Raw genomic sequence first — 57,182 nt, forward strand, 5'->3', positions numbered from 1 at the left:
AAGCCGAGCTTCGTCGTCTCCCACGAACTCGGCCTCGACGAGGCCCCCACCGCCTACGAGCACTTCGACGCCCGTGACGAGGGCTGGACCAAGGTGGTCCTGCATCCCGACGGACACGGCAACGGGAAGAAGCGGTAAAGGATCCGGGGCCGCCGGCCGCCTGCTCCCCGGGACCGGCCGGCCGACAAGTGGCGTCCGGTCCCCGCCTCGGCGGGGACCGGCCAGGCTGTTGTCGCCTGCGCTCCTGTCACCCGGCAGCGGCGATCGGCCTGTCCGGCTCGGTAGGACGGAGAGCTGCGGTCAAGGAACGGCTTGACGTGCCCTGGTCCCGACCGACGACTGCCGGGAGGACGCTCTGTGTGAGGTGTGCGGACACACGGCCGGCAGGGCGGAGGCCCTGCGCGAGGGGTGCGCCGCGACACTCCTGCGCTGCCGGTGCGGTGACCTGACCCGGACGGGGCGCCCCCTACGCCCTGTGACTAGGGACATATGGCGCATCATGGTTCAACACGCCGCATGCCTTGCGGCATCGCCCTGAAGACGCCGATCCTTGGGTCGTGGAGTTTGCCGTCTTCATGACCTTGCCCGGACTGGTCATCGTTCTGACCATCCTGGCCTTCGCGGATCAGCTGCTGCTCCGTGCTGGGCGGGCCGGTCTGTTGCCGTGGCGGAACAGCGCCCGGCAGGGCCAGATATCGGCGACCGGCTTTGAGCAGCTTCACGCGAGCTTCTCGCCGGGCAAGCACAACGAACTCAAGGAGCGGCAGTCCGCCCTGGTCATGCGGGACGACGAGGAAGACGGGGCACCGCCGCACCGGACGACGGTAGACCTCGATGGCGGGGTGGCGGTCGTCCGGATGCCGCAGGCCGGCCAGTAGAACGCCGCCCAGTACCGGGAAAGCGCTCCTGGCACGATCTTGCAAGTGGCCGTCCGCGATCGGCGAAGTGCCATCAGAAGCGGCTCAGGAGTTCTGCTGCGCCTGGAAGACCATGAGCGCCAGCTGGACCCGGTTGTCCAGGCCGGTCTTGGTGAGCGCGCGGGAGATGTGGGTCTTGACTGTGCCCTCGCTCATGAAGAGTGCTTTCGCGATGGTCGCGTTGGAGGCGCCTTCGGCGACCGCTTCGGCGACGGCGCGTTCTCGATCGGTGAGCGCCTCCAGTGTCCGCCGAGCTTTGGCGCTGGTGGAGTCGTTGGCTGTGCGGGTGTGGCGTGCCACGAGTTGGCGGGTGATCGTTGCCGAGAACGCTGATTCCCCCGACGCGGCAAGGTGGATCGCGTGGCAGAGCTCTTGCGGCGCGACATCTTTGAGCAGATAGCCGCTCGCGCCGGCCTGCAATGCGTCGAGGACATGTGTGTCCAGATGGAAGGTGGTCAGCATCAACACCGCGACCGACGGCACCGCCGCACGGACACGGCGAGTGGCCTCGACGCCGTTCATCTCCGGCATCTGCAGGTCCATCAGCACGACATCGGGGCGGTGCCGCGTTGCCGCGATGACGGCCTCGGCTCCGCCGGATGCCTCGGCGACGATGGTGATGGCGGGGTCCACCGACAGGACCATCGACAGCCCGGTGCGGACCATCGCGTCGTCGTCGACGATGAGCACCGACGTGGGTGCGCCGTGGGTGCTGCTGGAAGGCGGAGAGCTGGTCATCGCAGGGGCACTCTCGCAGACAGTCGGAACTCGTGGGTGTTCTCACCGCGGTCGACGACCTCGTGCTCGACGACGCCTCCCACCGCGGCGATCCGTTCGACGAGACCGCTCAGCCCGGCGCCGGTCCCGGGCAACGCTGACTCGCCTTCTTCGATCGGATTGGTGATCGCGATGAGGGCATCACTGCCCTCGCGGCGAACATTCACCGTGACCAGTGCGCCAGGGGCGTGCTTGCGCGCGTTGGTCAGCCCTTCTTGCACGACGCGGTAGATGTGCTCGGCATTCGGGGATTCCCGCAGTGCGGCTGCGCCGCCGGTGTTACCGCTGTTGTCGGGCAGATCAAGGCGCGCGACGATCAACTGACCGGCTTGTCTGGCTTCGTCGATCAATCCCGCAACGGTGTGCTCGTGCTCGGAGCCTTGCGGTGTCACGACGGTGCCGTCGCGCAGGATGCCGATCACGGTGCGTAGCTCGTCGAGCGCACTGATCGCGGTCGTGCGAATCGTCTCTGCTGTTGCGCCGACATCCCTGGCGTTGTCCCCGGCGACCGCGAGCCCGCCGGCGTAGAGCGCGATCAGCGAGATGTAGTGCGCGACCGAGTCGTGCATGTCCCGGGCGATTCTGGCGCGCTCGGCCATCTGGATCTGTTCCGCACGCTGCTCTCGCTCGCGCTCGATACGGGCTGCTCTGTCCCGGTAGACCGCGACCAGGTCCTGCTGCTTTTGCTGCAGTGCGCCCCAGGCCACGACGGCGAGGGCGATCGCGGTGTTGACCACCACGGTGAGGCTCAGCGCGGAGTTGGCCGGATACAGCAGCCAGAAGACCAGGCCGCCGGCGATGTCGGCCAGCGCCACGACGAATGCTTGTTCGGTGCGCCGGGTGCGTGCCACGGCGAACAGAGCCACGTAGTTCGCCACACCGGCGGTGGCGCAGAACGCCCCGGCGACCGCCAGGACCAGACCGACCGCGACCGGAGCACGATAACGGACCAGCAGCACGAGACTGGCGACGGCGCCGACGCAGATGTCGAGGACACGCCATGCTCCTCCCGGGCGTTGCTCGAGGACCAGGAACAGCAGCGCGAGCCCACCGGCGAGAGAGGAGAGAACGAGCAACGCCGACCGGCCGCGCTCGATCCACGGCCCTCGGAGCACCGGTATCTCGTCGTTGCGGCCGCCGGCGACGGGGAGGGGAGGAGAGGGCACCGGACCACCCTAGACGGCCGGCCTCGACGAAGGAGTCAACGAAAGTCGTAGAGACTGTCGGCCGTTCGTGGACTCGAATCGTCCCGATCGGCAGACGTCCGGCGCCTTGGCCGACCGACATGGTGGAGGGCATGAACACCACACGTCCTCGCCGACACCTGATGACGCTGCTCGGGCTCGACCCGACCGATCAGCGCTCCACGACCCGGCTCCGCTTCGCCGTCACCACGACGGCCGCCTTCGCGACGGCCGTGCAGATCATCGCCTGGCTGTTGATGGGCATCTTCCGCACTCACCTGGACGGTCCGTGGTGGTTGTGGACGCCCGGCAGCGCCCTCCTCGTCAACGCTGCGCTGCTGTCCGTGGACCACGTTCGCGCCCAGTGGCCACGCGCCCGTTCCTCGCACAGCCTCCGGACCGGAAACCTCCGTGCCGACGACGTCACCCGGGAGTCACTGTGACCACGCCATCGACCGCACAGAACCTGCCTGCCTCGCCTCGTCACGCAGCCGGCGCACCGGACCTGCCCAGCACCACGTTCGCCGGCCGGGCAGGGATGGCAGTGGGTGCCCTCTCGGTGCCGATGGTGGCCTTGTACTTCGTCTACTCGGGACCGCCCCCGCAGTGGAACGTCCTGACGCGGAGCCTGCTGACGCTGGTGATCATGGCGGTGCTGACGGCTTTCGGGGTCGCTCTGGAACGCCTGCTTCCCAGGGACGACACGGGCCGGCGCACCATCGTCGGTCAGCTCACCATCGTGTCGCTGCTCACCTACGTCGCGGTGATCCTCTTCGCCACCTCGCTGGAGGCCGGTACTCCCTTGGCCTTCCCGGACCGGGGGATGGACCCGACCACGGACGGCCCTCTGGCGGCCGCCATGGCCTTGGCTCACGGCCCGATCGCACACCTGTGGATCGCGATGTTCTTCCTCGGGTTCGCCCGTGCCGCGCAGCAGTCCACGGCAGGTACGTCACCGGTGGTGCCACGGTGGACCCTGCGCGGTGCCATCGTCGTCGGAGCCATCAACCTCCTGGCCATCCCGTCGCTCTACTTCGGCATGGACGCCACCCACTTCTACGCCGTCAACGGATGGGGTGCGGATGCACTCGTCGGTCTGATCACTCTGGTGTGGGTCGGCTTCATCGGTCTGGGCATCCACCGGGCCGGCAAAAACCGGGCCCGAACGCTGACTTGACGGGTCGGCCTGGTCAGCGGGGGCAGTGGGTGGTCTTCCAGCCCAGTCGCGGCGTTCAGAAGGCTGTTGCTGCGCCACAGTGATGTGTCCGCACCGCCTGCTGCGACCAAGCCAGGCAATCGCTGGCGCATCGAAGGGCCATCAAAGTAGAGCCACCAAGCCTGCCGTCGCCGATGATTCCCCGCCCGCGCGGCAGTCTGTCCTTCGACAGCAATCTCACGGAAGGCCGCCCCATGACGACCTTGTACGACCTGCTCGAAGCTCACGTCCGTGCCGGTTCGCTGCCGGGCGCGGTCGGCCTGGTGGCCCGGGGTGACCAGGTCGAGGTGGCGGCCGTCGGTGCCCAGGACGCCGAGGGCGGCGCCCCGATGGCGAGGGACTCCCTCTTCCGGGTCGCTTCGATCACGAAGTCCGTCACGGCCGCCGCACTGCTGATCCTCGTGGAGGAGGGCAGGGCCGCACTGGACGACCCGGTCGGGACGTGGCTGCCGGAGCTGGAGAGGCCGATGGTCGTCCGCACGCCGGCGAGCCCGGTGGACGACGTGGTGCCGGCCTCCCGGCCCATCACCGTGTTCGACGTGCTGGCCTCCCAGGCCGGATACGGCTTCCCCTCCGACTTCACGCTGCCGGCGGTGCAGGAGCTGTTCACGGTGCAGAAGGACGGCCGTGTGCCGAGCAATTTTCCGCCCGCCGACGAGTGGATGGCGGCGCTCGGCCGCATCCCGCTGCTGTACCAGCCGGGCGCTGCCTGGCTGTACGACACCTGCTCCGTGCTGCAAGGGGTGCTGATCTCGCGGATCGCCGGACAGCCACTCCCGGACTTCCTCGCGGAGCGCATCTTCGAGCCGCTCGGCATGGCGGACACCGGTTTCGAGGTTCCGGCCGCCAAGCGGGACAGGTTCACCAGCTTCTACCGGCCGAGCGGCGACGGCGGCCTGGAACTCGCCGACGGCCCGGACGGGGAGTGGAGCAGCCTGCCCGCGCTGCCGCTGGGCAACGGCGGGCTGGTCTCGACCGCCGACGACTGGCTGGCGTTCTCCCGGATGCTGCTGGCCGGCGGAGTGTCGGCCGGTGGCCGCCAGGTGCTGTCGGCCGACTCCGTACGGATGATGACCACGGACCACACGCAACCGGCGCAGCGCGCCATCGGTCGGCTGTTCCTGGAGGGCCAGGGCTGGGGCTTCGGCGGTTCGGTCGACATCGGCCGGACCAACCCCTGGAACGTGCCAGGCCGTTACGGCTGGGTGGGCGGCACCGGCACAGCCGCGCACGTCGTCCCGGCCACGGGCGCGGTCACCATCCTGCTGACTCAGGTGGCCGCGATGAGCCCCGAGCCGGCACCGGTGATCAGGGATTTCTGGCAGTACGCGGCGAACGCCTGACACAGCCCCGCCACACGCATCTCACCCGGCGGTCCGGCCCGACCCTCACCGGTGAGCGAACAAAGTGAAACGTATAGGCAAATGTCCGCCTTCAGAGGCTGGCAGATCCGGATCCCGCGGCTGGGGGTGCCGGTTCCCTGTCGGCCTGGCGGTTCAGGCCGAGGACGGCCGGCGAGTGCATGTGCGCCTGCCCAAAGGTCAAGAGCGCCGTGTCCGCCCGCTGACAGGCTCCGACGACAAGGTCCCCGGTTCGATGTGGTGGCGGCGGGTGTCCTGCTACCGCGATGTCAGAACCCGCTGGATCCGCTCGGTAGACAGGTGAGGTGCTCCTGGCTGTGTATGCCGGAGATCGGCTCGCCGCCCGCCTTCACGGCGACGACTGCCGCCGGGGTGAGACGGCCAGCAGCGATCGGGGATCATCGCACCACCCGGCGCATTGCCTGTGTCCCTATCCCGCGATGAAACCGATATGTGTGGAAAAGTAGGGCCTTCCTCCAGTGGAAGGATCTTCTCTCATGCGCCTGACGCGCACTGCTGCACTGACCACTGCCACCGCCCTCGCCCTGCTGCTTCCCGCCGCCGACGCCCACGCCGCCGGCATTGCTTGCGGCGGCTCCGTCTCCACCCAGGGCATCACCGCGAACGGCTGCATCAGCGCCGAAAAGGGCAAGGAAGGACGTGTCTACACCCGTGAGATCAAAGCCCACGTCGTCTTGACCAACACTCGCCCCCGTGCCGCCTACGTCGACTACGAAGCCTTCTTCCGCGTTGTCTCCGGGGGCCACTGGGTCAAGATCGGCGATGGACGCACCCTCGTTCCCCGCCGCACCACGACTGGCCCCGTCGACGTCGGCAGCAGCACCCGCGTCTGCTTCGTCGTCAACGCCAAGGTCGAGATCCGCGTTCACGTGAGACCCGCAGGAGGCGCCTGGAGTAACTGGACCGGTGCCGCGACCTCTCAGTGCCAGACCTGACCGCCGCGGCCGGGCGCTCGCCGTCCCCGTGAAATCCTCAGGCAGAGGCTTTCGCGGGGACGATGTGCTCCGCCAGCACGGGCCTCGACTGTGCCCGGCACCAGAAACGACGTCCGAAGGGTTCGGCTGCTGTTCACTGGAAGCGAGATCAGCCTTTGGCCGTCAGACAGAACGGATGCCCGGCTGGATCGATCAGGACGCGCCAGCGATCTTCATTGGGCTGGTACTCGGGCTTGCTTGCCCCCAGATCCAGGAGCCATGCCTCAGCCTCGTCCAGGTCGTCGACATCGAAGTCGAAGTGGAACTGCTGGGGGACGGTTTGGTCGGGCCAGCGGGGAGCCCGGTAGTCATCGACCCGCTGGAAACCGATGAAGAGTCCGTCCGGGTGGTTGAGACCGGCAAAGTCGGCGTCGGACTTCGGATGCGGTTCGAGGCCGGTGGCCTGCTGATAGAACGCAGCCAGCGCCAGGGGGTCTGAGCAGTCGAGTGTGATCGCGGACAGCTTCATCTGCGGTGGCATGGCAGCTCCGGACCGGTCGGTGACTCTCGCGATGTCACACACTAATGGGCCACTGCAGACCAGCTGAACGCACGCGTCCGAGGCAGAAGGGCACCCCTTCACCAGCGGGTTCACCATGGCGGTGCCTTGGGAATACGCGAACCCGCTGGTCTCTGAGTACTTCGTCGGTGCCTGCCCGACCCACGCCTGGTGTCACCTCTTGCCGCTGTCCACGATCACTGGTGTGCCGTTGGCGTTCGTGCCGCAGGGGACCGCGTAGACCGGGTTGGCCTTGGCGGCCTCCTTGTAGGCCTCCAGGCACTGGTTGTACAGCACCTTGTCGCTGAGCGAGCGTTCGATGATCTTGTTGGCGGCGGCGATGCCCTCCGCCTCGATCCGCTTGCGTTCCGCCTCCGCCTTCGCCGTACGCGCCGCCTCCGTGGCCCGCTCGGTGGCCTGCTCCTGCTGTATCTTCTTGTCGATCTGATCCTGCAGCTTGTCCGACGGCCGCACATTGCGCAGGTTGACGGTGGTGACATCGATCCCGCGCGGCGCCAGACGCTCCTTGACGAGCCCGGCGATCTCGGAGCCGATCTGCTCGCGCGCGGAGGCGTACCCCTCCTCGCTGGTGTGCTTGGCGAAGACGTTGCGGATGATCTCGCGGGCGTCCGGCAGTACCAGCCGCTGCTCGACGGCCTCCTCGCTGCCAGCCAGCCGGTACAGCTCAACCGCCCTCGCCGGCACCACGGCCCACTTGATGGTGACGTCGGCGTACAGCACACCGCCCTGCGAGGAGCGCACCTCGACGACGTCCTTGCCGTTGAGATCGAGATCGACCGGGCGGGTCGAGAAAGACGTGACATCCGTGAAGGGCGACTTGAAGTGCACGCCGGACGTCAGCGGCGTACCGATCTTCCCGAAGGTGACCGGGACGCCGACCTCGTAGGCACTCACGACATGCACACAGGCGAACGTCGCCGCCAGCAGCCCCGCCACGCCGCTGAGTGCCGCCCCGAGTTTCCAGCTCGTCACCTCCCGGTGCCGGCCGACGAGAAAGAGGACGACGGCCGCTATGAGCAGCACGATGGACAGCACGAACACAGGTGATCCCCCTCAAGAAACGTTCCCGCGTCCCTGGGACGCGACCCCGGCGCGCATCCTAGCGACCGCGGGTGACACCTATACCTCACCGCTGTTCACCCGTGATACGGGTAAGCGAGCACGAGATCACCCTCATCCGGCGACTGGCCACGACAGAGGCCGCAGGGGACCAGCCAGAAGCATGGGGGAGCAATGGGCGGGCGGTGGGCGGAAGACGGCAATATCCGGGGTGCGGTGCTCCCTGACCCTGTCATGCTCGACCTGTTACAAGTGGCCCCTCTGCAACACCTTGGCGTGAGGCGGCCCTTGAGCAGTCTCCCGGCGTTCGGGCAGCGAAGGAGGGCCGTAGGTGGCCGAGCACAGAACCGGTGATCCCCGGCTCGTCTTCGCGGCGGAGCTGACCCGGCTGCGTCGCCGACTGCCGGATGTGTCGGACGAGACCCTGGCCCGGCGGGCCAGCGCGGTGGTGCTGCCGTCCGGGCGCCGGTTCGCCGTCAACGCGCGCCGACTGGGCGAATGGACCAGCGGTCAGTCGGTACCGCGCCAGTTCGAGGCCGTGATGGCCTTGGTGCGGGCCATCGAGGAGGCGACGGGGGGTGCCACGGCTGACCGGACCACGGTGGCGCGCTGGCAAGGCCTGTGGCGCGCCGCACGCGAACACCGCAGCAGCCTCTCCGTCAACGGATTGCCGGAGCAGACCACAGTGCAGCCGTACCGGAAGGGAGGGCCGATCATCATCGGCCGTCCGCCGAGTGACGCCGCCGCACTGCGACGGCGCGACGAGTTCGCCGAACGCATTGACGAGTACCTGGCGGACGATTCCGTACGGGGGGTTCTCCTCACCGGTGCGGGTGGCGTCGGCAAGTCGCAGCTGGCCGCGGCGGCGTTCCACCGTGCCAAGCGGCGAACCGAGTTGCTGCTGTGGGCGCCCGCCGGCAACCGCGCGTCCATCCTGGACGGTTACGCCCGCGCTTGGCGCGCGCTCTCGCGAGCCAGCGTCACCGGTGACGGCGCAAACCCCGCCGCCGACCCCGGCAGCGACGACGAGACGCAGTCCGACCTGTTCCTCGCATGGCTGCGGTCGACCGGGACTTCCTGGCTCGTGGTGCTCGACGACGTGGACGACATCGCAGAAGTAGCCGGGCTGTGGCCGGTGGGCGAGGCCGGTCGGACCGTCGTCACGACTCGTCGGCGGGATGCGACACTGCTGCGCCCCGGTGTCCGCGTCATCCCGGTCGGCGTGTTCACTGCCGAGGAGGCCATCGAGTATCTGACGGACCGGCTGTCGCTGGATCCGGACCCCGCCGCCGGGCCACACGGGCTTCCGGAACACCGTCCGGAGGACCTGGCCACCCTCGCCGCGGTGCTCGGGCGCTTTCCGCTCGCCCTGTCCCAGGCGGCGGCCTTCCTCATCGACTCAGGCATGGACCTGCCCTCGTATCTCGGTCTGCTGACCGACGAGCGGGAGAGCCTCGCCGCTCTGTTCCCGTCGTCGTCCCCCGCCGACGAGCACGACGGTACGGTGACGAGCACCCTCCAACTCGCCCTCCGGCGGGCGGAGTCACTGGCTCCGCCCGGGACCGCCCGTGCCATGCTCGAGCTGATCTCCGTGCTGGCGCCCGACGGCGTTCCGGAAGCCGTCCTGCTCGGCCCGGCGGCCCGCGCCTGGCTCGACCGTGCCCTCTCCCCGCAGGGCGAGCTCTCCGAGCGGGGCGACCTCGCTGAGCCGGACTCGTTCGCCGAACGGGGCACACTCCCGGCGCGAAGCAACCTCCTCGCCCTGCGCGCCCTGCACCGGTTGAGCCTCCTCACCCACCGGGGACCGTCCGGCCCGGCCGTCGTCGATGTGCATTCGCTCGTCCAGCGGGCGGTCCGCTACGGGATGACAGTGGACCGGCGCGCGCGAGTCGTCGTGGGAGCGGCCGATGCCCTCGAAGAGGCGTGGTCCGCGCCCGACTGCTCGCCCGAGACGACAACCGCGCTGTACCGCTGCGCCGAAGCACTGCTGACGCACGCCGACGATCACCTCTGGCACGACGGCGACATGCACCGGCTGCTCCGCAGACTGGGGCCACACCTGGCCGGCCTCGGCCGCCACGACGCGGCACGGACCATGACGATGCACCTCGCCGACCGGGCCCGGCGTCGACTCCCCGCCGGCCATCGGGATCTGCTGACGCTGCGGGCTCAGGTGGCCCAGGCCGAAGGTGATCTGGGGAACGCCGCGGCCGCCGCACGGCTGCTGGCGGACCTCCGGCGCGAGGCGGAGGACAGTCTCGGTCCGACCGACCCGGACACCCTGTCCATCCGGCTGCACGAGGCTCGTCTCCGGATGGAGTCGGGTCTGATCACCTCCGCACTCTCCGACTTCATCACGCTGGCCGCCGAGGCGCGAGCGGTGCTCGGCGTGGGCGATTCCCTGGTGACGGCCGCCGAGGAGCACGTCGCCCTGTGCCGAGGCCTGTCCGGGGACGCCGACGGAGCCCGCGAGGCCTATGCCGCACTGGCGCGGCACCTGGAACGCAGCCTCGGACCACGGCACCCGTCCACGCTGCGGGTGCTCGCCGACCTCAGCCGGTGGATCGGGGAGACAGGTGACGTGCACTCCGCCGTCGCCACATTCCAGAAAGCGGTGGACGGACTGGCCTCCGTCCTCGGCCGACTGCACCACGACACTCTCATCGCCCGGCACAACCTCGCCTACTGGCACGGGATCGCCGGAGAGCACGACCTGGCGATCGAGCAGTTCCTCACCGCGGCCGACGACGCCGAACTCGCGCTGGGCAGTGAGCACCCCACCACGCTGACCTGCCACACGAACCTCGCCTTCTGGCGCGGTGTCGCCGGAGACACCGCCGCGGCAGTGGAACAACTCGAGCGGCTTCGGCGAACAGTCGAGCAGGTCTTCGGCGCCGATCATCCCCGCTCCCTGCGCATCCGCCAGCAGCGGGCCGAACTGCTGTACCGCAGTGGAGACCACGTCACCGCGATGGACCAACTCGCCACCGTTCTGGCCGACATGGTCCGGCTCCAGGGCGCCCACCATCCGCGCACCCGGGAGGCCGAGCACCTTCTGGCTGACTGGTCGCGAGAACAGAGCACCGGCCGGTAGAACCTCACGCCGGTTCGAGGCCGGCCTCCACCGCCCGGCGGCGACGAACGGACACCAGCACCGCGCCGCCCCCCGCCGCGAGCACCGCGCCGCCGACAGCGGTCGCGATATTCAGGCGCTCGCGGCTCTCGATACGGTGCAGGTCGTCGAGCGCCAGCTCACGATCCTGGTCCGTCTGTGCGAGGTCCATACGGTGCTCGGCCAGCTTCCGCTCGCCTTTGTCGGCGTATGTCCACACGCTCAACACCGCGATCAGGACCCCCACGGTGATCATGAGAACGCCCACCACGGGCATGGTTCTGCGCATGATGCCTCCCTGTCAGCGGGCACCTGAAGGTGCCTCGGCAGCGCCTGGATGCGGGTGAACATAGGCGCCCGGCCCGGCCGCCGTCTCCCGCCGAACCCGGCGGCACGCGCATCGGCCCAGGCCGGACACCGGGCAGCAGATCCCCGCTCCGGCCCGGACCGGGGGCGCCGGCGGCATGACTCGGTCATGCCCCGCCAGGACTGTCGGACGCGCAGACTGTCCTGCGTGTCAGGGGCCTGCCAGGAGCGGGGCAGTGAACAACTCCTGGTGCCGCGCCTCGTGGTGGAGGGGGCCGTTGGGCGCTGTAAAACGCGTGGCTCCCCGTCAGCCGTGATGCGACGATCATTTCCGCGTCCTTGATCCGCATCCGCATCCGCATCGGGAGGTCCGTATGGACGTCACCTCGTTGCTGCCGTTGATCACGCCCCGGTTGTCGCTGCGTCTGTTCACTCCCGGCGACGCCGACGACCTGTACGCCTACCAGAGCCTGCCGAGCGTGGCGCGCTACTTGTACCGGCCGCCGCACACCCGGGAGCGCAGTGAGCAGGTGGCGGCCGAGCGCGCGGCGCACTCGGTTTGGTGCGCCGACGGGGACAAGCTGGCGCTTGCTGTGTGCCGACGCGATGAGCCCGGCGTCCTCGGCGAGGTGACGCTCACCCTGGCCAATACCCGTGCCGCCCAGGCCGAGATCGGCTGGACCATCGCCCCACGTCACCAGGGGCACGGCTATGCGACAGAGGCGGCCAAGGCGCTGGCCGGGTTCGCCTTCGACAGGCTGGGCGTGCACCGGCTCTACGCACGGCTGGATGTGGAGAACACCGGGTCCGTGCGGGTCTGCGAGCGCCTTGGGATGCGTCGGGAGGCGCACCTGGTCGAGAACGACCTCGACGGGGATCGCTGGGGGAGTGAGTACATCTACGCTGCGCTGGCCGCGGACATCGGCGGTCAAGCGGGCAGGTGAACCCGGCGCCGCCTCCTGTTCGTGATGTTCCGTCAGATCCGTTGACAGTCCACGCCTGGGGCAGCCGACGGGAGGGGATACTGGCCCTCCACGCAGGCACGGATGAGGAGACCAACCAGTGACCAGCGACAAGCGCATAGGACCGCCCAGTTTCGGCAGCGAGCGCGAGATGCTGCGGGCTTTCCTCGACTACCACCGCGCGACCCTCGCTATGAAGTGTGAAGGGCTCACCGACGAGGAGCTGCGACGGCAGGCAATGCCGCCGTCCACGCTTTCGCTGCTGGGTCTGGTGCGGCACATGGCGGAGGTGGAGCGTGCTTGGTTCCGTCGAGTGTTCGAGGACCACGACGCGCCCATGGTCTGGTCCGACAAGATTGACTTCCAGGCAGCGTACGACGCAAGCGCGTCGACCAGGGACGAGGCGTTCACGGCCTGGGAGGCCGAGGTGGAGAACTCGCGTCGTATCGAGCGGGAGGCGGAGTCCCTGGACCAGGCCGGGTATCAGCCCCGTTGGGGCGAGGAGGTGTCGCTGCGGATGGTGATGGTGCACGTGCTCCTGGAGTACGGCCGCCACAACGGGCACGCAGACCTTCTGCGGGAGGGGATCGACGGGACCGTGGGCGCCTGACTCCGCAGGAGACGTCAATCTCCAAATGCTGAAATAGCCGCGAAGGCGAGACGAGCGGCCCGCGGAGACATCGCGGCCGCGCCCCCGGCGGCGTGGCCGTCCGCGTCCTGCAGCGCAGCCTCGCTCTCACCGCCGCCGTCTGGCACAACGACCACACGGGACAACCCGTCCTGCACTCGTCCCCTCCTCGGCGCCCCTGCACGACTTGGGAGCCGCCGGTTCCGGCCGGCGCATCGGTCACGGCCATGGCGACGTCCTGGATGACTGCGGGCGGCGGCCAGGTGGAGGTTCAGGTGTCCGGGCTGCACTGGCCAGGATGCGCCGCCTCATGCCGGGGCAGCGGTTTCCACCCGAGCGCGCTGCCGAGCAGCAGCTACTGCTGTGCGGGGACAGCTTGTCCAGACCCGGCGGTGCAGCCGCGCCGGTCGTTGCCGCCGGCCGAGCCTCGGGAGGAGCGCTAGGGGGCGAGGTGGTGCAGTTCGTGGTCGTACAGCTCCGCCGGGTCGAATCCCATGCCGGTGAAGTGGCCGGCCAGTTCCAGGGAGAGGATGCCGTGCAGGCGGGTCCAGAAGTGCAGGGCGCGGCGCAGGGCGGCCGGGGGTGCGGGGTGGTCGCCTGCCCACTGCCGGTGTTCGGCGAGGTGGGATTCGAGTGAGGTGTCCTGGGCTCCGGCCGCGGCAGGGCCGGCGGGGAGCTGGGCGGCGTCCAGGAGGGCGCCCATGATCTCTGACGCGATCGCGGTGATGTCGTCCGGTGCGTGGTAGCCGGGCACGGGTGTGCCGTAGATGAGGAAGTAGCGCTGGGGGTCGTTGAGGGCCCAGGCGCGCAGGGCGCGCCCGAGGCCGGCGAGATCGGAGCCTGAGGCGGCGGCGGTGCGGATGGTGTCGGCGAGGCTGCGGTAGGCGTCGCGGATCAGTTCGGTGATCAGCTCGTCCCGGCTGGCGAAGTAGCGGTAGAGCGCGGGGCCGCTCATGCCCATCTGTTTGGCGATCGCGTTCAGGGACAGTCCTGGTGCCCCGGCGGCGGCGATCTGCTCCCAGGCGCGTTCCTTGATCTCGGCCCGAAGTTGGGCTCGGTAGCGCTCGCGTGGGGTCTCTTTCCCTGCGATGGCCATGGGCTCACTCCTTCCCTGTCGTGTCCGCCGGTTTCCACGAGCCGGCAGGGCGGCTGGTCGACCGCTTAGTTAGAGCCTATTACGAACGTGCTTGACTGTCACTCAGCAACAGCGTTATAACTTCTAACGAACGCACCTGCCACTAACAGTGCTGGTGGAGTCGAAGGAGGTCGTCATGAACGCTGCTGAGATGGTCGAGGTCGTACTGCCCGGCAAGGTCGAGCCGGAGGAACTGCAGGTGCGCCGGGGAGCCGTGCCGACCGCCGGCCCGGGACAGGTCGTCGTCCGCATGGAAGCCACCGGTGTCTCCTTCGCTGAACAGCAGATGCGCCGGGGCCGCTACTACGACCAGCCGCCCTTCCCGTTTGTCCCCGGCTACGACCTGGTCGGCACCGTGGCGGCGACCGGCGAGGGCGTCGACGCGGATCTGATCCGCACCCGGGTGGCCGTCCTGCTGAAGGTCGGCGGCTGGGCCAGCCACGTGGTCGTCGACGCCGCCGACCTGGTGCCGGTCCCGGAGGGAATCGGCGCGGCGGAGGCGGAGACCGTGGTGATCAACGGCATCACGGCATGGCAGATGCTCCACCGCAAGGCCCGCGTACGCGCCGGGCAGACCGTCCTGGTGCACGGCGCGAACGGGGGAGTGGGCTCCGTCCTGGTCCAGCTCGCACAGGCGGCGGGCGCGCAGGTGATCGGCACCGCCTCCGCACGCCACCATGCCGCCCTCCGCGAAGCGGGCGTGACACCGATCGACTACCGCACCGAGGACATCCCCACTCGCGTCCGTGAACTCGCGCCGGGGGGTGTGGACGCCGTCTTCGACCACGTCGGCGGCCGCAGCATCATCGACTCCTGGCGCCTGCTCGCGCCCGGCGGCACGCTCGTCTCCTACGGCAGCGCCTCCACCCGCGACGACGACGGCTCCAAGCAGTGGCCCGTCCTCAAACTCCTCGGCCGGGTCTGGCTGTGGAACGCCCTGCCCAACCGCCGCCGCGCCTACTTCTTCAACGTCTGGGCCGGCCGCGCCCTGAACCGCCGTCGCTTCCAGAACCGGCTGCGTACCGACCTCACCGAGGTCTTCGAAGCGCTGCGACGCGGTGACATCAGCGCCCGCATCGCTGCCGAACTGCCCCTGACACAGGCCGCGGAGGCGATGCGGCTGGCCGAGTCCGGCACCGTCGCCGGAAAGGTCGTCCTGCACGCCTGACGACCTACGCAGAAACCGGCGCACCACGCGCCCAGTCCCCGCACCTCCCCCCTCGTCACCCGCGCCGCCGGCGCGCCCTCAGGAGAACAGCCCTATGCCCAGACTGCGCACCTCCATCCGGCGTACTCTCACCGCCGCTCTCGTTGCCACGGCCACCCTCGCCACCCCGGCGACCGCCGCTCCGGCCCAGGGCCAGGCGGTCACCCCCACGAGCCGGATCAACTGGAGCTCCTGCTCCGACACGGAGTTCGAGGGAATGCAGTGCGGGACGCTGCGGGTCCCGGTCGACTACGCCCACCCCCGAGCCGGCAGCCTCACCCTCGCCCTGGTCCGCCGCCCCGCCGACGACCGGGACCACCGCCAGGGCACACTTATGCTCAACGACGGAGCCTCCGCCGCCCCGGCCGCTCACTCGGCCACCGACCCGGACCACCGGGTGGCGGCGAAGAACCCGAAGGCGATGCTCGACGCCTGGCTGCGCCTGTGGAACGGCGACCACACCCAGGCGGAGGCCATCATCTCCCCGGCCTTCACCGTCCACGCCGCCCTCCTCGACGGCGGCGACGGCAGCAGCATCCGCGGCGCCGACGGCCTGGTCGCCTGGATCGACCAGACCCGCTCGGCCTTCCCCGACCTGCACTTCGCCCTGCAGATCGACCCCCTGATCGCCGGCCACCACGCCTCCGTGCGCTGGACGGCCACCGGCACCTACGCCGGCGGCTTTCCCGGCGCCAAGGCCCAGCCCGGCACCACCGTCACCTTCACCGGTACCGACACCCTGCGCATCAAGGACGGCAAGTTCGTCGAGTACTGGCTCAATTCCGACACCCTCCAACTCCTCACCCAGCTCCACGCCGTGTGAGCAAGCACCACCCGCGCGCGGCCTCGCCGCCCTCACCGACCGCAGAGCCGGTGAGGGCGGCGCGGCCGCGCACGGGTGGTGTACTCGGCCGCCTCAGGACCGAGCCTTGCCACGCTCTTGGGCCCGTACGCAGGACAGCATGCGCTGGGGTGACGCACGCGGCACCCGACGTCCACCACCGCTGGACAACGAAGGACTCTGGGCGGCCGGTGTCCCGGTGACCGGGACCCGCGTCACCTTCGGCCGCCACGCAAGCAACACGGCTCTTGGCTCGAACGGAGTTCGACGCGGTCGTACAGCAGGCACTGCCGGGATTTTCAACGCTCTGCGAAGCGCTGTGGCACTGGGAAAACGGCGGCAGGGCCTGTTGTACGGATCGACCTGGTGCTGGGCGGCGATGGCCCGTCCGGTGGCAGACGGCGGCCGGGAAGCGGTCAGTGGGCCGCCTGCCGACGCTTCCGGTAGTTGGCCACCTTATGCCGGTTGCCGCACTCGGCCATGCCGCACCAGCGGCGGTTGCCGGACCGTGAGAGGTCCTCGAAGAGACGGGTGCAGTCCTCGTTCGAGCATTCCCGTACCCGGGCGAAGTCGGTGCCGCCCAGCAAGTCGACGGCGTCGCGGGCCACGGCGCCGAGCACCTCGTCGATGCCTCCGGTGGAGACAAGGTGCCCGTTCTCGTCGAGCTGGTGCCTGGGGAGGGGAAGCCGGGCGGCTTCGTTCACCTCGGCGAGCGCTTCCCGTACTTCGCTGTCCGCGTCCGGTGTCAGGGGCCACGCGCTTACCAGCGCGTACACGGCTTCCCTGAGACGGCAGGTTCTTGTCAGGGCACGTGTGTCGAGCGGACCGGGCGCGTCCAGCAGTGCGGCCTGGTGGATCCAGCGTCGCAGGTCTTCGGGGGAGCGCAGCAGTTCGATGCGCCGGCTGCGTCGCCACAGCAAGGTGCCGGCGAGGTCCAGGGACAGCCGCCCGCTGACAAAGACGAAGTCATCCACATTCTCATGGTGCCAGGTGGCCTCCAGCCCTCTTGTCACCGCTCCTGCCCGCCCAGCGCTGCGGTGACACGACCGAGGATCTCCTCCAGTACCCGCTGCGAGGTGGCGAAATTCAGCCGCAGGAATCCTTCAGAGTGCGGGCCGAACGGTTCCCCGCCGTCGAGCAGGACCCGGCCGTTCCTCAGTACCTTCTCCACCGGCGGCTCGGTCAGGCCGAGCGGACGCGTGTCCAGCCACGCCAGGTAGGTGGCCTCGGGCAGGTAGTGGCGGACCAGGGGGAGCCGGTCGCGCAGCACCTCGTGGACGCGTCGGCGATTGCGGTCCAGCACGGTCAGCAGATCACGCTGCCAGGCGTCGCCGTGCTCCCAGGCGGCCAGGGTGGCGACGACACCGAGCGGTGAGACGGTTCCGTACAGGTCCGGGGGTTGTGCATCGCGCAGTGCGAGGAGGCGGTCCGGGCCGTAGTGCGTCACGGCACAGCGGATGGCGGCCAGGTTGAACGCCTTGGTCGCGGAAGTCAACGTGACCGTGCGGCGCGCTGCGTCGTCGGACAGGCTCGCGAAGGGGATGTGCCGGTGGGGGGCGTAGGTCAGCTCGGCGTGGATCTCGTCGCTGATGACGAGCAGGTCGTGCCGACGGGCGATGGCGGCCATCTCGGTGAGCTCGTCGTACGTCAGCGCCCGGCCAGTGGGGTTGTGCGGGTTGACCAGGAGGAGCACTTTGCAGGCGAACCGCCTCACCGCGGTGTCCAGGGCGGCGAAGTCCATGCCCCAGCCATCGTCGGTGTCTTCCATCGGGACGGGAACGATGCGCCGGTTCATCGTCCTCAACGTCGCCAGGAACGGAGGATAGTTGGGGACCTGAACTGCCACCGCGTCGCCCTCGGAGGTCGCGAGATGGAGGACGAGTTGCAGGCACTGGATGAGGTCGGTCTGCTCGCGCACCTGGTGCGCCGACGCGGCCCATCCATAACGCCCGGCCATCCGTTTGGCGAAGGCGGTGCGCAAAGGGCTGCCGTTCGGCCAGTCCGGGTAACCGAGATCGCACCGGTCGACGGCCTCGTGCAGTGCGGCCACCACAGGCGGCGGGGTGGGGAAGTCCATGTCGGCCACCCACGCCGGCAGGACGTCACGTTCGGGGCGGTGCCACTTCACGCTGCCGCGAGCGCGCAGCCAGTCGAGGTCAACGTCGTCGAAGCCAGGAACGCCCCGAGCCGGTGCGGCATTCATGCCGGATCCCCCACTCGCAGCAGATCACGGGTGATCTCCACCTGCCCATGATGCTGGGCCAGTTCCTCCAGTACGTGCAGCTGCACGCCCCGCACGCTCAGGGGACGGTCCGGCCCCTCGAACTCGGCAGGCGGTGCATTGCGCAGCGACTCGGACGGCATCGCCGCGCGCAGGTCCTCCTCCAGACGCGCGAAGAGCGCGTCGACCTCTCTCCGCAGGCGCCGCACGTCCCCCTGCGCCGCGAACTCGGAGGGACGGTCGCGGTCGACGCGGCGCCCCGCGACGATGTGGCCCAGCCAATAGTCGGCCACGCCGATGCAGTGGTACGTGATGGCGTAGGGGGAGTTGGCGCCGGGCAGGGCCGGCGCGGTGTTGCCGAGTTCGTCACCCAGTTCCTCCAGCGCGCCGAGCATCCCGTCGAAGGCGCGGCGAAGGAAATACAGGTATTCGTCGTGCTCGCGCTCGTGCACGGTGCCTCCCTGTCCGTCGGAGGCACCAGCATCGGCAACGGATAGACACCTGTCAAGGTGGTGTCAATTGGAGACCGAATCGCCCCATCGTCGGAGAGTCGCCCACTAAATTTGCGTTCACAACCCGAGAGGTAACTGTCTTAGGTGGTGTCCGTGGATGGATGGTTGACGAGGCGGCCAGCCATCGCACAGGAGCGGGCGTGCTCTGTAACAGCCGTGTGCCGGAGCCGTCGCGAAGAGCCACCGCATCGAACTGATCCGTCGAAGCTCTCGTCGTCCTGATGGAAGAGGCGATCACAAGAGCGCGGTCACGCGCTCGCTGACTGAGGAGACATCCCATGAACCACCGCTTCCGTACCGCGTTCGCCGTGTCCGCCGCCCTTGGCGCCGGGCTCCTTATGACGGCCTGCCAGGGCGGATCCAGTGGCGCTGGCGCCACCCCGGCGAAGACGGTCGGCGATTCGGCGGCAACGGCAACGTCTGCTCCCGCGCCGGCGTCAAGCGCCGGCAAGGCCGGCAAGGCCGGCGATTCCCGCGGCCAGGCGGCGGCCTCCTCCCCGAGCGGTGGCACCACCGGCAGCACTGCCCGCGGTACGGGTTCGGGCCGGGCATCCGACGACAGCGGTGCCGCCGACAAGACCGGGTACGGTCAGAGCTGCGGGTCCAACGACCTGCGTTGGTCGGCCACCTCGATGACGCAGGCCGGCGGTTACATCCGGATCGGTGTCAGCGCCAAGCCCGGCATCACCTGCGTGCTGCCTGCGGGGCTGCCGGTTGTCGCATTCGGCTCCGGGGGCACGCAGGCGCACCCTGCCGAGCAGTCGGCCGGTCCGCAGATCACCCTGAGTGGTGGCAAGACGGTCTACGCCGGTGTCAACCCGAAGACCACGAACAACGACGACGGCACGGAGTACGGCACCGTCATCGTGTCGGTCAGCGACGGAGACCCCCACCCTGTCTCGCTGTCGATCGGGAACACCCTGGTCGACAAGCCCGTCGTGACGAACTGGCACACGAACCCGGCTGACGCCGTTCCCGCGGGCTGAACGACACGGGGAATGCGGGCCGCCCACGCGCTGGCCATGCCGGGCGGCCGATCTCAGCCGCTTCAGGTCAGGAGGCAGCCGAAACATGGCCCCGCGCCCCATGCAATGGCCAGCGGTCGCTCTGGGATCCTTCGGTATCCCGAGTCCTACATCAGCGGGCGTTAAAGCCCCTGCGGATCGAGCACCGCGCCCGTGCCTGAGTCGGCCGACGTCGAACCGGTGCCTGCGGCCGCGCCCGCAGGGCCGGTGCGCACACGGGAGACCGCCTCGGACGACTACCGCCCGCGCTCACCCACCAGAATGCGCCCCCGCCACGCCGGGTGGACCCGGCCATCGCGGAGCGGTGGAGCGGCCGACCGCCACGTTGCATGCGCTCAGCGCATGTATCAGAGGGATGAGGACCTGGCCTTCGTACTTGTTCGCGTCGGAGATCTCGACAGACAGGGCCGTTTGTCGACGGCAGGGTCCTCTTGACCGGTGGCGCGGCGTGTCTGTCCCCGACTGCCCCGCTGCGCTCGTTGCGGCCACAGCAGCACGTATGCCGCCGAGCCGATCCCGAAGGCGAGGCGGATGAAGCCCTGCACCGAGTCCGACGGGACCAGCAGGGCGCTGCCGTAGAGGGAGATGAGCGCGATCCAGCTCACCCACGGGACCAGGCGGCGCTGGCCGATCGAGTCCCAGATCAACGTGCCCAGCAGGACCGAGGCGTTGTAGTACGTGTACACACTCGGGTCGAGCAGGATGCGTGCGTCGACGGCGAGGAAGACCACCGCCGGCCAGCGATTCCGCCGTACGGCGAGCGCGCCCAGGGCGGTGCCGAGGGCCATCTGGGCGGGGCGGTCCCACCAGGGGGTCACAGGGTCCGTGACGCCGAACCAGCGCAGCGCGGACGCCGGCTGGTTGGGGATGGTGAATCGGGCCGCGTGCAGGGTGTCCAGGTGGGTGAGGTAGAACGGCAGCCAGGCGACCGCCACCAGAGCGAACGCCCAGCCCGCCGAGCGTAGGCGGGCCGGGCGAGGCAGCGCCAGGAGCAGGGGCATGAAGCCGACCGCCCAGGGTTTCGAGTCCACCGCCAGCGCCAGGAACACACCCACCGCCGTGGCCTGGCCGCGGACCAGCGAACGGACGGCGAAGGTGGTGAAGAACAGGGCGAGGACGTCGTCGAGGTGGGCGAAGCGGACCGAGACCTCCACCCACATGGGGACGAAGGCCGCGCCGGCGATCAGGACGCGTTGCTGCAGGCGATGGTGGTTGAGGCCGGTGCCCTGGTTGTGGTCGGCGGCGGCGCGGCCGACCAGGACGAGCATGTACAAGCCGAGGCCGGACATGAACGCGTCGGCCAGTTTCTCACCGACGTCGGCCGGGAACGGCGAGAAGAGCCCGGCCACGACGAAGCTGACGGGGCCGATCTGAAGTTCGGGGTGGTTGGCGTAGAGGGCGAGACCACCGCCGGACTGCTGGCCGAAGAGGAGTTCCTGGCCCTGGCGCAGGTAGTGCCAGGACACGGAGCCGTGGCGCTCGGCCACGACGAACCACACGGCCGTCCACAGGGTGAGCAGCACGATGTGCCATCGCACCGGGTAACGCCCGATCCGCACCATCCGTCCTTCCCGCATCCGTCAACCGTCCGTCCGGCCCTCGACCCATCCCAGCACCACTGGGTAAGAGCGCCTTCTGCGGGCCTCGGTTCATCGGCGCAAGGCTGTGTCGTGGTGCGGGACGCTCGGCCGGACGGCGTGATCGTTGGGCCAGTGCCAGGGGGTGTCCGATCGGTCAGCAAGCCTGCTGTGTCTGGTCAGTTGACTGCAGTGACTCAGTTGACTGGCTCGACTCCACGAAGGCTCATCAGGGGCGGCAGTCGCGTGCCCGACGGCGAAGGCGGCTACCGGCCCTGCCGGCGAAGGCGGCTACCGGCCCTTCGTGGCCCCTCGCCACGACCGCGTAAGCCCGAGGAGCCGGTGTGCCCATGCGCCTTCGTCAACCAGCGGGCTACGCGCCGTGTCCTCCTGATGCGCACCCCGTGCCGGGCGGGCGCTGTGCGAGGGAGAGCAGCGGACGGATGACGGGTGAAACGATCGGCGTCGGGCTAGCCGTATGGCCGCGTCCACCGCGCTCTCACTTACGGATCCACCGCCAGACCCGACACGGGACCCATCAGACACCCCAACGACCTTGCTCATCGCCGACTTGGTCGGCCGTGGACCAGCCCTGCGCTCAGAGTGAACGGTCGAATGCGTCCTGATCGAGCTGAATCTGTGGCATGTGGATCTCCGCCCACTCTCGCAACTGTGCCAGGGGCTGTGCCAACGACTTTCCACGCGCGGTGAGCCCGTAGAACACCCGTGGCGGAACGGAAGGCTCGACCCGGCGGGTGACGAGGCCGTCCCGCTCGAGCGACCTCAGGGTCTGCGTCAGCATCTTCTGGGAGATCCCGGTCAGGGCTCGCTTGAGTTCGGTGAAACGAAGTTCGCCGTCGGTCTGGTCGAGGGTCAGGACGAGCATGGTCGTCCATTTCGTGCCGACCCGGTCGAGCAGCTGCCTGGTGGGGCAGGCTGCGTCGAAGAGGTCGCCGCGGTGAGGGGTTACCCCGAGGTGACCAGGGTTCCGGGAAGTGCCTTCTTGAACGGCCACGGTCGGTCTCCTATGTTCGCCTGGTATCCGATAGTAACCGACTGGATGAGATGAACGATGTTGACTGCCTACCTGGCGGACGCCCGAGCGCGGTACATCTCGGTGAACGACGTCCGCCTCGCGGTCGAGGTGGCGGGTGAGGGCCCCGCGGTCCTGCTGCTGCACGGTTTTCCGCACACGCGGGCGATCTGGTCCGAAGTCGCGCCGCTGCTGACGGCGGCCGGGCTTCGTGTCGTCGCGCCGGATCTACGCGGTCTGGGCGACAGCGACCGAGCGGCCGGCGGTTACCTGGCGACCGAGCTCGCCGGGGATCTGGTCGGGCTCCTCGACGCGCTTGGCATCGACCGGGCGCACGTCGTCGGCATCGACCTCGGCACCGCACCGGCGTTCGCGCTGGCGGCGACCCACGCGCACCGCGTGTCCAGCCTGACGCTGAGCGAGGCGGTGATCGGCACACTGCCCGGAGCCGAATCCTTCACGGCGAGCGGCGCCCCCTGGTGGTTCGGGCTCCACTCGGTTCCGGGCGGGTTCGCCGAGGACCTGCTGGAGGGACGGGAGGACCGCTACATCCGGTTCTTCCTCGACGGCGGAAGCCGCCGCGGGCTCTCGGAGGCGCTGACCGCCCGGATCGTCGAGGCGTACCGTGGGCGGGAGTCCTTGCGGGCCGCTTTCGAGCATTACCGCGCGATGCCCGCGAACGCGCGCTGGATCTCCTCGTGGGTGACGCACAACGTGTTCACACTTCCGGTGCTCACGATCGGCGGAGGCGCAGTCGGCGAGGGCACCGCGCGTCAACTCGCCCCGTTCATTGAGAAGTTGACGGCCAGCCTGCTGTCCAACGCCGGCCACATCGTTCCGATCGACGAGCCCGAAGAGTTTTCGGCGCTGGTAGCGCAGCACGTCAAGTCGGCGGAGGCGTGATCATGACGAACAAGCGCACCGTCGTCCTCGGCCCGGTCGCACGTCCACACCGCACCGGGCTCGAAACCAGGCAGGTGACAGCATGACTCGTGAGCAACGCGAGCAGGTCCGCGAACTCCGGCGGAACTCGCCGCTCGACCTGGGTGGCGATCTCGACGTCCAACGACCGCTGTTCGAACAGATCCTCAGCTCGCAGCCGGTGCCCACCGACGCCATCGTCGAGAAGCTCGACCTGGCGGGTGTCGCCGCGCTGTCGGTCACGATCAGCGGTGCGCCGCAACCGGTCGGCACCGCGCTCTACTTCCACGGCGGCGCGTTCGCACTGGGTTCGGCGAACAGCTCCTTGGGCCTGGTGACCCAGATCGCCCGGCGATCGGGACTGCGGGTCGTCACCGTGGATTACCGGCTTGCGCCGGAGCACCCGGCACCGGCCGCGGCGACCGACGCCGTGACGTGTTATGAAGCGCTGCTGGACTCGGGTGTCGGCGCCGACGAACTGATCGTGATCGGGGAGTCCGCCGGAGGCGGGGTGGCACTGAGACTGCTCACGTCACTGGTGGCGGGAAACCGGCCCGTACCGGCGGGCGCGGTGTTGCTGTCGCCCTGGGTCGACTTGACATTGGCCGGCGACTCGATGACAACGCGGGCGTCCGTAGACGTCGCGGTGAATCGGGAAGCGCTCGCCCGGCGCGTGCTCGACTACGCCGGCGAAGGTGCTGCCGCGGCGCGGGAGCACAGCCCGCTGTTCGACGACCTGCACGGATTGCCGCCCACTCTCGTGCAGGTCGGAACGCACGAAACACTGCTCGACGACTCCATCCGGCTCGCCTCCCGTCTGGCAGCCGCCGACGTCTCGGTCATCCTCGACATCACCGCGGAAGTGCCACACGTCTTCCAGGGCTTCGCGCCGATCCTGGACGAGGGCGCATTGGCGCTCGACCGCGCGGGCCAGTTCGTCCGAACCGCACTGAAACAACCGGCACGCGATCTTCTGCCCGGCTGATCCCCGGCCCAAGAACTTCCGCCGGCCACATGTCTCACGGCGACGAGCCAACCGGAAGGAGAGCATGACCGAAACGACGCGAGCCGCTGCGCTCGACGCACGCGGGCAGCCACTACCAAGGTGATCTTCGCTGCTTCTGTGGCCGGGTGAAGGGCCGGTGCGACGCGTGGGAGACGCGGTTCCGTAGCCCGCGTTCAGGCCGCTTCGACGTGCGGGGAACGCGTGGTTCGCTCGGCCGTGGCCCGGATGGGAGGGTTCAGCGGTGCAGCAGGTCGCGGATCGCTTCCGTGATTTCGGCGGGGGCTTCTTCGGCCATGAAGTGCCCCGCGCCGGTCAGCCGGTGGTCCAGGTCCGGCGCCCACGCGTGCCAGACCTCGGCGGCGTCGTAGCCCAGCCGCACGCCCCAGTCCTGCTGGACGACCGTCACGGGCATGGCCAGCTGGGAACCGGCATCCTGGTCCGCCTGGTCGTGTGTGACGTCGATGCCCGCCGATGCCCGGTAGTCCGCGACGATCGACGGCACGGCCGCGGCGCTCGCCCGCAGATACTCGGCCCGGACCGGTTCCGGCATGGCGGCCGGGTCCCCGGCCCAGGCGTCGAGGAAGGAGCCGAAAAAGGCGTCGGCGCTGTTGGCGATCATCGTCTCCGGCAGGCCCGGCGGCTGCGCCATGAGGAAGAGGTGGTAGCCGACCGCTGCCGGGACACCGTGCAGGACGCTCCACATGTCCAGGGTCGGCACGACATCGAGGATGCCCAGGTGCGTGAGGGTCTCGGGATGGTCCAGTCCCGCCCGGAAGGCGACCAGAGCGCCCCGGTCGTGGCCGACCAGGGCGAAGCGCTCATGACCGAGCGCCGCCGCCAGGGCGACAACATCGGCGGCCATGGTGCGCTTGGAATACACCTCGGGGCCGGTGGCCACCGGCTTGTCACTGGCGCCGTAGCCGCGCAGGTCGGGACAGATCACCGTGTACTCGCCGGCGAGCCGCTCGGCGACGTGCCGCCACATCAGATGGGTCTGCGGAAAGCCGTGCAGCAGCACGACCGGGCTGCCGCTGCCGCCGACGGCGGCGGCCAGCTCCACTCCGTCGGCGCCGGGCAGACGGACGTGGTCGAAACCGGGGATCGTGAGAGTCACGAAAGGCCCCTTCCTGGGGTCGGGGGACCGGCAAAAGCCTCGGTCCGAGGACTGACGCACTCAGCGTGGGCGACGGCGATCAGCAGCCGATCAGTACGCTTCGACGCCGCAGACCCGCGGCACGGAAGATGGACGGCATGCGAATCGACGTACTCGGCGCCGTGCGGGCCCTCCGCGGCGACGGCGCCCCGGTCGACCTGGGCGGACCCCGCCACCGTGAGGTACTCGCCCGGCTTGTCGCCGCGGGGGGACGGATGGTCGCCACCGGCACCCTCGTGGAGGACCTGTGGGCCGAGCCGCCGGTGCGTGCCGTGGGTGCGTTGCGTACGTTCGTCGCCGCGCTGCGCCGTGCCATCGAACCCGGCCGGCCGCCCCGCACCCCGCCGCGTGTCCTCGTCACGGAAGGTCCCGGCTACGCGCTCCGCCTGCCGCGCGACACCGTGGACGTCCACCGGTTCGAGGACGCCCTGGCCCGCGCCCGGCGTACACCTGATGCACCCGATGCGCTGACCGACCTCGACAGAGCCCTCGCTGCCTGGCGCGGCCCCGCCTACGCCGACGTGACCGGCTCCGCGTGGGCCCAGCGCGAACGGACCCGGCTGGAGGAGCTGAGGCTGGAAGGGGTGGAACTGCGCGCCCGCCTTCTCCTCGACTCCGGTTCAGGAGCGGAGCTCGTCGCCGAGCTGGGAGCCCACGTCACCGAACACCCCTGGCGTGAGCCGGCCTGGGGACTGCTGGCCCGCGCACTGCACCGGGCGGGCCGTCAGGCGGACGCACTGGCCACCCTCCGCCGCGCCCGCACGATGCTCGCGGACCAGCTGGGGCTCGACCCCGGTGCCGAACTCCAGCGCCTGGAGACGGACATTCTCCAGGGAGCCACGACGCTCCAGCCCCCGCGCACCGTGTGGACCGCAGGCGTACGACTCGGACCGCGCACCACCGTCGAACTGGCCCGCACCCTTGCGCTGGCCGGTGGTGATGCCCTCCTCCACTCGCGGCGCGACCGCCTCGCCGCCGTCCAGGCGGCAGAGCGCACCGGAGACACCTCCCTGACCGCCCGCGTCATCGGCGCCTACGACGTGCCGGCCCTGTGGAGCCGGGCCGACGACCCCGGGCAGTCCCGCGCCGTGGTCGCGGCGGCCGAGCGTACACTCACCGCGCTCGGCACCGACGGCCCCGCCGAACTGCGCGCCCGCCTCCTGGCCACTGTCGCGGTCGAGAGCCGCAGCGCCGACCTGTCCGCAAGCGAACGCAGACGCGCCGGACAGGCGGCGCGCGAGGCCGAGGCGCTGGCCCGGGAGCTGGGCGATCCAGCCCTGCTGGTGTTCGCCCTCAACGGCGTGTTCCTCCAGTCCTTCACCCGGCCCGGGCTGGCGGCGGCACGGGACGTGATCGGCGCCGAGATCCTCGACCTGGCCACCCGGCACGCGCTGCCGAACTTCGCCGTGCTCGGCCGGCTCATCCGCCTGCAATCCGCCTCCGCTCTCGGCGACCTCGACGCGGCGACCGCACACGCAGAGGCCGCCGAACAGCTCGCCGTCACCACCGAGGCGTCTCTCGTCCCCGTGCTCACCGGCTGGTTCCGGGCCCGGGTCACAGCCGCACGCAGCACCGAGCTGGGGGGACCGGCCGCCGCCACGGCCGCGGCGCACTACCGCGCCGCCGAAGACGCCCTCGCCGAAACAGCGGGCATGCCGGGGCTGCACCGGGGCCTGTTCGCCCTCGCCCTCCTGGGGCTCCGTCTCCTGCACGGCCGCCCGGCGCCCACCGATCCCGCTCTCGACTGGGGGCCGTACCGCCCCTGGACGCGCCCCTTGGTGCTGCTCGCCGGCAACCGTGACGAAGAGGCCCGTGCCGCCCTGACCATGACGCCCGAACCACCCCCTGATCACATGCAGGAAGCACTCTGGTGCCTGACCGCCCACGCCGCCGCACCCCTCGGCGAGCGCCGGGTCGCCGCCCGCGCGGCAACAGCCCTGCGCCACGCCCGCACCGAGGAAGCGGGTGGGGCGAGCGGGATGCTCACGCTGGGGCCGGTGGCACGGTATCTGGCGGAGGCGGAGGCATGCGCCGACAAGAGATGACCGCCATCGTCCGCGCACGTGGGGGCTTGGTAGGCCCAGATTGCGTTCGCCGCGTGGCTGATGCCCGCGCCACTGGTCCCGGAGAACTGGGCGGCTCGGCCTGAGCAGTTCGGCCGACCGGAGGCGGAGGGTCGGTGCCCCGGCGGCTTCCCGCGGGGGCACCGATCACTCCGCAGAAAGACCGCAGCGACGAAGACGTACTGGGGCGGCCCACTTGTCTGCGGGGCCGCTGTGCACGCGACAGTCGGTCATCGATTCGGAGGGCCGGCGTGTGCCTGCCATGATGATCATGGTGTGTCATTTTCGGTCCAGAGCTGTCGATTTCCGGACTGAACCCGCGGTCACACTTTACAGGTGTAGTCACCACCGACCGAGAATGATTCGGAAGCACGACGTCCGATCTACGGGTCAGTACGACCGAGTACTCCGCTCACGTTCAGCACCTCGTGGCAGCCCGGCGCACGCCGGCCGGTGGCCGGCGTGCCTGGCTTCGCGCAGGTCACTTCGATGGTCACGGTGTCGCTGGCGGAGATCTTGATGGGGGTGACCCAGTGGTAGTCCTGGTTGCGGAAGGTTTCCAGCGCAATCGTGGTGATCTTGCGGTCGCCGAAGGTGATCGTCATGACCCCTTCGTCACCCTGGAAGTTGGCGACAACGATGTCCGTCACACCGAACACGCTCTGCTCGGGCACCTTGTACGTCCCGGACTTGGTCTCACCGCCGGAGGTCTTCAGGTCGATCGTCGCCGAGCTCTGCTGACCGCCGGCCGTGCCGGGTGCGGCCCCGGTGCCGCCGTCGCCGGCCCCCGGACCTTGGCTCTGCCCCTGGCCCTGGCCCGGCTTGCGGGCGCCGGGCGGGGCACTCGCGCCGCCGGTGCCGCCCGTCCCCCCGGCGTCGCCCGGGTCCCCGGCCGTGGTGGGGCGCGGCTGGACCGCCTCGTGCGCCGCCTCCTTCGCGGCGCTGCGCACCGCGGGCCGGACCAATGCGAACCACGCCAGCAGCAGCGCCAGCAGTGCCGCGAGCAGGGCGATCAACCACTTCGGGAACAGCGGGATCTGAACGAACTCCGCCTCCAGCGCGGGCCGGTGGACGCTGTCGTCCACCCGCGCTGCGTCCTGCTCCCCGGTCTCGGCGGCGACCACCGTGAACGGCCACACCACCGGAGCGCCGAACCACACCGGCTTGCCGGTGCGCACCCGCAACCCGGTCTCCGCCGACTCGCCGGGCTCCAGCCTCGGCTCGGCCGGGCTGAACGCGAACGCCAGCTCCTCACCCGCCTGGCCCGGGGTGAAGCCCACCTGCACCGGGGTGTTGCCCTCGTTGCGCACCGCCAGCCGGTAACGGCCGCGCAGCCAGCCGCGCCGACGGCGCGGGAGCAGCTCGGTGCGCAGCTCGTGGAACTCCTCGATGTGCACGGTGGTCTCGGGCACCCGTACCGCGTCGGGGTGCTCGGCCGGCAGCACCCGTACGGCGAGGGGCGTCTCCCCGGCCCGGACCTCAGGGGAGCGCGGCGGCTCCAGCCGGATCGTCACCGTCTCGGACGTGCCTGGGTACAGGGAGACACGCGCGGGTTCCACGGTGGACCAGGGCGCGCAGTCCCCGACGACCTCCAGGCTGTAGGCCTCGACGATGTCGCTGTCGTTCCGGACGGTGAGAGTGGTCGTCGCGGTGCCGCCCGGGGCCACCGTCACGACCGGGATGTCGAGGCCGGGCGTACCGGGACCGGAAGAGGCTGCAGAAGGCGTCACACCGCCACGCTAGAAGCGTCCACCCGGCCGCGCCGAGGGACGCGAGGGCAACGACCGGGCAGGGCCGGTGCCCGTACGACCACCATCAACTCGCCGCGGACGCCGTGTCGTTGATGTCACTTCCCGGCGCCCGCGCGCCGCCTTCGCGTGGTCGTCCCGTCCAGACGATCCTCCCCTCAGCTCACGAACAGGTGACCGCACCCATGTCCCGTCAGATGACCGCACCCACGTCCCGCGCAGAGAAGAGCAGCTTCGCCATGTCCCTCGCCACCTCCCACGAACCCCTCACCGCCCCAGCGCACTTGGCCGCCCGCCCGGGGCCGTCGCCACGGGTGACCGTGACCGTCTACGCCGCGGATCCGATCCTGCGCGCAGGCGTCGCACAGCAGTTACGCCACCGCCCCGAGATCGACCTCGTCGGCGACACCGGCCCCGAGGACGCGCAGGTGTCCCTGGTGGTCGTGGACACCGTCGACGACCCCGTGGCCGACCTGCTCAACCGGCTGCGCATCAACTCGGCCACCCGGGTCGGCCTCGTCGTCGGCACCCTCGGTTCCGGCGCGCTGCAACGCGTCCTGGAGTGCGGCGTCCCGGCCGTGCTGCGGCGCGCGGAGGCCGACCAGGACCGGCTCGTCCATCTGGTCCAGGCCGCGGCCAACGGCGAGGGAGTGCTGCCCGGCGACCTGCTGGGCAGACTGCTCAGCCAGGTCGGCAGCGCGCAGCGCTCCGCCCTCGACCCGGGCAGCGTGTCCCTGTCCACGCTGTCCACCCGTGAGGCGGACATGCTGCGCCTGGTGTCGGAGGGCCTGGACACCGCGGAGATCGCCCGCAAGACGGCGTACTCGGAGCGGACGGTGAAGAACGTCCTGCACGAGATCACCACCCGGCTGCAACTGCGCAACCGCGCCCACGCGGTGGGGTACGCGCTGCGCAACGGGCTCATCTGAGGGCGGCCGGGCACACCGCGCTGCCCGAAAGCACACCGCGCTCTTCCCCCGGGCACGGCCCCGCCGCCCTGCCGTCCGGCGTTTGTCCGGCGCAAGGTGGCGGGGGCACACCCACGTGTGCCGCACCAGACCGCGAGGGGGACCTCCATGCGAACCGCTGGCCGCGGCGGGCGGTACCGCCCGGGCAGACTCGGGATGTCGTTGCTGCTGCTGGTCCCGCTGCTCGGGGTGACCGGGGCGGCCGGACCGGGCAGCGCCGGATCCGTGCCGAGGGCCGCTGCAGCCGCCCCGGCGGACGCCACCCGGATCGCCTACGCCGGCACCCGGCACCGCAGTCTCGGCCGGGTGGCCACCGACACCGACACCCGCTCCGACGCGCTGTTCGGCGAGGCCCCGACCCATCAGGACATCCAGCCGTCCGCGCTCGGCGACCTCATGGTCTTCGCGAGCCTGCGCGACGAGCGGCAGCCGCAGATCTACCTGCGCGCGGCCGACGGCTCCGTACGGCGCCTGACCGCCGGCATGGACGCGGCGCACCCCCGGCTCACCCCCGACGGGCGCTCCGTGGTGTTCGACGCGTCCGGGCCGGGCGGCCCGGGCGGCAGGAAGCAGCGCGACCTGTGGCTGGTGCGCACCGACGGCACCGGCCTGACCCGGCTCACCGACACCCCCGCGAACGAGGAGTGCCCGACGGTCTCCGCCGACGGACTGCGCCTGGCGTACGCGAGCGACGCCGACGCCCTGGCCGGCGAGCAGATCCACGTGCGGCCGCTGGCCGGCGGGACCGCGACCCGGGTCACCGACCCCGCGAACGGCACCGCCACCGACCCGGTGTTCAACCCGGTCGACGACACCGCGCACCGCAACCTCATCGCGTACACCGGCGTCGCGCCCGGGCAGCGCGATCCCCGGCTCCGGGTGACCGACGGGACCACGGACGGACCGCTGCTGGCGGGCGCTCAGGCCGGCTGGCGCACCCGGGGGGCAGCCTGGCTGCCCGACGGCACCGACGTGCTGTTCCTCAGCCCCGACCGGCCGTGCACCTGCGAGGGGAACTGGGACCACGTGTTCCGCGTGCCCGCGCATTCCGAGGCCACGCCTCAGGTGGTGCTCAGCGAGAACCGTGAGGTCACTTCGGTCACCTGGCTCGGACCGCGCGACGGCGGCCGCGCGGTCGTCGAACGCGACACGGCGGGCGACGGCCACCAGGTGACGCTCCAGGACGTCCGGGCGGACGGCTCCGATCCGCGCGACCTCGGGCTGCCCATCCTCGAGGAGGACCCGGCGGCCGACACGAACACCGACCCGGCGCAGGACCCGTTGTTCCGGCCGTCCGCGAAGTTCGACCCGTGGACCGAGCGGCAGAACTACACGCCCGACGGCCGCCGCATCGCGGTGACCCGCTTCGAGGACGGTGGCAACGGCCGGGTCGAAACGATCTGGATGGTGGACGCCGACGGCCGGAACCCCGCCAGGCTGCCCCTCGGGGGGCGCGGCGAGACCGACTGGGACACCGACCCGACGTTCTCCCCCGACGGCAAGTACCTCGCGTTCACCCGCACGTCGCCGGGCGGCGTCGGCGGGCCCAGCCGCATCCTGATCGCGGACGTCGCGACAGGTGCGATCACGGGGGAGATCACCCCGCCCGCCGGGGAGCGGCCGGGCGGCGACGCCCAGCCCGTCTGGTCCTCGGACGGCACGACCCTGGCGTTCACCCGCAACGAGGTGATCGGCGGGGGCGGCGGCAACAAGCACGTGTGGACGGTGCCGGTGACCCGGCTGGACCGGCAGCGGGACCTGAGCGCCACCATCTGCCCGGGCGCCTGCGACGTCATCGACGACAGCCCGGCGTTCTCGCCCGACGGCCGCTCACTCGTCTTCAACCGCAAGAACGGCGGCGGACGGATCGACGAACACGCCGGCCTCGTCCTGACCTCCCTGACCGGCGACGAATGCCGGGTGCTGCTGCCGCCGACGGCCCGCGACCTGCCCGGCGCCTGCCGGCGCGAACTGCCGGAAGCCACCGGCCCGTTCCAGCCGCGAGACGCCGCCTGGACCGCCGACGGCACCCGCCTGGTGATCAGCGCGCGCCCCGATCGCGCGGTCAACAGCCCCGAGGAACTGAAGGTGCTGGACCTGGCCACCGGGAAGCTCACGCATCTGATGACCTCGGTGCCGGGCCGGCAGAAGGAGCCGAGCGTCCAGCAGTCGGTGAACCTCGCGGTCCACGCGCCCGGCACCACCCCCGACGTCACCGTCGACTCCTCCACCACGATCGGCGTGGACCTGGTGAACCAGGGACCCGCCGCGTCCCCCGGCACCACCCTGACCATCGCCCCGCCGTCCGGCGTCGGCATAACCGGGGTCACCTGGCCCGGCGGCACCTGCGATGCCACGGCGCTGACCTGCGACGTCGGCGTCGTGGGCCCCGGCGCCACCGTCACCGTGGACGTCACCCTCACCGGCCTCGTCCCCGGCGATCAACCGGTCGGCTGGTCGGTCACGGGCACGGTGCTCGACCCGGAGCCCGGCGACAACGCCGGCCGGACCGTGGTTCCGGTGCGCGAGGCCGCCCCGCCCCCGCCCACTCCGACGCCCACCCCCACTCCGACGCCCACCCCCACTCCCACCCAGCCCCCGGCTCCGACGCCCCCGCCGAAGCCCACCGTGCCGCCCGAGCCGCCCGCGCCCGCGGCCGGACCCGGTGTGCGGGTCACCGCACAGCCCAACCCCGGCTACGTCGGCGGGCGGGTCGTGGTGACGTACACCGTGAGCAACGGCCGCAACGCGCTCGCCACCGGGCTGCGGCTGCGCATCGGCCTGCCCGGTGGCATCCCCCACAACGGTCCGCCGCCCGGCTGCGACGCCACCTGGGAGTGCGCGCTGCCCGACCTGGAACCGGGCACGAGCACCGTCGTCCGCGTCGTGCTCAGCCCCGACAAGGCGACGACCGGCCGGGTCACCGGCCGGCTCACCACCACCGGCACCGACGCCGACCCGCGCGACAACACCGCCCGGACACGGCTGCGCATCCTCCAGCCGCGCATCGTGGCGGTGCCGGCCATCGGCAAGCCCGGCTTCGTGACCTCCGTGCGCGGCAAGGACTTCCCGCCCGGAGCGCCGGTGCGCTTCACCTGGAAGCCCGGGATCACCGCGGCGGCGGCGCCGACCGTCCCCGGAGCCGACGGCACCTTCATCGGCCAGCTCCTCATCCTCGCCAAGGATCAGACGGGACCGCGCGTCATCACCGCCAAGGGGCCCGGCTTCTCCCCGGTGACCACGGACTTCCTGGTGGTCAACGGCAGCATCCAGCCGCCGGACGAGGTGACCCGCCGGTGATCCACGAGGTCGACGAGGCGCTGCGCCGGCTGCTCGCCGAGTCCGGTCTCGAGGCGTCCGGCGTCGAGGTCGTCTTCGACGCCCCCACCCGAGACTGGGCCGCACGCCGCAGCGCCCCCACCGTCTGCGTCTTCCTGTACGACATCCGGGAGGACGCCACCCGGCGCGGCAGCGGCGCCGGGGAGGTGTACGACGCGGACGGCCACCTCGTGGCGCGGCGCAGCCCGCCGCGCTGGTTCGAGCTGACGTACCTGGTCACGGCGTGGGCGAGCCGCCCGCAGGACGAACACCGCCTGCTGTCCCAGGTACTGGGAACGCTGGTGTCCGCCGAGACGCTGCCCGCCCGGCTGCTCACCGGCACGCTCGCCGACCTCGGGCTGACCGTCGCACTGGACACCACCGGGGCCGGGGAGTACACGCCGTCCCCCGCCGACGTGTGGTCGGCGCTCGGCGGCGAGCTGAAGGCGTCGCTGCAGGCCCGGGTGCGGGCACCGCTGGCCGGCGTGACCCGGGCGGCCGCAGCTCCCGTCACCGAGGGCCTCGTCGTGCGCTCGGCAACCCGCGGCGCGGACGGCGGAGTGACGGGCCGCCGGCTGCGCTACCGGGAGACGGCCGACCCGGGCCCGGACGGCTTCGCCGGCCCCCGCGACCGCGGCCCCGCCCCCACCCGCCGCCGCCGAGGAGACCGCCAGCCATGACTCCCACCCCGAACCGGACACAGACGTCCCCCGAGGCCGGGGCGTCCACCTCACCCGGCACCGCCGCCGACGCCGCGCCCGCGGCTCCGGCCGCCGGACGCGGCACCGCCGATGCCGCCCCGACCCCTGCCGAGCCGAGCGCGTCCGGGGCGGCGGCCCCGGCTGCGGGCAACTCCGGCCACGCCGCGCCCGGTTCCGCCGACACCGCCGCGCCGGCCGCCTACGCGTCCGCCGCCCCCGGCGCGTCCGGTGCTGCGGCCACCGGCGACTCCGACACCGCGCCCGGTCCAGCGGCCCCGGCGGCTGTACCCGGCAGCGCCGATGCCGCCTCGCACCCTGCCGAGCCGGGTGCGTCCGGGGCTGCCGCGTCCGGCGCCGCAGACACCTCCGTGCCCGCCGCTCCCGGCGGGACCGTTCCGCCCGTGTCGCCGGCGTCCGGCGGTGCGGACGGGCTGTGGGGGCGGCTGGCGGTCGTCGAGGAGCGGGTGCGGCGGGCCGTGGCCGGGCGGCGAGCCGGTGATCCCGATCCCGGTGATCCCTACCGCGGGCAATACCTCGCGCCGGAGGCCGTCGCCCGGCTCCTGGACGAGCCGGGCGGTCTCGACGTACCCCCGCACGAGCCGTGGGAGCCGCCCGCCGGGTCCGTCCTCGACCGTCTCGCCCGGCGGTTCGGGCTGTCCCCGCTGGACCTGGACCTGCTCCTGGTCGCCCTCGCGCCCGACATCGACGCCCGGTTCGAGCGCCTCTACGGCTACCTCAACGACGACCTGACCCGCCGCCGCCCCACGGTCGGGCTCGCCCTGGAGCTGTGCGGGCCGGCCGGAGCCATCGCCGCGCGGTTCCGGCTCGCCCCCGGCGCACCGCTCGTCGCCGGCGGCCTGGTGGAGGTCAGGGAGCCCGAACGGCCCCCGCTGTCCCGGGTGGTGACCGTGCCCGACCGGGTCACCGCGCACCTGCTCGGCCAGGACCGGCCCGACGCCCGGCTCGCCGGCGTGCTCGACGCCGTCCACCCCGACCCGACCGCCGATCCGGCGGACGTGCGGCGGGCGGCGGCCGCGGCCGGCACCGGCATCGGGCTCGTCCATCTGCGCAGCCGGGGCGGCGACGCCGCCGGGCTCGCCGTCGCCGCCCTGCGCACGGCCGGACCGCACCCGCTCGCCCTGGACGCGGCCGCGCTCGCCCGCCGCCCGGCCGACGTACCGGAACTCGCCCGTCTCGTGGCTCTGGAAGCCCGGCTCACCGGCGCCGCCGTCGTCCTCGGCCCCCTCCAGGCGCTCCCCGGGGAACCGGCCGAACGGGCCCGCGCCGTACGGGCGGTGTGCGCGGCGCTGCGCGGCACCCCCCTGATCACGCACGGCTCGACCGGCTGGGATCCGGAGTGGGCCGCCGACACACCGGTCACCCTGGCCGTGCCGGCGCCGTCGCCCGAGCGGCAGGCCGCGCGCTGGCGGCACGCCCTGGAACGGGCCGCCACACAGGACGCCGACACCCCTGGGCGGCGCCTCACGGTGGACGACGTGCCGGAGCTCGCGGAGGCGGTCGCCGCGCACCGCCTGGACGCCCGGCAGGTGGGCCGCGCCGCCGACGTGGCGGTGCGCACGGCCGCCGCCGCGGGGCGCCCGGTCGGCCCCGACGACCTGCGGGCCGCGGTGCGGGCGCAGAACGGTGCGGGGCTCGACCGGCTCGCCCGCCGGGTGGAGCCGGGCGTCGGCTGGGACGACCTGGTGCTGCCGCCGGCCACCCACCGGCGGCTGCGGGAACTCGCGCTGCGCGCCCGCCACCGCGAGCAGGTGCTCGGGCAGTGGGGGATGCGGCCCGGCGGCGGCCGGGGCCGTGGCGTGATCGCCCTGTTCGCCGGTGAGTCGGGCACCGGCAAGACGATGTCCGCCGAGGTCGTCGCCGCTGACCTGGGCATGGACCTGTACGTGGTGGACCTGTCCACGGTCGTCGACAAGTACGTGGGGGAGACCGAGAAGAACCTGGAGCGGATCTTCACCGAGGCGTCGGCGGTCAACGCCGTGCTGCTCTTCGACGAGGCCGACGCCATCTTCGGCAAGCGTTCGGAGGTGAAGGACGCGCACGACCGGCACGCCAACATCGAGTCGGCGTACCTTCTCCAGCGCATGGAGTCGTTCGACGGGATCGCGGTGCTGACCACGAACCTGCGGGCCAATCTGGACGAGGCGTTCACCCGGCGGCTGGACGTGGTCGCGGACTTCCCCGTGCCCGACGCCGGTCAGCGGCTCGCGCTGTGGGAGCGCTGCCTGGGCGGCCGGCTGCCCCGCGCCGCCGACCTGGACCTCGCCTTCTGCGCCGACCGTTTCGAACTGGCCGGCGGTTCCATCCGGGCGTGCGCGGTGACCGCCGCGTACTTCGCGGCCGAGTCCGGCGCACCGCTCACCATGCACACCCTGGTGACGGCGATCGCGCAGGAGTACCGCAAGCTGGGCCGGCTGGTCCTGGAGGGCGAGTTCGGCCCCTACCTCCAGGCGGCCGTCGGCGCCTGAGCCGCGGCCGCCTCCGCCGACCGGGTCACTTCTTCTTCTTGGCCTTGCTGTACTCGCTCACCCCGTCCTCGTACGGCACCGCGTCGAGGCCGGGGTCGGACACCATCGCGAAGTCGTCAGGGTTGCGGACCAGCCGCACGCTGCCGAACAGCTCCTCGGGGATGACCAGTTCGTCGGAGCCGTGGTACGTCATCACCGGCCCGGCGGCGTCGGCGGCGCCGCTCTCGCTTCCGCTCTCGAACGCGAAGCCGTCGTCGGACGCGCCGGCGGCCTCCACCACCTCGACGTCCTCGCGCACATAGACGGCGACCAGGAAGCGGCCCCATTGCCGCGCTTCCTTCTTCGCGGCGCCGGAGCCGGACGCCGACTTCCCGGCGGGCGCGACGACCGGTGCGACGTAGAACCCGTTGCCCTTGCCGGTGCCGGCCCCCTTGCCGAACTTCTCCGCGTCGGGCCCGTGCGCGATCAGACTGCCGATGCTCTCGACATGGGTGCCGTGGAACCCGACCAGGCGGTAGCCGGACAGGCTCTGCGCCACCTCGGCCTGGCGCCGGGTGCGGTCCTCCTCGGACATCTCGCGGCGGAACTCGTGCGGTTGCGCCAGGCCGATGTCGTCCTGGTCCCACTGGCCCTCGTCCCAGTCCTCTCCGGTGACGGACGGCGAGGAGGCGACGCTGGTGCTGTCCGACTCCTCGTCGCTGCTGCTCTCGCTGCTGCTGTCGCCGCGGGCCCGGGTGGGGCGGAAGAAGCCGCCGCCGCTCTCGCTGTCGCTGCTGGAATCGCTGCTGGAGTCGCTTCCCTGCTGGGCCGCTGCCCGGGCTTCGACGACGGACCGCACGGCGCCCCACACCGCGTCGCCGCCCACGGGGCCGTCCAGTCGCTCGAGTTGTGCGAGGACGCGCTGAAGGACGGCCGGTTCCGCCCAGTTGAGCGGCGCCGGCCGGGTGGGGTGGCCCACCAGCCACACCATCAGGTCGGATGCGGAACGGATCGTGGTGGGACCCTCGCCGCCGCCACCCTGGATGTCGAGTTCCCGCCGCTGGACCTCCACGGCGGCCCGCTGCACCTCCGGCCCGTCGGCCGTCGCCCGGTGGTCCACCGCGCGGGCCGTGCCGAGGTCGCCGGACCCGTGCACGTGCGCGTCGTGGGCGGGGGCCGGGGAGTTCATGACCCGGTGGGCGGTGGCCTCTGCCTCCTTCTCGAACCGGTCGGACGGGTCGGACACACTCAGTCCGGCCCCGTTGTCGGTTCCTGCGACGGGCCCCTGGCGCTGCTGGACGACATGGGTGAGCTCGTGCGCCAGGGTGTGCGAGTCGCCGCCGCCGTCGCCGAGGACGACATGGCTGCCCGAGGTGTAGGCCCGGGCGCCGATGGCGCGGGCCGAGCGCGCGGCCGCGGCCCCGGTGTGCAGGCGCACGTCGGAGAAGTCGGTCCCGAACCGGGATTCCATGTCCTGGCGGACCGGTGCGGCGAGCGGTTCGCCGGAGCCGCGCAGCACCTCGTGCACACCCGGATCGGGCTGCTCCTCGACGGTCACGGGACGGACCCGGCGGGCGATCATGGCGTTCACCGCGGCGTTGCCCGCGTCGCCCTGTGCCGCCCGCAGTGCGTCGGCGGTGAGCGGCGGCGGCACGGCGGCCCCGGCGCCCGTCTCACGGCGCGCGGCGGCCGGGCCGTCCGCGTCCTGCCGTACCTCGTTCTGCTCGGCATGTGCCCCGGACCTTCGCACTGCGCTGCCTCCTCGTCGGCACACCCTTGCTGCGGCCCTCAGTGGACCGCCCGGCCCGCGGGGCCGTCCAGGGACGTCGGGGCACGCCGGGGGCAGGCGGGGGCGGCGAAGGGGCCGCCGCTGCGGGCGGGAGGGGCAGCGGTGATGCCCCCGCAATGGTCCCCGCGTCCCTGCCGGTCGCGGCCCCCGGCCGCGCAGACTCGCCCTGGACACAGCTGGACGAGCCGAACGAGCCGCAGGACCCGAAGGAGCGAGCATGCCGACGTACCTCACCCCGGGCGTGTACGTGGAGGAGGTGCAGTCCGGTGCCCGGCCGATCGAAGGGGTCGGTACCGCCGTCGCCGCGTTCGTCGGATTCGCCGGGAACGGCCCGTTCCACACGCCGACGCTGGTGACGAGCTGGGACCAGTACACCCAGCTCTTCGGCGGCTTCACCGAGGGCGCCTATCTGCCGCACGCCGTCTACGGCTACTTCGCCAACGGTGGCGGCGCCGCCTACATCGTGCGCATCGGCGGCCGCGCCGACGACGCCTCGGCCCCCGCGACGGGCGACGCCGCCCGGCGGCCGGCCCCGGCGGCGCAGCCGGTCGCCCTCGGCGGCTTCCTCGTCGCGGCCCGGCCCGGTGTCACCGGGGTCTCCGTGGAGATCGCGGACGCCGACGGCGAGAACCCGCCGGAGGACCGCTTCAAGGTCCTGGTCCGCCAGGGCGACCAGGTCGCGGAGACCTACGAGGCCTCGGTCCGCAAGAACGTCAAGGGCTACCTCGTCAACCAGGTCCGCGCCTCCCGGCTGATCCAGGTCGCCGAGCAGCAGGGCACCGCCCAGACCCGGCCCGCCGCGCAGACGCTCGCCGTGCCCGATGCCCCGGCCGCGCCCGCCGCGACGGCCTCCGACGTCGCCCGCCTGGACCCGGCGGAGTACGTCGGCGACGCCGGCGCCCGCACCGGGTTCGGCGGTCTGGAGAGCATCGACGAGATCACCATGGTCGCGGTGCCGGATCTGATGAGCGCCTACCAACGCGGCGACATCGACGCCGAGGGCGTACGCACCGTGCAACTCGCCGTGATCTCGCACTGCGAGCAGATGGGTGACCGCGTCGCCGTCCTGGACACCCCGCCCGGTCTCACCGCGCAGCAGGTGCGCACCTGGCGCAACGACGAGGCGGGCTACGACTCCCGCTACGCCACCCTCTACTACCCGTGGGTGCGTGTCTTCGACCCGGCAGCCGGCCGCAACACCACCGTCCCGCCGAGCGGCCACATCGCCGGCGTGTGGGCGCGCAGCGACGCCGAACGCGGGGTGCACAAGGCGCCCGCCAACGAGGTGGTCCGCGGCGCGGTCGACCTGGAACTGCGGCTCAGCAAGGGCGAGCAGGACCTGCTCAACCCGATCGGCGTCAACTGCGTGCGGGCCTTCCCCGGACGCGGGGTCCGGGTCTGGGGCGCGCGCACCCTGTCCTCCGACCCGGCCTGGCGCTACCTGAACGTGCGCCGCCTGTTCAACTACCTGGAGGAGTCCATCCTCCTGGGCACCCAGTGGGTCGTCTTCGAACCCAACGACGACCGGCTGTGGTCCAGCATCCGGCGCAACGTCACCGCGTTCCTCACCGAGGAGTGGCGCCGGGGCGCGCTGTTCGGCCGCACGGCCGAGGAGGCGTTCTACGTCAAGTGCGACCGTGACAACAACCCGCAGGAGTCCATCGACCAGGGCCGCGTCGTCTGCGAGATCGGCGTCTCACCGGTCAAGCCCGCGGAGTTCGTGGTGTTCCGGCTGGCCCAGTTCTCCGACAGCACCAGCCTCATCGACGAGTGACCCGCGGGTCCACAGGAAAGGTGACAGACAGTCATGGCAACGGGCGACGCACTGTCCACACACGTCTTCGGCGTGCAACTCGGCGGCTACCTGGTCGAATCGATCCAGGAGATCAGCGGCCTGACCGTCGAGGAGGAGGTCGTCGAGGTCAAGCAGGTCACCGCGGAGGGCAAGCAGATCATCCGCAAGCAGCCGGGCGCCCGGCAGGCCGGCGAGATCACGATCACCCGGGGACTCGACCAGAGCAGCGAGTTCACCAACTGGATCAAGGAGACCCTCAACAACGGGGCGGTCAACTCGGCCCGGCAGAACCTCACCATCGAGATCAAGGACTCCGAGGGCAGCACCGTGCGCCGCATCCAGCTCATGCAGGGCTGGGCCTCCCGGTGGGAGGGGCCGTCGCTGCGCGCGGGTGAGTCGTCCGCGGCGACCGAGTCCGTCACGATCGTGTTCGAGGAGATCGTGGTCGAATGAGACGCCGTACGGTGACGGCGGGCAGCCTGGAGGAGATCCTCCAGGCGACCGAGCCCGCCCCCGCCCCCGCCGCCGCGCCCGAGCCGGCGGCTGCGCCCCTCCCGGCAACCGCGCCGCGCCGGGAGGATCACGGACTGCGCACCGAGTTCGAGTTCGAGCTGCCGCGCGGATACGTCGACGAGGCGGGCACCGTGCACCGGCACGGCGCGATGCGCCTGGCCACGGCACGCGACGAGCTGCGTCCGCAGATCGACCTGCGCGTCAAGGAGAACCCGGCGTACCTGAGCGTGGTCCTGCTGAGCCAGGTGATCACCCGGATCGGCACGATCACCGACGTGCACGCCGGGGTCGTGGAGCGGATGTACGCCACCGACGTCGCCTTCCTCCAGGACTTCTACCGCCGCGTCAACAGCGAGGGCCACACCCGCGCCGCGGTGACCTGCCCGCACTGCGAGGGCGGCTTCGAGGTCGACCTCTCGGGTGGGCGCCTGGGGGAATCGTGACGTACGCCCTTCCCCGGCTCCGGGAGGAGATCGCGTACGTCGCCTACCACTTCCACTGGCGGCGCGAGGAGATCCTCGACCTGACCCATGACGAACGCCGGCAGTGGGTCGCCGAGATCGCCCGGATCAACACCCGTATGAACGAGGGCGGTTAGCACATGGCTTGGCGGGACAGGCTCCGCCGTCGTGCCCTCGCGGCCCGATCCCGCGTCCCGGGGCGGCCGCAGGCACCGCGTGCGGCGGGTGGCCCGGGTGCCCCGGATCCCTTGGGCTCCCCGGGTGCGGCGGACTCCGCAGGGGCCTCGGGCGTGCCCGGCGGTGCGCAGGGTGATCCGGCCGGTGCGAACGGGCCGTCGGGCGCGGGCCGTTCTGTGCCGCGCGACTGGGACGGGGGCTGGCGCCGTACGGCCGTGCCGGAGCTCACCCTGTCCCGGGCCCCGCTCGGGGTCAGCGACGGCCTCGCCTTCCGGGCCGGGCTGACCGCCTGGCAGAACCCGTCGTTCGACAGCGGCCTCGGACACGCGCTGACGCCCATGGCCCCCACGGGCCTGGTGCGCGGCGTCACCCGCCCCGCGACCCCGCGGCCCACGCAGCCCGCCGGGGGACCGCTGCTGCTGAGGGCCGTGCGCCCGAAGGGTGCGCAACTCCCGGCCGACGACGTCCCGGACGCGCGGACCCCCGGCCCCGCCGTGCCGGGCCAGGGCTCCCGGGCCGCCGCACCCTCCGGCGGCCGCACCGCCGGCCGTACGGCCTCGACCTCACCCGGCGAGACCCCGGCGGGACCGCGACGGCAGCCGGCCGGCGGCTCGCCCGGCGGTACCCCAACGCCCGGGCCGGCCTCTTCGCGTGGGGGCGCTCCGACATCCGGCGCGGGTCCCTCGCAGGGTCGTGCCCCTTCACGTGGCGTCACCTTGCCTCGCGAAGGGACTCCTTCACCGGGCGGGGCTCCGGCGCGTGGCGGAGTTCGTTCACCGGGCGGGGCGTCCGCCCCCGCAATGCCCCCTGCTGCCGACCGTGCCGCCCCTGACCGTGCCGGGGCCCGCGGGTCATCGGACGCCGGGCCCGGCCGCTCCCGGGGGCTTACGTCGGAGCAGTCGCCCGGCGTGCTCTCCCCTGTCGCGCCGGCGGCCACGACGGGCTTCCGGGCCGTGACTCCGGACGACGCCGGTGCCGGCACGACGCCTGGCGCGCCCCGCGCCGCCGTGGGCTTCGGCAACGGCACCGCCGTCCCGCCGACCCCGCTCGTACGCCGGGTGGCGGTGATCCCTCCGGCGGTCACCCCGGGGCCTTCGCACCGTGCCGCCACGAACGGCGCCTTGCCCGACGGCGGCCGTACGTCCGCACCTTCGGCCGCCCGGCAGCCCGGCGCCTTGAGCGCCGGAGCGCGAGCCGGATGCGACAGCGAGCAGCCGCAGACGGCCGGCGCCGCGCGGAGCGGCGAGCCGCGCCCCCGCGTCCGCGCCGTCCCGACGGGCGTCGGTCTGACCGTCGCCCGGCGCCCTGCCGCCCCCGTGCGCCGCCTCGCAGCGGTGCGGCCGGCCCCCGGCGCTGCCCCCGCCCCGGCGACGCCCGAACCGGCCGGCCCACCGACCACCGTCTCCGCCCGGGGCACGGGGACGGCAACGCTTGAGCTCACTGGCCCGCCGACCACTGCCTCCGTCCAGCGCACCGCGACGGCGGCGCGCGGCCGGGCGCCGCTCGGTGCGCCGCTGGGCGGCCTCCCTCCGACGGCGATCCCGCAGCCGCAGCCGCAGCCGCAGCCGCCGGCCGGCGGCGAGGCCGGAGCCGGCACGGCACCCGGCCCCACGCTGCCGGTCCTCCAACGCCGGACCGACGACGCCTCCGTGCCGCACGGCGACAGCCGCATGGGCATCGGCGGGCGCCGTGCGGCGGCGGTCACTCCGGACGTCCATGACGGTGCGCGGGGCACGGCACCCGGCGCCCCGGCTGACGCCCGCGACTGGACCGCGCCCGGCCGGGGTGCTTCCGGCGCCCGCGTGCGCGGCGGCCTCGGCGCGCCGCTGTCCGCACTCCCGCCCAGCGCCGACCGCCCCGCCGCCACCGCCACCGGGCCCGCGTCAGGGGGCGCCTCCTCCGAGTCGTCGCCCGGGGCGCCGTCAGTCACGGCGCCGTCGGTCACGGACGTCCAGCGGGCTCCGGCACGTCGGGAGGGGGGCGCCACGCCTGCTCCGCCGCCGTCCTCCCCGGCCGGCGCACCGGCTGGGGACGCACCGCTGCTCGGGCCGGCCGACGTCCAGCGGCGCCTTGCCACCCCGGCCGCGCCGCCCGCCGCGCCCGTCGCCGGACCCCTCGACGGCCCCATCGGACCGCTGGTGACGCCCCCTCAGGCGCCCGGCAGCGCCCGCACGTCGGCGTCGGACGTGCCGGCGCCCGGTTCCGGACCCACCACGGTGCCGACGCCCGCCCCCGCGGTCGGCCTGGCGTCCGGGCCGGTCACCGGGGCGAGAGCCGACACCGCGCGCCCGGTCGCCGTCACCGCGAGCGGTAGCGCGCACACCCCTGCCGCCCACGGCGCCCCCGGCACCGCGGCCGGCCGGGCGGCCGCGACGGCGACCCGGGCGGGCTCGCCCGGCGCCTTTCCGCTCACCGTGGCCCGTTCCGCCGTCGCGGCCGCATCCCGGACCGTCCCGCTGCTCGCCGGCCGCCCGCTCACCCTGAGCACGCGGGCCCCGGAGGGCGCGGAGCCCCGTGCCACGGCCCCGTCCCGCGGCCGTCCCGTGGTGGCGGCGCGCTGGCCGAGCACACCGGCCGACGCACCCGGCGACACCACCCGGCCCGCCGAACCACCGGCCCGGCGCGAGGACGCCGGACGGACCCCGGGCCGTATGGAGCCACCGGTTCAGCGCAGCACCGCCGGAGCGTCCGCCCCGGCCCCCGCGCGGACCGCCGGACCGGCAGCGCACCCGGCGCCGTCGACGGCCCACCAGACCTCTCACGTCGCACCGCACCCGGTGCCCTCCACGCCCCACCGGACCTCTCACGTCGCGCCGCACCCGGCGCACCACAGGTCCAACGCCCCCGCGGTGCCGTACGTCCAGCGGGTGGCGGCCGATGCCGTCCCACCGCACGTGCCGGGCGCGGGGCCGCGGGCCGGTGGACCGTCCGATGGGGCGCCGCGCCTCCCGGACGCCGTCCGGGGCGTCCCCGTCGTCCGTCCCGCTCCGCCGGGGGCGTCCGCGGCCGGTGCGCCCGTCGCCGTACCGGCGCACTCTCTTCCGGTCACGACACCGCAGACCCCGCCGCTCGCGGACCGTCCGCCGCCGGCCCCGGTGTGGCCCGCGCCGGTGGCCCGCGCACGGGTCGCGGTGCCGGGCACGGCCGCGCCCGTGCAGCGCGACGCCACCGGCGCCGCCGGGTCCGTCCGGGGCGTACCGGCGAAGGAGACGCCGGCGCGCGGCCGGCCACGGTCGGCGTCGACGGGCTCGCTCCCGCCCTCCGCCCCCGCCCCCGCCCCCGCCGCCACCGGTGTGGGCAAGGCGGCGGCCCGTCGCCCCGAGAGCCCGCCGCCCGAGGCCGGTCTCGACCTGGACGACCTGGCGCGGCGGCTCATCGACCCCGTGGCCCGGCTGCTGCGCGCCGAACTGCGCCGCGGCCGGGAGCGCACCGGCCGGCCCTATGACGGACGCCGCTGAGGAACCGCCCGCGACGCACACCGACAGCCCCCGCGCACCGCACGACGCACGACGCACGACCGACGACCCCCGACTGGCAAGTGACGAGGAATGACCGACAGCATCTTCGCGACGAGCGTGTTCTTCCGGCTCGCGATCGGCGGCAGTGATCTGGGCGCCTTCAACACCTGCTCCGGCATGGGCGCCGAGGTCGAGATGGAGACCTACGCCGAAGGGGGCAACAACGGCTTCACCTGGCAGCTCCCGAGCCGTGTGTCCTGGTCGAACATCACGCTGACCCGTCCGGTCACCGCGGACACCGCGAAGATCGCCCGCTGGCTCGACGAGACGCTGAAACGGGTGGAGCCCAAGGACGGCGAGATCGTGGCGCTGAGACCGGATCTGAGCCGGATCATCAGCTGGCAGGTCCTCGGGATCGTCCCCGTGCGCTGGCAGGGCCCGTCCTTCGACCCCGCCAGTTCCCAGGCGGCCATCGAGACCCTGGAGATCGCCCACCAGGGACTGCGCCCCTCCTGACCGGCCCGGGACGCCGTCCCACCCGTCCACGACCGCCGCCCGTCCCCGGAAAGGAAGCCACGGCATGTTCTCAGCGGTCCGCTCCAGCCGGGCCCGGGCCCAGCTCACCCTGAAGGAGCCCCCGACCTCCGTCGGCGCCAAGCCGGGCGGGACGATCGCCCAGCTCGACCTCCAGTTCAACCCGTCCACGCTCCAGCTGAGCAAGACCACCGAGTGGCGGCGCACCCCGTCCCGGATGGCCGGGCAGTCGGCGCTGCCCGAGTTCGTCGGCAGCGGCCCGCGCGAGCTGAGCCTGGAGGTGTTCCTGGACGCCACCGCCACCCACGACGACTCGGTGGAGCTGGCGGTGGAGACGCTGATGGAGGCGTGCGTGCCGACTCCGGCCAGCCTCGGCCGCAAGAAGCCGGCCAGCCCGTGGGTGCGGTTCGAGTGGGGTACGGCGCGCACCACCTCGTTCGACGGCGTGCTGTCGAGCCTGTCGGTGACGTACACGCTCTTCGACGTGGACGGCAGGCCGCTGCGGGCCACGTGCGCGCTGTCCATCGAGGAGGCGAGCGTCGACCCGCCGGGGCAGAACCCGACGTCCGGGTCGCGCACCGCCCGCAGCACGCACACCGTGGTCGCCGGCGACAGCCTCGCGCTGCTGGCGTGGCGGGAGTACGGCGACGCGACGGCCTGGCGGGTCATCGCGGAGGCCAACGACATCGACGACCCGATGGCGCTCGTGCCCGGCACCGAACTGGTGGTGCCCGGGCTGCGCGACGCCGGGGCCGAGGAGGAGCAGTGACGACACCCGAGGCCCGGGGCGGCCGGTCGTTCGCGGCGGACCCCGTCATCGAGACGCCCGGCGAACTCCCGCGGATCTGGGCCGCGCAGCTGGTGAGCTGCGTGGTCGACGAGAACATGGGGCTGCCGGACGCGGCGGTGCTCACCTTCCGCGACCCCGACCACGAATTCCTCCGGGCGACCGGCATCACCATCGGCACGCCCGTGCGGGTGTCGGTGGTGACCGTCTCCGGGCAGGCGCGGGAGCGGCTGTTCGACGGCGAGGTGACCGGCCTGGAGGTCGACCGCGACCGCACCGGCTCGTTCACGGTGGTGCGCGCCTACTCCCGGGCACACCGCCTGCAACGGGGCCGCAAGGTCGTGGCGTACCGCAACATGACGGCGGAGGCGATCGTACGCAAGGTGGCCGCGGGCGCCGGGCTGGCGTGCGGCCGGGTCGAGGCGGCGCCCGTCACCTACGGGCAGCTGTCGCAGGCCAACGTCTCCGACTGGGACTTCCTGCAGTACCTGGCGCAGGAGAGCGGCGCGCAGGTGCACGTCGACGACAAGGGGCTGCTGCACTTCGCACCGCCGCAGAAGGCGTCGGGGGCGCCCGCGCCGTCCACCTCGGCCACCCGGAATCCGATGGTGCTGGAGTACGGGCGCAATCTGCTGGCGCTGCGGGCCTCGCTGTCGGCCGCGGACGGCGCCTCGCAGGTGGAGGTGCGCGGCTGGGACGTCACGACGAAGCGGCCGCTGGTGGCCCGCGCGCCGTCGGTGGAGAGCGACACGGTGGTGCCGGGGCTGAGCCCGGCGCTGAGCGCGCGGTTCGGCAGGTCGTCGAAGCTCACCGTCACGGACACGCCGTACCGGACGCAGGCGGAGACGACGGCCGCGGCGGACGCGACGGCCGCCCACGTCAGTGCCTCCTTCGGCGAGCTGGAGGCCGTGGTGGAGGGCAACCCGCGGCTGCGGGCGGGCCTGCCGGTCGCGCTCGGCAACGTCGGGCAGGCGTTCTCCGGCCGGTACACGGCGACGGCCGTCCAGCACGTCCTGGAGCCGCACGGCGGGTACCGGACGACGGTCTGGGTCAGCGCCAGCCCGGACCGCTCCCTGACCGGCCTGGTGACCGGGGCGAACGCCCCGGCCCGCAGCCCGCGCATGCCAGGTCTGGCGATCGGCGTGGTGACGGACGTACGGGAGCCGGGCGGTGCGCAGAGCGGCGCCGTACGGCTGAAGTTCCCCTGGCTGGACGACACCTACGTCACGGACTGGGTGCGGACCGTGCAGTGGGGCGGCAAGGGCGGCGGGGGAGTCGTCAGCCCCGAGGTCAACGACGAGGTGCTGGTGGGCTTCGATCAGGGGCTGCTGGACAGCCCGTACGTCATCGGCGGCCTGTACAACGGCGTGGACACCCCCTCGGCGCACGACGTGCCCCTCGTCGACGGCACCAGCGGCCGGGTCAACCGCCGTTCCCTCGTGTCGCGTTCGGGACACCGGGTGGAGCTCCTCGACGCCCGGGCGCCGGGTCCCTCCGGCGTCCGGCTGCGCAGTGCCGACGAGCGCCTCGAGGTGTTCCTGGACGACCGGCGGGACCGGATCGAGCTGACCGTGTACGCCGGCCGGACCCGGCAGGCGCTGACCTCCGTACGGCTCGACAGGAAGGGCATCACGCTGGATGCCGGCCGGGGTGACGTGAGCGTGTCCGGCCGCAATGTGGACATCCAGGGCCGGGTCGGCGTGAACGTCGCGGGCCGCAAGGTCCGCGTGTCCGGCAGTTCGGAGGTCACCGTCGACGGCGGCCTGCTGGGCGTCCTGAAGGCCAAGCTCATCCGCATCAACTGAGCCCGCGCACCCGTCGACCCGTCCGCACCCTCGTCAAGCACCCACACAACCTCGACCCACCCCGCACACCCGCCCACCACCCGCACATCCCTCGACCCACCTCCTCGATCGACCCACCCCCTCGACCGACCCGCACCCCTCGACCGATCCACCCCTCGACCGATCCCGTGCACCGTCCGGGCGGTCGGACCGACGAAAGGAGCGCCGCATGCCGGCCGCAGCCCGCAGCGGTGACCCCACCAACCACGGCGGCGTCATCGCCACCCCGCCGCCCGGCGCCGCCAGGGCGGTCGCGACCGTGCTCATCGGTGGCCGACCCGCCGCCGTGGTGGGCAGCCTGCACACCTGCGCCGTGCCCCCGCACCTGGCGCTGGGCCCGGGAAACGTGATCATGCCGGACCCGGCGGCCCTCGCCCGCAGCCGCGTCCTCATCGGCGGGCTGCCGGCCGCGCGCGTGCGCGACAAGACCTCGTGCGGGGCGATGATCTCGGCCGGCCACCCGACCGTGCTGATCGGGGGCGAGTGATGAGCGAGCGGTTCATCGGCCGCGGCTGGGCGTTCCCGCTGCGCGTCGGACCGACCGGCGGGATCGCCATGGTCGAACGGGAACGGGAGATCGAGGAGGCCATCCGGCTCGTCCTCGGCACCGCGCCCGGAGAGCGCCCGATGCGCCCCGAGTTCGGCTGCGGCATCCACGAGTACGTCTTCGCGCCGGGCGACGGCGCCACCGCTGGCCGCATCGCCCGGCAGGTGCGCGAGGCACTGGAGCGCTGGGAGCCGCGCATCGCGGTGGACGACGTGGTGGTCGCCTACGACGCGGTCGAGGCCGGGACCCTGTACATCGACGTGCACTACACCCTGCGTTCCACCAACGACCGGCGCAACCTGGTCTTTCCCTTCTACACGATCCCCTCCGAGGAGGGGGCCGAGGAATGGGGCGCCGCCTGATGGCCCTGCCCTCCCCCAACCTGGACGACCGGCGCTTCCAGCAGCTCGTCGACGAGGCGAAGCGGTACGTGCAGCAACGCGCCCCGGAGTGGACCGACCACAACGTCTCCGACCCGGGCGTCACCCTGATCGAGACGTTCGCCTACCTGGTCGACCAGTTGCTGTACCGGCTGAACCGGGTGCCGGACAAGAACTACACCGCGTTCCTCGACCTGCTCGGCATCCGTCTGTTCCCGCCGGCGGCGGCCGTCGCCGACGTCGACTTCTGGCTGTCCGCGCCGCAGCCCGACACGGTGACGCTGCCCGCCGGCACCGAGGTGACCACGGCCGGCGGCGAGGCCGACGCGGCCGTCACGTTCACCACCACCGACGAACTGCGCATCGTGCCCAGCGAACTGGTCCGGCTGGTCACCGCGCCCCGCACCGGCGAGCAGAGCGACCGTACCGGCGAACTCGCCGAGGGCCGGGACGTGCCCGCGTTCCAGGCGGCGCCGGAGGCGGGTGACGCGCTGCTGTTCGGTCTGCCGGCGGCGGTGCCGCGCTGCGTGGTCGCCGTGCGCCTGGACAGCCGGGTCGAGGGCATCGGCGTGGACCCGCGCCAGCCCCCGCTGGTGTGGGAGGCGTGGGACGGCTCCGGCTGGCGGATCTGCGAGACCGGCGAGGACTCCACCGGAGGCCTGAACCGCCCCGGCGAGGTCATCGTGTACGTACCGGCCGGGCATACGGCGTCCGTGATCGGCGGCGTCCGGGCCGGCTGGCTGCGCTGCCGGGTCACCCGGCCGGAGCCCGGCCAGCCGTTCTACTCCGAGTCCCCGACGGTCCGTGAGGCGTCGGTGTTCACGGTGGGCGGCACCATGACGGTCGAGCACGCGGAGACCGAGACCGACGTGCCGCTCGGCACCTCCGAGGGGGTCGCCGGGCAGACGTTCCGCATCGGCCGCCCGCCCGTCCTCCTCGACCGGGAGCCGCCCGTGGTGGAGGTGTCCTCCGCCGACGGCTGGCAACGCTGGGACGTCGTCGAGCACTTCGGCCGCTCGCGACCGGCCGACCGGCATGTCCGGGTCGACGCCACCACCGGCGAGTTCACGTTCCCGCCCGCGCTGCGCGAAGCCGACGGCACCCTGCGCCAGTGCGGCGCGGTGCCGCCCAAGGGCGCCGTCGTGCGGGTGGCCCGCTACCGCACCGGCGGCGGGCCCGCCGGGAACGTCGCCCGCGGCGCGATCTCCGTCCTGCGCAGCTCCGTCCCGTACATCGCCCGGGTCGTGAACCGGGAGGCGGCGAGCGGCGGCGTCGCCGGGGAGACCGTCGCCAACGCCAGACTGCGGGCGCCGGACGCGCTGCGCATGCAGGAACGCGCGGTCACCGCCGACGACCACGAGACGATCGCCCGCCAAGCCGCCCCCTCCCTGCGCCGGGTGCGCTGCCTGCCCGCCGGGGGAGCGGGCGCGGTACGGGTCCTGGTCGTGCCGGACGCGGTCGCCGACGAGGGCGACGACCGGCTCCGCTTCGAGCAGCTCATCCCGTCCGACGAGGTCCTGCGGGCGGTCACCGCGCAGCTCGACGAACGCCGGCTGATCGGCACCCGGCTCGTCGTTGAACCGCCCGTCTACCAGGGCGTCACCGTCGTCGCCCGGCTCGCCGCGGCGCCCGCCGCCACGGACCGCGTCCGCGACGCCTGTCTCGCCGCGCTGTACCGCCACCTCAACCCGCTGACCGGCGGCCCCGACGGCGCCGGCTGGCCCTTCGGCCGGCCCGTCCAGTACGGCGACGTCTTCGGTGTGCTGCAACGCGCCGCCGGTGACGCGTTGGTCGAGGAGATCCTGCTGTTCCCCGCCGACCCCGTCACCGGGCGGCGCGGGGCGCCGACGGACCGCATCGACGTGGCCGCCGGCGCACTGGTCTTCTCCTACCAGCACCAGGTCGTGGTCACCGCGGTGGAAGCGCAGGACCGGGGGGAGGTGCGGGGATGAGCGCGTCCGCCACCGCCGCACGGACGGGGGTCCGCCGGTGAGCCGCGCCGCGATACCCGGGCTGCCGAGCCGGTACCCGATCGGCGGGCACCTGCCCGCACTGTACGCCGACGACGACTTCGCGCAGCGTTTCACCGCCGGACTGGACACCGTCCTCGCCCCGGTGTTCGCCACGCTCGACAACCTGCCCGCCTATCTGGACCCGCGGGTGGCCCCGGCCGACTTCCTGACCTGGCTGGGGTCCTGGGTGGGCGCCGCCGACGATCCGGCGTGGCCCGTGGAACGACGCCGCGAGGCGGTCGGCCGCGCCATGGAACTGCACCGGTGGCGCGGCACCCGGCGCGGTCTCGTCGAAGCGCTGCGGCTCGCCCTCGGTGTGCACGCCGAGGTCACCGGTGACGGCGCCGCGGTGTGGTCGGCCACCCCGGGCGCCGACATGCCGCCACCCCCCGCCGAGGTCCTGGTCCGGGTGTGGCCCGGAGAAGGCGGGCAGGTGGACCCGGACCGGGTCCAGGAGGTGCTCACGGCCATGTGCCCCGTGCACACCGTCTGCCGCCTGGAGATCCTGCCCGGCCCGCCCACCGACGACGAAGGGAGGTGACGCCGTGCGCGCCTGTCCCGCGTGCGGGGCGTCCAACGACCCCACCGACGACTTCTGCGGCAACTGCGGCGCGTACCTGGGCTGGTCGGACCGCCCGGCCGCCGAGCCGACCGTACCGGCTCCCGGCGAGCCGTCGTCGCCGGACCCCGAGGAGCCGCCGACGGCCGAGCCGCCGCGCGGTGGATCCGCGCCGCGGCCGTCCCCGACCGAGACCGCGACGGCACCGGAGGCCACCCCGTCGCCGGCGACGGGTGACCGGACGGCGCCGCTCACGGCCGGTGACCGGTCCCCGGCCTCCACCGGCGCAGACGGCGCGCCCCCGCCCGAACCGGACCCGCCCGCCACGCCACCCGCGTCCGCGCCGCCCGCCGCCCGTGTGCCGCACACCCGACGCAGGGGCCACGGCCCCGCCGGGGCGGGGGACCTGACCACGTCTCCCGCCGCGGACCCGGCCCCGGCCGCCCCTCCCTCCCGGCCACCCGTGGGACCGAGCGCTCCCATGCCCGCCCCCGCCCCGGTCCAGCCGGTGCTCCCCGCCAAGCCGGTGGCCCCCCGTCCCGTCGTACGGCCGGTGGCAGCGGCCGACGACGTGACGGGGCCGCCCTGCCCTTCCTGCGGGGTGCCCAATCCACCCGGCCGCCGCTTCTGCCGGCGTTGCGCGGCCCCGCTGGACCCCGTCGCGCCGCCCGAGGCGCTGCCCTGGTGGCGGACCGTGTGGCCGTTCCGCCGCGGGGTGCGGTCGGGATCGGGAAGGGCGGTGCGGCTGCTGGTGATCCTGGCCGTGGTCTCGGCCCTGTGCGCCGGCGGTTTCCTGCTGCTCCCGGCCGGACAGGCCCTGTTCGAGGACACGCGGGACAAGCTGGGCGACGCCCGGCAGGTCACCCCGGCACGGACGACGGCGAGCGCCGAATCCCCGGGGCACCCGGTGGCGAACACCACCGACGGCGTGAGCAACAGCTACTGGGCCGCACCCGCGGCGGGCGCGACGGTGACGTACACCTTCGGCACGCCGTTCCGGCTGGTCGACGTCATCGTCACGAACGGCTCCTCCTCGGACCCGCAGGAGTACGCCGGCGAGGCGCGCGCCCTGCGCATGGACCTGGTGGTGACGACCCGTGACGGCGAGCAGCACCGCAGCGAACTCACCCTGGCCGACAAGCCGGGCCCGCAGACGTTCCCCACCGGGTTCAGCGACGTCCACATGGTCAGTCTGACCCTGCGCTCCCCGGCCGGCCTGGCACCGGGTCACCGACTCGCCCTCGCCGAGGTCGAGTTCTTCCAGCGCGCCTGACACCGCCGGCGGCACGACTCGACGTACCCGCATCGGGCAGCCGCGGCTGCCCTCATCGCGGCGCAGAGACGTGCGGACGGCTTGGAGTCCGTGGCGAGAACGTGGCCCGGTTCTCCGCCCCCGGGCGGCACCCTCAGCCGATGGTCACCACCCGTGCCCAGGCCGGCGGTTTGTCCGGGACGTACTCCGTGTCGTCCTCATGGACCGGGCGGGAGGGGCGGGGGAAGAGGCCGACGACAGTGCGGCAAGGCGGCTGTTCGCTGGGCCACGGGGTCTGGCCGTCCGTGAGGGCGACGACGACGTCCGGGCGGGGCCGGGACCGCAGGGCCTTGTCGAATCCGGCGCGCAGGTCCGTGCCCCCGCCGCCGATCAGCTCGATGTTCTCGGCACGGCAGATGGGTACGGCGATCCTGGCTGCCGCGTCGCACGAGAGGACCGAGACCAGGTCGCGCCGCCCACCCACCGCCCGGGAGATCGCGGCGACCTCCAACAGCGCGCTGCCCAGCTCGGCGTCGCTCACCGACCCGGAGGTGTCGATCACCACGCAGACCCGGGGCGGCGTACGGCGCAGGCTCGGCAGCACCACCCCGGGGACGCTCACGGAGCGCCGGGACGGGCGCCGGTAGCTGTGGTTTTCCCCCGCTCCCGGGGCGCCCGCCGCCGAGCGGATCGCCGCGCCCAGCAACTGCCGCCACGGCTGCGGCGGGTGGAATGCCGCGTCGGCCCAGCGGCGCCACCCTTGGGGCGCGTCGCCGGCTTTGCCCTTGATGCCCTCGGCCACCCGGAAGCGGACCGCGTCGCGCTGCTGCCTGCTCAGCCCGTGGGCCCCGTCGGCGCCCAGTTCCCACGGCCGCTCCTGGCCGTCGGCGCCGCTGCCGCAGTCCAGCCAGGCGAGTTCCGCGGTGAGGGAGGACATGGAGGCCATCCGCAGGTATTCCTCCATCAGCAGTTCGTCGGGCAGCCGCAGCAGGGAGGGCAGTACCGCCCCGGCAGGCCGGGGCAGTCCCTCGTCGTAGATGTCGTCGTTGATCTCGAAGTCGGCGGCGATGTTCCGTCGCAACCGCTCGCCCGGCCCGTGCTCGTCGTGTTCCCGCGCGTAGCGCTCGCCACGCCCGTGGTGGTCACGCAGGAGGTGGGAGACCTCGTGGACCCATACGCCCGCCAGCTCCTCCACGGGGGTGCGGGCCACGAACGCGGGCGAGACGTAGCAGCGCCAGTACGCGTCGACCGCCATGGTCGGCACCGAGGGGTCCTCCACGACATGCAGCGCGAACAGGGCATCGGCCAGGTAGGGGCGGACCTTCACCGCGTGCAGCCGGGCGGCCAGTAGTTTCTCCCGGTCCAGCCGGAGGGCGGGCGTCCTGACCGGTTCCCCGGAGCCCGGCGACGACGACGCCGGTGCGGCCCCCTCCACGCGCAGAGGCGGGAGGGGAGACGGAGGACGGGGCGCCGGGCGCGCGGGCTCGGGCCGTGGCACGGGACGAGGTGCCGGGCGCGCAGGCGCGGTCGCAGAGGCCCGGCGCGGTGACGCTGGTGAAGGTGCCGGAGGCGGCACCGGACCTCGCGTGGCCCCCGTCATCGGCTCGCCCCCGCCACCCGACCGGGCCGGGGCGCCCTGACCCGTTCCACCGACTCATCCGCGCGGCGGGCGAGACCGATCACCACGGTGAGCCGTTCCACCGCCTCCGGTACCTCCCAGTCGTCGCGCCGCAGCGCGGCCAGGGTGGTCGCCGGGGCGACCAACAGGTCCGGGGCGCCGGTCTCCAGCGCCCGGACCAGGACCGCCCAGGCGGCCTCCCACCGCTGCCGCTCCGGGCGGGCCCCGACGGCGGCGATCACCGCCTCCAGTGCCGCCTGCCGCAGGTCGCCCCGCTCGGGCAGGTCGGCGGCGGCCGGGTCGGCGAGCAGCGTCTCGGGGTCCGGAAGGTCCATGCGGTCCAGGTGGGCGAGGAGTTCGAGGCCGGGGCCGTCGCCCACCGCGCCCCGCACCAGCAGCGCCAGCACCTCGCGGGAGACCGCGGCCGCCGTGCCGAAGGCCAGCAGGGTCAGCGCAGCTTCCCAGCTGCGAGGCGAGGGCCAGGCGCCGCCGCGCCGGGTCTCCGTGCTGGGCAGCCGGTGGATGAGCGTGGGCCGGACCTCAAGGAAGCCGCAGACCGCGCGCCGGGCGAAGGTGACGGCCTCCGGCAGGCGTTCCGGGTCCAGTCGGGGCAGTCTGGCGCGGGGCCACACCCCGCCCAGTCCGCGCACGACCACGTCCCGGTCGTGCACCCAGTACAGATGGACGAAACGGTTGGCCAGCGGAGGGCTCAACTCCCATCCGTCCGCCGCGGAGGCGCGCGGATTGGCGGCGGCCACGATCCGTACGCCGGACGGCAGTTGCAGGGCTCCGACCCTCCGTTCCAGAACCACCCGCAGAAGTGCGGCCTGGACGGCCGGGGTGGCGGTGGACAGCTCGTCGAGGAAGAGCAGCCCACGGCCGGCGCGCACCAGCTCCACAGCCCACTGCGGCGGCGCCATGGGCACTCCGCGCACTTCCGGGTCGTCGCCGACGATGGGCAGCCCGGCGAAGTCGGACGGCTCGTGGACGCTGGCGATCACGGTGGTCAGCGGCAGGTCCAGGGAGGCGGCGAGCTGTGTGAGGGCCGCGGTCTTGCCGATGCCCGGCTCGCCCCAGAGCAGCACGGGCAGGTCGGCGGCGACGGCGAGGGTGAGCGCTTCGAGCTGTTCGTCGGGGCGGGGCTCGGTGGTGGTCGTGCGCAGTAGGCCGAGGAGGTCGTCGGCGAGAGCGAGCTGGGTGACGGTCGGGGAGGCGCCGGGGGCGGCGGGGACGGACATGGGCAGCAGGGTGCTGGCGGTCATGGGCATCACCTGGGGTGTGAGCAGGGAACGGAACAGCGCGGGACGGGCTGTTCCGGAAGTCGTCGGGGCTTACGGCGCCGAACGCCGGCGCGGAGCTGACGAGTTCGCGGTGTCAGCCGGGCAGGCCGGTGCGCGGTCGGCCCCGTGCGGCCCGCTTGCTGCGCATCGCGGGCGGCATACGGCGGTCGAGACGGGGCCTGTGGCCCGCATCGCCGCGTTCCCCGCCCTGCACGGTCCCGCCTTCGGCGGTGGGGGCGGCCGGGTGCACGGCGACCAGTCCGGAGCGGAAGAGTCCGTGATCGATGCGGCGTGCCGCGGCCGACTGCAGTGCGTCCCGGAGCGGTCCGTCGCGCAGCACAGCGGCACGGCCGAGCAGTCCTTCGACCACGGCCAGCGCCCCGGTGACGTCACCGTGACGGAGCCGTTCCCGGACGGCGGGCAAAGCCTCCGGTTCGCGGTGCACCGCATCGATGGCCCGCAGGCAGGGCAGTGCCGGTCCGCCGAGGGCCACGAGCAGTGCTTCCCGGCGCAGTTGGGCCGGATCGTGGTCGACGGCCGTCAGCACCCCGTCCCGCAGGGCGATCCGGTGGGTCTGCCCCCGGCATTCCACCCGGTGCGGGTCACTTGTCCCGGCCTCCGTGGCGGCCTCGGGTGCGGAGCCGGACGGCACCGGCAGGGCCGCGGCGACCAGTGGGTGCAGCCGCCCGGCCGGAACCAGTCCGGCCCGCAGCAGTTCCAGATCCGGCAGGACACGGGAGGCGGCCTCCGGCAGCACCGGGAGCGCCGAGGCCTCGTGCACGGGCAGCGGCTCCCGCAGCGGCCGGAGGGCGGGGACGTGGCTGTCGTCGGGGGCGGCGAGTTCGAGCACGGCGCGGCTGCGGGCATCGAGCCGGACGGTGAACGCCCCACGGGACCGCCCTTCGGCGCGCAGCAGCAGTTCCGCCTCGGCGGCCCAGCGCTCCACCGCCCAGGGGGCCTCGAACGCGCCGGTCCGGCCGAGCTCCGGGAGCGGTCCGAACGGCGCCGCCCGGGCTGTCCCGTGGGCGCCGCAGCGCCGGGCCAGTTCACCGCAGCGTGTGACGTCCCACAGGTGCCGGTGCAGGTCGAGCCGGAAACGCCGGTCGGGATGCGGGTGCGGATGGTGCCGCGGAGTGTCGCGCACCAGTCCCTCCCACAGGGTGAGGGACATGCGCTGTCCGGCGTCCGCCCGGACAGGTGGGGTGCGCACCACCAGCTCGAGCGGGCCGCTGCCGTGGGTGGCGT

The 57,182-nt window shown here is 72.7% G+C and carries 49 protein-coding genes and 2 pseudogenes (1 of these 51 running past the window's edge); 33 read left to right on the forward strand and 18 right to left on the reverse strand.

Going from position 1 to position 57,182, the window contains the following annotated elements; translation table 11 throughout:
* Both ACF1AL_RS35330 and ACF1AL_RS35335 read left to right on the forward strand, forming a co-directional pair.
* Positions 1-138 (forward strand): annotated as a pseudogene (locus ACF1AL_RS35330) (aldehyde dehydrogenase); the annotation flags it as partial.
* A 419-nt stretch (positions 139-557) separates the two neighbouring features.
* Positions 558-878, forward strand: coding sequence for a DUF6191 domain-containing protein (locus ACF1AL_RS35335; RefSeq protein WP_391780767.1), 321 nt, complete (start codon positions 558-560; stop codon positions 876-878).
* Between the two features lie 84 nt (positions 879-962).
* Here the strand turns inward: ACF1AL_RS35335 and ACF1AL_RS35340 are convergent, their stop codons facing one another.
* Both ACF1AL_RS35340 and ACF1AL_RS35345 read right to left on the reverse strand, forming a co-directional pair.
* Positions 963-1,655 carry a response regulator gene (locus tag ACF1AL_RS35340; RefSeq protein ID WP_391780768.1) on the reverse strand — a complete coding sequence of 231 codons (693 nt, stop codon included), beginning with the start codon at positions 1,653-1,655 and terminating at the stop codon, positions 963-965.
* The gene (locus ACF1AL_RS35345; protein WP_391780769.1) at positions 1,652-2,860 is read right to left on the reverse strand and encodes a sensor histidine kinase; all 1,209 of its coding nucleotides are present in this window, start codon (positions 2,858-2,860) and stop codon (positions 1,652-1,654) included. Before ACF1AL_RS35345 ends, ACF1AL_RS35340 begins: the two co-directional genes overlap by 4 nt.
* Positions 2,861-2,991: 131 nt before the next feature.
* Between ACF1AL_RS35345 and ACF1AL_RS35350 the strand changes: the two genes are divergently transcribed.
* From ACF1AL_RS35350 to ACF1AL_RS35365, 4 genes are all read left to right on the forward strand, one after another.
* A complete protein-coding gene (locus tag ACF1AL_RS35350; protein ID WP_391780770.1) occupies positions 2,992-3,321 on the forward strand; it encodes a hypothetical protein in 330 nt (109 codons plus the stop codon).
* Entirely contained in the window at positions 3,318-4,055 is a 738-nt protein-coding gene (locus ACF1AL_RS35355) for a hypothetical protein (protein WP_391780771.1), read from the forward strand. The genes ACF1AL_RS35350 and ACF1AL_RS35355 overlap by 4 nt, the downstream gene beginning before the upstream one ends.
* A 233-nt stretch (positions 4,056-4,288) precedes the next feature.
* Positions 4,289-5,437, forward strand: coding sequence for a serine hydrolase domain-containing protein (locus ACF1AL_RS35360; protein WP_391780772.1), 1,149 nt, complete (start codon positions 4,289-4,291; stop codon positions 5,435-5,437).
* Between the two features lie 515 nt (positions 5,438-5,952).
* Entirely contained in the window at positions 5,953-6,411 is a 459-nt protein-coding gene (locus ACF1AL_RS35365; RefSeq protein ID WP_391661399.1) for a hypothetical protein, read from the forward strand.
* A 148-nt stretch (positions 6,412-6,559) separates the two neighbouring features.
* Here the strand turns inward: ACF1AL_RS35365 and ACF1AL_RS35370 are convergent, their stop codons facing one another.
* Together ACF1AL_RS35370 and ACF1AL_RS35375 are read right to left on the reverse strand one after the other, a co-directional pair.
* Positions 6,560-6,931, reverse strand: a complete 372-nt coding sequence (locus ACF1AL_RS35370) for a VOC family protein (protein ID WP_391780773.1) — start codon at positions 6,929-6,931, stop codon at positions 6,560-6,562.
* A gap of 192 nt (positions 6,932-7,123) precedes the next feature.
* A complete protein-coding gene (locus tag ACF1AL_RS35375; protein ID WP_384214600.1) occupies positions 7,124-8,011 on the reverse strand; it encodes a prohibitin family protein in 888 nt (295 codons plus the stop codon).
* Between the two features lie 349 nt (positions 8,012-8,360).
* Between ACF1AL_RS35375 and ACF1AL_RS35380 the strand changes: the two genes are divergently transcribed.
* Positions 8,361-11,123 carry a tetratricopeptide repeat protein gene (locus ACF1AL_RS35380; protein WP_391780774.1) on the forward strand — a complete coding sequence of 921 codons (2,763 nt, stop codon included), beginning with the start codon at positions 8,361-8,363 and terminating at the stop codon, positions 11,121-11,123.
* A 4-nt stretch (positions 11,124-11,127) separates the two neighbouring features.
* Here the strand turns inward: ACF1AL_RS35380 and ACF1AL_RS35385 are convergent, their stop codons facing one another.
* A complete protein-coding gene (locus ACF1AL_RS35385) occupies positions 11,128-11,430 on the reverse strand; it encodes a hypothetical protein (RefSeq protein WP_391828561.1) in 303 nt (100 codons plus the stop codon).
* A 391-nt stretch (positions 11,431-11,821) separates the two neighbouring features.
* Here ACF1AL_RS35385 and ACF1AL_RS35390 point away from each other — a divergent pair, with 391 nt between their 5' ends.
* From ACF1AL_RS35390 to ACF1AL_RS35400, 3 genes and pseudogenes are all read left to right on the forward strand, one after another.
* Positions 11,822-12,391: a GNAT family N-acetyltransferase gene (locus ACF1AL_RS35390; protein ID WP_391780776.1), complete on the forward strand. Its 570-nt coding sequence runs from the start codon at positions 11,822-11,824 to the stop codon at positions 12,389-12,391.
* Positions 12,392-12,509: 118 nt separating this feature from the next.
* Positions 12,510-13,019 (forward strand): DinB family protein, encoded by a 510-nt coding sequence (locus ACF1AL_RS35395; protein ID WP_391780777.1) that lies wholly within the window; start codon positions 12,510-12,512, stop codon positions 13,017-13,019.
* Positions 13,020-13,084: 65 nt separating this feature from the next.
* A pseudogene (locus tag ACF1AL_RS35400) lies at positions 13,085-13,198 on the forward strand (IS982 family transposase); the annotation flags it as partial.
* Between the two features lie 278 nt (positions 13,199-13,476).
* On the opposite strand, the gene ACF1AL_RS35405 reads toward ACF1AL_RS35400, so the two are convergent.
* Positions 13,477-14,133: a TetR/AcrR family transcriptional regulator gene (locus ACF1AL_RS35405; RefSeq protein ID WP_391780778.1), complete on the reverse strand. Its 657-nt coding sequence runs from the start codon at positions 14,131-14,133 to the stop codon at positions 13,477-13,479.
* 175 nt (positions 14,134-14,308) lie between these two features.
* Here ACF1AL_RS35405 and ACF1AL_RS35410 point away from each other — a divergent pair, with 175 nt between their 5' ends.
* Both ACF1AL_RS35410 and ACF1AL_RS35415 read left to right on the forward strand, forming a co-directional pair.
* Positions 14,309-15,340: a medium chain dehydrogenase/reductase family protein gene (locus ACF1AL_RS35410; RefSeq protein ID WP_391780779.1), complete on the forward strand. Its 1,032-nt coding sequence runs from the start codon at positions 14,309-14,311 to the stop codon at positions 15,338-15,340.
* Positions 15,341-15,434: 94 nt separating this feature from the next.
* Positions 15,435-16,202 (forward strand): ester cyclase, encoded by a 768-nt coding sequence (locus ACF1AL_RS35415; protein WP_391780780.1) that lies wholly within the window; start codon positions 15,435-15,437, stop codon positions 16,200-16,202.
* A 434-nt stretch (positions 16,203-16,636) separates the two neighbouring features.
* Here the strand turns inward: ACF1AL_RS35415 and ACF1AL_RS35420 are convergent, their stop codons facing one another.
* From ACF1AL_RS35420 to ACF1AL_RS35430, 3 genes are read right to left on the reverse strand one after another with little or no spacing between them, the layout of a single operon-like run.
* A complete protein-coding gene (locus tag ACF1AL_RS35420) occupies positions 16,637-17,194 on the reverse strand; it encodes a CGNR zinc finger domain-containing protein (RefSeq protein ID WP_391780781.1) in 558 nt (185 codons plus the stop codon).
* Between the two features lie 35 nt (positions 17,195-17,229).
* Entirely contained in the window at positions 17,230-18,423 is a 1,194-nt protein-coding gene (locus tag ACF1AL_RS35425; RefSeq protein WP_391780782.1) for a MalY/PatB family protein, read from the reverse strand.
* Positions 18,420-18,893: a DinB family protein gene (locus ACF1AL_RS35430; protein ID WP_391780783.1), complete on the reverse strand. Its 474-nt coding sequence runs from the start codon at positions 18,891-18,893 to the stop codon at positions 18,420-18,422. The genes ACF1AL_RS35425 and ACF1AL_RS35430 overlap by 4 nt, the downstream gene beginning before the upstream one ends.
* 338 nt (positions 18,894-19,231) lie before the next feature.
* Here ACF1AL_RS35430 and ACF1AL_RS35435 point away from each other — a divergent pair, with 338 nt between their 5' ends.
* Positions 19,232-19,939, forward strand: a complete 708-nt coding sequence (locus tag ACF1AL_RS35435) for a DUF4232 domain-containing protein (protein WP_391780784.1) — start codon at positions 19,232-19,234, stop codon at positions 19,937-19,939.
* Between the two features lie 386 nt (positions 19,940-20,325).
* On the opposite strand, the gene ACF1AL_RS35440 is transcribed toward ACF1AL_RS35435, so the two are convergent.
* On the reverse strand, positions 20,326-21,555 hold the full coding sequence (locus ACF1AL_RS35440) for a hypothetical protein (protein WP_391780785.1): 1,230 nt from the start codon (positions 21,553-21,555) through the stop codon (positions 20,326-20,328).
* 598 nt (positions 21,556-22,153) lie between these two features.
* Positions 22,154-22,570: a winged helix-turn-helix transcriptional regulator gene (locus tag ACF1AL_RS35445; protein WP_391780786.1), complete on the reverse strand. Its 417-nt coding sequence runs from the start codon at positions 22,568-22,570 to the stop codon at positions 22,154-22,156.
* Positions 22,571-22,627: 57 nt separating this feature from the next.
* On the opposite strand from ACF1AL_RS35445, the gene ACF1AL_RS35450 reads away from it, so the two are divergent.
* Both ACF1AL_RS35450 and ACF1AL_RS35455 read left to right on the forward strand, forming a co-directional pair.
* Complete coding sequence (locus tag ACF1AL_RS35450; protein ID WP_391780787.1) at positions 22,628-23,491, forward strand: alpha/beta fold hydrolase; 864 nt, start codon at positions 22,628-22,630, stop codon at positions 23,489-23,491.
* A gap of 82 nt (positions 23,492-23,573) precedes the next feature.
* Positions 23,574-24,494 (forward strand): alpha/beta hydrolase, encoded by a 921-nt coding sequence (locus ACF1AL_RS35455; RefSeq protein ID WP_391780788.1) that lies wholly within the window; start codon positions 23,574-23,576, stop codon positions 24,492-24,494.
* Between the two features lie 256 nt (positions 24,495-24,750).
* Here ACF1AL_RS35455 and ACF1AL_RS35460 read toward each other — a convergent pair whose 3' ends face one another.
* The gene (locus ACF1AL_RS35460) at positions 24,751-25,629 is read right to left on the reverse strand and encodes an alpha/beta fold hydrolase (protein WP_391780789.1); all 879 of its coding nucleotides are present in this window, start codon (positions 25,627-25,629) and stop codon (positions 24,751-24,753) included.
* Between the two features lie 137 nt (positions 25,630-25,766).
* Here ACF1AL_RS35460 and ACF1AL_RS35465 point away from each other — a divergent pair, with 137 nt between their 5' ends.
* A complete protein-coding gene (locus ACF1AL_RS35465) occupies positions 25,767-27,713 on the forward strand; it encodes a BTAD domain-containing putative transcriptional regulator (RefSeq protein ID WP_391780790.1) in 1,947 nt (648 codons plus the stop codon).
* A gap of 401 nt (positions 27,714-28,114) precedes the next feature.
* On the opposite strand, the gene ACF1AL_RS35470 is transcribed toward ACF1AL_RS35465, so the two are convergent.
* Positions 28,115-29,461 (reverse strand): hydrolytic protein, encoded by a 1,347-nt coding sequence (locus tag ACF1AL_RS35470; protein ID WP_391780791.1) that lies wholly within the window; start codon positions 29,459-29,461, stop codon positions 28,115-28,117.
* Positions 29,462-29,718: 257 nt separating this feature from the next.
* On the opposite strand from ACF1AL_RS35470, the gene ACF1AL_RS35475 reads away from it, so the two are divergent.
* From ACF1AL_RS35475 to ACF1AL_RS35490, 4 genes are all read left to right on the forward strand, one after another.
* Entirely contained in the window at positions 29,719-30,408 is a 690-nt protein-coding gene (locus ACF1AL_RS35475; protein WP_391780891.1) for a response regulator transcription factor, read from the forward strand.
* Positions 30,409-30,555: 147 nt separating this feature from the next.
* Positions 30,556-33,747, forward strand: coding sequence for a hypothetical protein (locus ACF1AL_RS35480; protein ID WP_391780792.1), 3,192 nt, complete (start codon positions 30,556-30,558; stop codon positions 33,745-33,747).
* Entirely contained in the window at positions 33,744-34,445 is a 702-nt protein-coding gene (locus tag ACF1AL_RS35485; RefSeq protein ID WP_391780793.1) for a DUF4255 domain-containing protein, read from the forward strand. Before ACF1AL_RS35480 ends, ACF1AL_RS35485 begins: the two co-directional genes overlap by 4 nt.
* A complete protein-coding gene (locus tag ACF1AL_RS35490; protein ID WP_391780794.1) occupies positions 34,442-36,952 on the forward strand; it encodes an ATP-binding protein in 2,511 nt (836 codons plus the stop codon). Before ACF1AL_RS35485 ends, ACF1AL_RS35490 begins: the two co-directional genes overlap by 4 nt.
* 25 nt (positions 36,953-36,977) lie before the next feature.
* Here ACF1AL_RS35490 and ACF1AL_RS35495 read toward each other — a convergent pair whose 3' ends face one another.
* Positions 36,978-38,681: a DUF4157 domain-containing protein gene (locus ACF1AL_RS35495; RefSeq protein ID WP_391780795.1), complete on the reverse strand. Its 1,704-nt coding sequence runs from the start codon at positions 38,679-38,681 to the stop codon at positions 36,978-36,980.
* A gap of 256 nt (positions 38,682-38,937) precedes the next feature.
* Here ACF1AL_RS35495 and ACF1AL_RS35500 point away from each other — a divergent pair, with 256 nt between their 5' ends.
* From ACF1AL_RS35500 to ACF1AL_RS35515, 4 genes are read left to right on the forward strand one after another with little or no spacing between them, the layout of a single operon-like run.
* On the forward strand, positions 38,938-40,494 hold the full coding sequence (locus ACF1AL_RS35500) for a phage tail sheath family protein (RefSeq protein ID WP_391780796.1): 1,557 nt from the start codon (positions 38,938-38,940) through the stop codon (positions 40,492-40,494).
* 33 nt (positions 40,495-40,527) lie between these two features.
* On the forward strand, positions 40,528-40,968 hold the full coding sequence (locus ACF1AL_RS35505) for a phage tail protein (RefSeq protein ID WP_361621916.1): 441 nt from the start codon (positions 40,528-40,530) through the stop codon (positions 40,966-40,968).
* Positions 40,965-41,471 (forward strand): hypothetical protein, encoded by a 507-nt coding sequence (locus ACF1AL_RS35510; protein ID WP_391780797.1) that lies wholly within the window; start codon positions 40,965-40,967, stop codon positions 41,469-41,471. The genes ACF1AL_RS35505 and ACF1AL_RS35510 overlap by 4 nt, the downstream gene beginning before the upstream one ends.
* Positions 41,468-41,626 (forward strand): DUF6760 family protein, encoded by a 159-nt coding sequence (locus ACF1AL_RS35515; RefSeq protein WP_366840198.1) that lies wholly within the window; start codon positions 41,468-41,470, stop codon positions 41,624-41,626. Before ACF1AL_RS35510 ends, ACF1AL_RS35515 begins: the two co-directional genes overlap by 4 nt.
* A 2,189-nt stretch (positions 41,627-43,815) precedes the next feature.
* Here ACF1AL_RS35515 and ACF1AL_RS35520 read toward each other — a convergent pair.
* The gene (locus tag ACF1AL_RS35520; RefSeq protein WP_391780798.1) at positions 43,816-44,079 is read right to left on the reverse strand and encodes a hypothetical protein; all 264 of its coding nucleotides are present in this window, start codon (positions 44,077-44,079) and stop codon (positions 43,816-43,818) included.
* Between the two features lie 697 nt (positions 44,080-44,776).
* Here ACF1AL_RS35520 and ACF1AL_RS35525 point away from each other — a divergent pair.
* From ACF1AL_RS35525 to ACF1AL_RS35565, 9 genes are all read left to right on the forward strand, one after another.
* A complete protein-coding gene (locus ACF1AL_RS35525) occupies positions 44,777-45,124 on the forward strand; it encodes a hypothetical protein (protein ID WP_391780799.1) in 348 nt (115 codons plus the stop codon).
* 90 nt (positions 45,125-45,214) lie between these two features.
* Positions 45,215-45,640, forward strand: a complete 426-nt coding sequence (locus ACF1AL_RS35530) for a phage tail protein (protein WP_363267806.1) — start codon at positions 45,215-45,217, stop codon at positions 45,638-45,640.
* A gap of 64 nt (positions 45,641-45,704) precedes the next feature.
* On the forward strand, positions 45,705-46,427 hold the full coding sequence (locus ACF1AL_RS35535; RefSeq protein ID WP_391780800.1) for a LysM peptidoglycan-binding domain-containing protein: 723 nt from the start codon (positions 45,705-45,707) through the stop codon (positions 46,425-46,427).
* Positions 46,424-48,250, forward strand: a complete 1,827-nt coding sequence (locus tag ACF1AL_RS35540) for a VgrG-related protein (RefSeq protein WP_391780801.1) — start codon at positions 46,424-46,426, stop codon at positions 48,248-48,250. The genes ACF1AL_RS35535 and ACF1AL_RS35540 overlap by 4 nt, the downstream gene beginning before the upstream one ends.
* A gap of 208 nt (positions 48,251-48,458) precedes the next feature.
* Positions 48,459-48,776, forward strand: a complete 318-nt coding sequence (locus tag ACF1AL_RS35545) for a PAAR domain-containing protein (protein ID WP_391780802.1) — start codon at positions 48,459-48,461, stop codon at positions 48,774-48,776.
* Positions 48,776-49,198, forward strand: a complete 423-nt coding sequence (locus ACF1AL_RS35550) for a GPW/gp25 family protein (RefSeq protein WP_363267811.1) — start codon at positions 48,776-48,778, stop codon at positions 49,196-49,198. The genes ACF1AL_RS35545 and ACF1AL_RS35550 overlap by 1 nt, the downstream gene beginning before the upstream one ends.
* On the forward strand, positions 49,198-51,168 hold the full coding sequence (locus ACF1AL_RS35555; protein WP_391780892.1) for a putative baseplate assembly protein: 1,971 nt from the start codon (positions 49,198-49,200) through the stop codon (positions 51,166-51,168). The genes ACF1AL_RS35550 and ACF1AL_RS35555 overlap by 1 nt, the downstream gene beginning before the upstream one ends.
* Before the next feature lie 37 nt (positions 51,169-51,205).
* Positions 51,206-51,769, forward strand: coding sequence for a phage tail protein (locus ACF1AL_RS35560; RefSeq protein WP_391780803.1), 564 nt, complete (start codon positions 51,206-51,208; stop codon positions 51,767-51,769).
* A gap of 4 nt (positions 51,770-51,773) precedes the next feature.
* On the forward strand, positions 51,774-53,060 hold the full coding sequence (locus ACF1AL_RS35565; RefSeq protein ID WP_391780804.1) for an NADase-type glycan-binding domain-containing protein: 1,287 nt from the start codon (positions 51,774-51,776) through the stop codon (positions 53,058-53,060).
* Between the two features lie 133 nt (positions 53,061-53,193).
* On the opposite strand, the gene ACF1AL_RS35570 is transcribed toward ACF1AL_RS35565, so the two are convergent.
* From ACF1AL_RS35570 to ACF1AL_RS35580, 3 genes are all read right to left on the reverse strand, one after another.
* Positions 53,194-54,474 (reverse strand): VWA-like domain-containing protein, encoded by a 1,281-nt coding sequence (locus tag ACF1AL_RS35570; protein WP_391780805.1) that lies wholly within the window; start codon positions 54,472-54,474, stop codon positions 53,194-53,196.
* Between the two features lie 161 nt (positions 54,475-54,635).
* Complete coding sequence (locus ACF1AL_RS35575) at positions 54,636-55,919, reverse strand: AAA family ATPase (protein WP_391780806.1); 1,284 nt, start codon at positions 55,917-55,919, stop codon at positions 54,636-54,638.
* Positions 55,920-56,031: 112 nt separating this feature from the next.
* A protein-coding gene (locus tag ACF1AL_RS35580) for a hypothetical protein (RefSeq protein ID WP_391780807.1) crosses the window boundary here: on the reverse strand, positions 56,032-57,182 show its 3' portion. Its footprint extends 319 nt past the window's final position; the window shows 1,151 of its 1,470 coding nt (coding positions 320-1,470); the start codon falls outside the window, past its right edge — the gene reads right to left on this strand; its stop codon occupies positions 56,032-56,034.

The organism is Streptomyces sp. NPDC014801 (assembly GCF_043082085.1).
Classification (GTDB): domain Bacteria; phylum Actinomycetota; class Actinomycetes; order Streptomycetales; family Streptomycetaceae; genus Streptomyces.

Bases quoted from the DNA above. Each gene is read 5' to 3' on its own strand.
- ACF1AL_RS35340 (WP_391780768.1), bottom strand. From the start codon at position 1,655: ATGACCAGCTCTCCGCCTTCCAGCAGCACCCACGGCGCACCCACGTCG.
- ACF1AL_RS35350 (WP_391780770.1), top strand. From the start codon at position 2,992: ATGAACACCACACGTCCTCGCCGACACCTGATGACGCTGCTCGGGCTC.
- ACF1AL_RS35360 (WP_391780772.1), top strand. From the start codon at position 4,289: ATGACGACCTTGTACGACCTGCTCGAAGCTCACGTCCGTGCCGGTTCG.
- ACF1AL_RS35365 (WP_391661399.1), top strand. From the start codon at position 5,953: ATGCGCCTGACGCGCACTGCTGCACTGACCACTGCCACCGCCCTCGCC.
- ACF1AL_RS35370 (WP_391780773.1), bottom strand. From the start codon at position 6,931: ATGCCACCGCAGATGAAGCTGTCCGCGATCACACTCGACTGCTCAGAC.
- ACF1AL_RS35385 (WP_391828561.1), bottom strand. From the start codon at position 11,430: ATGCGCAGAACCATGCCCGTGGTGGGCGTTCTCATGATCACCGTGGGG.
- ACF1AL_RS35390 (WP_391780776.1), top strand. From the start codon at position 11,822: ATGGACGTCACCTCGTTGCTGCCGTTGATCACGCCCCGGTTGTCGCTG.
- ACF1AL_RS35405 (WP_391780778.1), bottom strand. From the start codon at position 14,133: ATGGCCATCGCAGGGAAAGAGACCCCACGCGAGCGCTACCGAGCCCAA.
- ACF1AL_RS35410 (WP_391780779.1), top strand. From the start codon at position 14,309: ATGAACGCTGCTGAGATGGTCGAGGTCGTACTGCCCGGCAAGGTCGAG.
- ACF1AL_RS35415 (WP_391780780.1), top strand. From the start codon at position 15,435: ATGCCCAGACTGCGCACCTCCATCCGGCGTACTCTCACCGCCGCTCTC.
- ACF1AL_RS35425 (WP_391780782.1), bottom strand. From the start codon at position 18,423: ATGAATGCCGCACCGGCTCGGGGCGTTCCTGGCTTCGACGACGTTGAC.
- ACF1AL_RS35435 (WP_391780784.1), top strand. From the start codon at position 19,232: ATGAACCACCGCTTCCGTACCGCGTTCGCCGTGTCCGCCGCCCTTGGC.
- ACF1AL_RS35440 (WP_391780785.1), bottom strand. From the start codon at position 21,555: ATGCGGGAAGGACGGATGGTGCGGATCGGGCGTTACCCGGTGCGATGG.
- ACF1AL_RS35450 (WP_391780787.1), top strand. From the start codon at position 22,628: ATGTTGACTGCCTACCTGGCGGACGCCCGAGCGCGGTACATCTCGGTG.
- ACF1AL_RS35455 (WP_391780788.1), top strand. From the start codon at position 23,574: ATGACTCGTGAGCAACGCGAGCAGGTCCGCGAACTCCGGCGGAACTCG.
- ACF1AL_RS35465 (WP_391780790.1), top strand. From the start codon at position 25,767: ATGCGAATCGACGTACTCGGCGCCGTGCGGGCCCTCCGCGGCGACGGC.
- ACF1AL_RS35475 (WP_391780891.1), top strand. From the start codon at position 29,719: ATGTCCCTCGCCACCTCCCACGAACCCCTCACCGCCCCAGCGCACTTG.
- ACF1AL_RS35480 (WP_391780792.1), top strand. From the start codon at position 30,556: ATGCGAACCGCTGGCCGCGGCGGGCGGTACCGCCCGGGCAGACTCGGG.
- ACF1AL_RS35490 (WP_391780794.1), top strand. From the start codon at position 34,442: ATGACTCCCACCCCGAACCGGACACAGACGTCCCCCGAGGCCGGGGCG.
- ACF1AL_RS35500 (WP_391780796.1), top strand. From the start codon at position 38,938: ATGCCGACGTACCTCACCCCGGGCGTGTACGTGGAGGAGGTGCAGTCC.
- ACF1AL_RS35505 (WP_361621916.1), top strand. From the start codon at position 40,528: ATGGCAACGGGCGACGCACTGTCCACACACGTCTTCGGCGTGCAACTC.
- ACF1AL_RS35510 (WP_391780797.1), top strand. From the start codon at position 40,965: ATGAGACGCCGTACGGTGACGGCGGGCAGCCTGGAGGAGATCCTCCAG.
- ACF1AL_RS35530 (WP_363267806.1), top strand. From the start codon at position 45,215: ATGACCGACAGCATCTTCGCGACGAGCGTGTTCTTCCGGCTCGCGATC.
- ACF1AL_RS35535 (WP_391780800.1), top strand. From the start codon at position 45,705: ATGTTCTCAGCGGTCCGCTCCAGCCGGGCCCGGGCCCAGCTCACCCTG.
- ACF1AL_RS35545 (WP_391780802.1), top strand. From the start codon at position 48,459: ATGCCGGCCGCAGCCCGCAGCGGTGACCCCACCAACCACGGCGGCGTC.
- ACF1AL_RS35550 (WP_363267811.1), top strand. From the start codon at position 48,776: ATGAGCGAGCGGTTCATCGGCCGCGGCTGGGCGTTCCCGCTGCGCGTC.
- ACF1AL_RS35555 (WP_391780892.1), top strand. From the start codon at position 49,198: ATGGCCCTGCCCTCCCCCAACCTGGACGACCGGCGCTTCCAGCAGCTC.
- ACF1AL_RS35575 (WP_391780806.1), bottom strand. From the start codon at position 55,919: ATGACCGCCAGCACCCTGCTGCCCATGTCCGTCCCCGCCGCCCCCGGC.